This window comes from Paracoccus sp. Arc7-R13 (genome assembly GCF_004010775.1).
Taxonomy (GTDB): domain Bacteria; phylum Pseudomonadota; class Alphaproteobacteria; order Rhodobacterales; family Rhodobacteraceae; genus Paracoccus; species Paracoccus marcusii.
The window spans coordinates 804915-860461 of sequence record NZ_CP034810.1 but is presented as its reverse complement, the minus strand read 5'-3'; the positions used below and the strand labels follow the sequence as shown (position 1 = coordinate 860461).

Below are 55547 nucleotides of genomic sequence, written 5' to 3'. Positions count from 1 at the left end.
ACCGCGTCGGAGGCGGTGCCCAGATAGGTGTCCTCGTACATCTCCAGCGCGACCTGGATGCCGCGATCGGCGGCGTGGCGGCCCAGGTCGCGGATGCGGGCGACGGCCAGGGCGCGGGTGGCGGGATCGTCGGGGTTCGTCACCCCCGGCTCGGTCCAGAACCACAGGGCGGCGCGCTGCGCGTCGCTCAGCGGGCCGAACAGGCCAAAGCTGACATGCCCCGCGCCAAGATCGGCGGCGCAGTCGATGACACGATGGCAATAGGCCAGATGGTCGTCACCCTGCACCGGGTCGATCACGCTGCGCCGTGAGGTCGAGATGGCCGGAACGGTCAGTCCCAGGTCACGGCAGATCGCCACGAACCGCGCCCGTCCAGCATCGTCCAGATCGGCCAGCCGCAGCCAGCTGTCGGTCGGATCGACTGCATCGAACCCCGCCGCCGCGACCTGCCCCAGATCGCGTGCCCAGGCGGCCGGCCCGGCATCCTGGACGGATGCGAACGGGATCATCGCACAGGCGATGGGCCAGTCCTGCGGCGTCCAACGCATGGTGTTCCCCGACATCGATCCCCCTTCCGAATCACGTCCCGGGTTCTTGCTAGCACGGCCCCAAAAGCGTATCAATAATTCTGTATACAACACACAGAAGGCAATATTGACTTGCCACCCCCTCCGTCATAGCCAGAGACAGACGCGCCAACGGAGACGCCGGTAACCGACATGTCAGACACAGACGCCCGCATCGAACGCCTGCCCCTGCTGGACGCGATCCTGTCGCGGCTGCGCGACATGATCATCGAGGGGCAGCTGCCACCCGGGACCCGCCTGAACGAGGGCCAGATCGGCCAGCAGCTGGGCGTGTCCCGCACGCCGCTGCGCGAGGCGATCAAGTACCTGGCATCCGAGGGGCTGGTCGAACTGGTCCCGGCACGGGGCGCGGTGGTCAAGCAGTTCGGCGCGCGCGAGGTCCGCGACATGCTGGAGGTGATCCGCATCCTGGAGCAGCAGGCGGGGATCATCGCCTGCGCACAGGCGACGGATGCGGGCATCGCGGGCGTGCGGGCGCTGCATGACAGGATGCTCGACTGCTATGCCCGGCGCGACCGCATGGCCTATTACAAGCTGAACCAGGCGATCCATACGGCCATCGTGGCACTTGCCGACAACGGTGCCCTGTCCGAGGTGCATGCCCGCCTGCAGACCCGGTTGAAGCGCGTCCGCTTCATCGGGCACGAAGGTGCGGAAAAATGGGCCAGCGCGGTCGCCGAGCACGAACGGATGATCGCGGCGCTGGAGGCGCGGGATTCGGACGGACTGTCGGACATCCTGGGCCGCCACCTGACCCTGGCGTGGGAGCGGGTGCGCGACGACCTGCCTGCGCAGACATGAAAACACCCCGCGCAGGGCGAACCTGCGCGGGGGGACCGTCTAAAGATATTACCAGGAAAAGTCGTCGCTGCTCATCTGGTTCAGGCGGAAATCCTCGATGACCAGCTGGTTGGGGCCGAAACTCAGCACGACGTCGGACCCGCTCTGCACGGCGGCGCCGCGGATCTGGGCATAGTTGTCGACATTGGCCAGGGCGCGCAGGTCGATGTCGTCGTCGCCGTTCTCGAAGTCGGTGATCCGGTCGCGCCCGCCGTTGAAGACGAACACGTCCGCCCCCTCGCCGCCGGTCATCGTGTCGTTGCCCAGCCCGCCGTTCAGCGTGTCGTTGCCCTCTCCGGCGATCAGGCGGTCGGCGCCGAAGCCCGCGATCATCCGGTCGTCGCCCTCGCCCCCGGTCAGGATGTCGTTGCCCGCCCCCGACGCCATGCGGTCGTTCCCATCACCGCCGTCCAGCGTATCGCGCCCGGCGCCGGCGTACAGGACGTCGTCGCCATCGCCGCCCCAGATGCGGTTGTTGCCGTGGCCGGCGGCGACGATGTCATTGCCCTCGCCCGCGGCGATCACGTCGTTGCCCGCGCCCGCCCAGATGCGATCGTTGCCCGAGCCGCCGGACACGCGGTTCGCGCCCTCGCCGGCCCAGATGCGGTCGTTGCCCTCGCCTCCGTCGATCGTGTCGTTGCCACGAAAGCCATAGAGCGCGTCGTCGCCCGACCGGCCATAGATCAGGTCGGCCACGTTGGTGCCGGTCAGGCGGTTGTCGTCGTCATTTCCGAACAGTCGTGCCATGGGGTGCATCCTTCTGAAAATCCCGGCGCCGCGGCGATCTTGCGACGGGGCGCGACGCCGGTCCCCGTTGCACGGACGGCCTTTCGGGCCGTTCGACAGCAGAACGGCACGACGGGTCGTTCTATTCCATAACGACGGAAAAAATCAGCGGCGGTGCAGCTTGGCCGACCGCGCGACCAGCATCTTGCGGCGCAGGGGGGTCAGGTGATCGACATACATCCGCCCGGCCAGGTGGTCGATCTGGTGCTGGACGCTGGTGGCCCACAGGCCGACGAAATCGCGGTCCTCCTCGACGCCGTCCTGGTTGAGGAACCGCACCGTGACCGCCCGGGGGCGGCTGATCGGGGCCGAGACGCCGGGCAGGTTGGGGCTGGCCTCCTCGTGCTCGCGCAGCTTCACGCTGGCATGCAGGATCCGGGGGTTGGCCATGCGGACCGCCTGTCCGCGCGGTCCCGAGGCATCGACGACGGCCAGCGCCATCATGATGCCGATCTGGGGCGCGGCCAGGCCCACGCCGGGCATCGCCTCCATGGTGTCGACCATGTCGTCCCAGATCATGCGGACGGATTCGGTGATCTCTGCCACCGGCGCGGCGGGGCGGTGCAGGCGGGGGTCGGCATAGGGCAGGAACGCGCGCGCGGCCATGGTCAGTCCTTCACGATCAACAGGCCGTCCAGGTGATCGACCTCGTGCTGGGCGATGCGGGCGGCGGGACCCTGCATGTCGCGCACCTGATAGCGGCCGTCCAGATCATACCAGCCGATTCCGATGGCGGCGGGGCGCATGACCTCGACGGGGCCGCCGGGAATGGACAGGCACCCTTCGGGCGCGGTCTCAGTCTGCGGCGACCTGACCAGGATCTCGGGGTCGATCAGGACCAGGGGGGCGGGCGCGCCGTCCTTCCAGCCGGCATCCATGACGAAGATCCGGCGCAGCACGCCGATCTGCGGGGCGGCCAGGCCGCGGCCCTGGGCGTGATACATGGTGGCCAGCATGTCGGCGGCCAGCACGCGCAGTTCGGGGCCGGTCATGTAGCCGGCGGGTTCCGCGCGCAGGCGCAGGCGCGGGTCCGGCCACAGGACGATGTCGCGCAGGGTGCCGCGGCCAAGATCCCCCGGCAGGTCGGGGCGCATCCAGCCGCTGGCACCCGTGCGATCAGGCACGGGCCAGGTCCCGCTTCAGCTTGACCATCTTGCGGGTGATCATCTGCCGCTTGATGGCGGAGAGGTGATCGATGAACAGCACGCCGTCCAGGTGATCCAGCTCGTGCTGGGCGCAGGTGGCCCACAACTCGTCGAACTCGCGTTCGTGGGTCTTGCCGTCCAGCCCCAGCCAGCGCATGCGGATCTGCGCGGGCCGCGTGACCTCTCCGTACTGGTCGGGGATGGACAGGCAGCCCTCCTCATAGGTGTTGGGCGTGTCCGACGCCCAGGTCACCTCGGGGTTGACCAGCACCAGGGGCGCGCGCGGCGCCTCGGGGTCGCGGTTGGCATCCATGGTGAAGACGCGCAGGCCCACGCCGATCTGCGGCGCGGCCAGGCCGATGCCGGGCGCCTCGTACATGGTGGCCAGCATGTCCGCGGCCAATGTCTCGATCTCGGGCGTGATGCGGGCCACGGGTTGGGCCACCTTCTTCAGGCGCGGATCGGGATGGATCAGGATGGGTCTCAGGCTCATGGCAAGGGATTTAGGGCAAGCCTTCACCATAAGCAACAACCCCGCTAGGCTAGGGTGACGCAGCCCGCAGGAGCCCCCATGACCCAGCCCGATTTCGACCGCATCATCGACCGCCGCGGCACGCATTGCAGCAAGTGGGACGACATGCAGGCCGCATACGGCGTGGGCGCCGATGACGGCCTGGCCATGTGGGTGGCCGACATGGATTTCGCGCCCCCCGCGGCGGTCCAGGCGGCGGTGGACCGCGCCGCGGCGCATGGCGTCTATGGCTATCCCGGCGCGAACCCGCCCTATCTGGCGGCGATCGGCTGGTGGATGGCGCATCGCCACGGCTGGCAGATCCGGCCCGAATGGGTGTTGACCTGCGCGGGGCTGGTCAACGCGGTCGCGATGGCGCTGAACGCCTATACGCGGCCCGGCGACGGGGTGGTCGTGATGGCGCCGGTCTATCACGCCTTCGGCCGGGTGATCCGCGCCGCCGGCCGCGACCTGGTCGAGTTGCCCCTGGCGATGACCGACGGCCAGTACGCCCTGGACTGGGACGCGTGGGAAGGGATGCTGACCGGGCGCGAACGGATGATGATCCTGTGTTCGCCGCACAATCCCGGCGGCCGCGTCTGGTCCGAAGCCGAACTGCGCCAGGTCGCCGATTTCTGCGACCGCCACGACCTGATCCTGATCTCGGACGACATCCATGCCGACCTGGTCCTGCCGGGCGGCCCCCGTCACCGGATGATGGCGACCGTGGCACCCGACATCCTGCCGCGCCTGGTGACGCTGACCGCCGCCACCAAGACCTTCAACATCGCGGGCGCCCATATCGGCAACGCGATCATCCCCGACCCCGGCCTGCGGGCGCGGTTCCAGGGCGCGCTGGCCGCCGCGGGGATCTCTCCGGCGATGCTGGGCCAGGACATGGTCGCGGCGGCCTATTCGCCCGAGGGCGCGGCCTGGGTCGATGCGCTGGTCGATTACCTGGACGGCAACCGGCGGATCTTCGATCAGGCGGTGAACGCGATTCCCGGTCTGCGGTCGATGCCCCTGCAGGCAACCTATCTGTCCTGGGTCGATTTCCGCGACACCGGCATGACCGACGCGGAAATCACCCGTCGCATCCAGGACGACGCCCGGATCGCGGCCAATCACGGCGCGACCTTCGGGCTGGGCGGCGACGGGTTCATGCGCTTCAACATCGCGACGCCGCGGGCGCGGGTGATCGAGGCGGCGGACCGGCTGCGCGCGGCCTTCGCCGACCTGCAGTGACGCGGGCGCGGCGCCCGGCCCCGCGGATGCCGGCCGCCGCGCCCGCGTTGCAACCCGTCCCGCACCGACCTATATAGCGCCAAACCCGAACCCCAAAGGCATGCCGCATGGTCTATCTGGATTTCGAAAAACCGCTCGCCGACATCGAGGGCAAGGCCGAGGAACTTCGCGCCATGGCCCGCAAGGGCGACGGCACCCTCGACGTCGAGAAGGAGGCCGCGGCGCTGGACCGCAAGTCGTCGGACCTGCTGCGCGACCTCTACAAGACCTTGGACCCCTGGCGGAAGACGCAAGTCGCCCGCCATCCCGACCGCCCGCATTGCAGCGACTATATCCAGGCGCTGTTCACCGAATACACGCCCCTGGCGGGCGACCGCGCCTTTGGCGACGACCACGCGGTGATGGGCGGCCTGGCGCGCTTCAACGACGCGCCCTGCGTGGTGATCGGCCATGAGAAGGGCAACGACACCAAGTCGCGCATCCACCACAATTTCGGCATGGCCCGCCCCGAGGGGTACCGCAAGGCGATCCGCCTGATGGACATGGCGCACCGTTTCGGCCTGCCCGTGATCACGCTGGTGGACACGCCCGGCGCCTATCCCGGCAAGGGCGCCGAAGAACGGGGACAAAGCGAGGCAATCGCCCGCTGCACCATGAAATGCCTTGAGATCGGCGTGCCGCTGGTCAGCGTCATCATCGGCGAAGGCGGGTCAGGCGGAGCCGTGGCCTTTGCCACCGCGAACCGCATCGCCATGCTGGAACATTCGATCTACTCGGTCATCTCTCCGGAAGGCTGCGCGTCGATCCTGTGGAAGGACGCCGAAAAGATGCGCGACGCGGCCGAGGCGCTGCGCCTGACCGCGCAGGACCTGAAGAAGCTGGCCGTGATCGACCGCATCATCGCCGAACCCCTGGGCGGGGCGCAGCGCGCACCCGATCAGGCCATCGCTGCCGTGGGCGCCGAGATCACCGCGATGCTGGCCGAGATGTCGGACATGAAACCCGACCAGCTGATCAAGGACCGCCGCGCCAAGTTCCTGGCGATGGGCTCCAAGGGGCTCGCGGCCTGACGCACACGATACTGTGACCGGCCTGCAACAGCCGTCCCGTCTTGGGGCGGCTGTCGCGTTTTGCCGTCTTGCGCGAAATGCAAGGCTGGGCCAGCCTGCACTCCTGCCCGCAACGCATGCGCGAAAGGAGGGGTCCATGACATCATATGCCAATGCCCCCGCCCTGACCCGCACCGGTTCGATGCGTCCCTTGTCGTCGCGACAAGGCGCCTGACCGCCGCAAGGCAGACCCCGCTGACATCATGACCTGACACGACCGCGATCCGCGGGCCTGTCCGCATGGCGTCATCCCTTCCCTGAACCCCATCGACCGCACAAGGCACCGCCCTGTCCGGTCCTCATCTCCGGAGACTGACGATGATTGCCGATCTTCATCCGCAAAGCGCCCGCCTGCGTCCCGCGATGCACCGCCTGATCGCCCGACACGGCGCGACGGCGGTCTTATGGGCCGCGATCCGCGCGGCGCTGCTGCCACGGCGCAGGCGGCCGCGGCCGCCCGATCCGTACCTGATGTCCCCGCACATGCGGCGCGACATCGGGCTGCCGCCGCAGGGGCCGCATATCCCGCGCTACTACGACCTGAGGTGAGAGCGGTTCCGGGTGGCGTCATCGGCGTCGCCCAGTTCCGGCAGGACCAGCCCGGCCTCGGCCATCAAGCGATCGGAATGGGTCTCGATCTCGGCCCGCAGGCGGGGCAGGAAACCCTCGGCCGGGATGGTGGGATCGATGGGCGGCAGGAACTCGACCACCGCGCGGCCGGGGCGGATGCCCCACCCGCTGCGCGGCCAGAACATGCCGGTGTTCACCGCGACGGGCACGACCGGCAGGCCGGTCCCCTCGCGGATCGTGGCCACGCCCTGCTTGTAGGGCTTGCGCTGGCCCGGCAGGGTGCGCGTGCCCTCGGGATAGATGATCAGCTGGCCCAGCCCCTCGGCCGACAGGCGCTGGTTGATGGTGCTGCTGATCGCGGCCATCGCGTCGCGCCCGCGCGACCGGTCGATGGGGATGCAGCCGGTCTTCCACGCGTACCAGCCCATGACCGGGACGCGCATCACCTCGCGCTTCATGATGAAGGCGCGGCGGGGGACGGCATGGGCGATGACCATGATGTCCCAGAACGACTGGTGCTTGGCCGCGACGATGCAGTCATGGGTCGGCGGCGTGCCGCGGATCTCGCAGGTCAGGCGCAGGTGGATGCGCGCGGCCCAGACCATGTAGGCGATCCAGCGCGTGGCGATGCGGTTCGCGCCTGCCCGCCCGTGGCGCAGCGCAGGCAGGCCGAATAGGCCGATGATCAACGTTGCGCAGGCGACATGGACATAGAACAGCACGTTCTGGACGTACTGCCAGGGGGTCAGCGCGCCGGGACGCGCCCCGTCGGTCATCGCACGGCCTCCAGCATCTTCAGCGCCGCCCACCGCGTGGCGACAAAGCCCACCCCCGCCGCGATCAGCGGGATGGTCAGCGGCATCAGCCAGTCGGCGCCCTGAAAGCCCAGCCCGGTCAGGAACCCGCCCGCGGCGCTGGCATCGGGCAGGATGGCGATCGCGCCCATGCCCAGCACGGTGCCGACGGCGGACCCCATCGCGGCGCGCCGGGTGAACCGACGCACGAAGGCCGTGGCGATGGTCAGGTCGCGCGCGCCGATCAGGCGCAGGACGCGGATCACCTGGACGTTCGCGGCCAGCGCGGCCTTGGCCGCCAGCGTGATCATCGCGGCCGAGGCGGCCCCGATCAGCATCAGCGACACGATGCCCAGCATCCGCAGCCGGTTCGCGGCCGAGACCAGCGGCCGGCGCCATTCGGTGTGATCGTCCAGCACCGCGCCCGGCACCTCGGCCTCAAGGCGCAGGCGCAGGCCCTCGGCATCGAACTCGCCCTCGACGGGCAGGTCGATCAGGGCGGGCACGGGCAGCGCGTCCACGGGCATGTCCGGCCCGAACCACGGCTCCAGCAGCTGGGCCAGCTCGTCTTCGGGCAACAGCCGCGGGGTGCCCGCGCCCGGCGTGGTCTGCAGGATCGACAGCGCCGATTGCACCAGCGCGTCCTGTTCCGCCACCGGCGCGCTGACGCGGACCGTCACGCTGCCGGCCAGTTCGGAGGACCAGCGGTCGGCCAGCCGCCCCGTCGCCAGCGCCAGCGCCAGCGCGAACACCGCCAGGAACGCCATGGCGCCTGCGGAAAACAGCGTCAGCTGCGCCGTGAACCCGGTCGGCGGCACGATGCGGTCGCCGGCGCCGTCCTTGTCACCCGTCAGGCCCTGCCACAGGCTTCCGATATTCAGCCGTCCCATCAGAGATCCGCCCCCGCCAGATGCAGGCTGCCGCCGGTGATCCGCAGGACGCGCGCCGTCACCTGCGCCTTGGTGGCGCGGATCAGGTTCAGGTCATGGGTCGCCACCAGGACAGTCTTGCCCGACTTGTTCAGCTCGATCAGCAATTGCATCAGCCGCATGGACATGTCCCAGTCCAGGTTGCCCGTGGGTTCATCCGCCAGCACCAGGTCCGGCGACAGGATCACCGCGCGGGCCAGCGCGGCCCGCTGGCGTTCGCCGCCCGACAGCGACGGCGGCAGGGCGCGGGCGTGCTGGGACAGCTGGACCCAGCCCAGAAGATCGCGCAGCGCGTCCATGTCCACCTCCTCTCCGGCGATGGAGAGGGGCAGCGCGATGTTTTCTGCCAGGGGCAGATGGTCCAGGAACTGCGGGTCCTGGTGGACCACGCCCACGCGGCGGCGCAGATCGGCGATGCCGTCGCGCGACAGCCCGCGCATGTCCTGGCCAAAGGCCGTCATCTGGCCCGAACTGGGCAGAAGATCCGCAAAGCACAGCCGCAGCAGCGTGGTCTTGCCCGATCCGGACGGTCCGGTCAGGAAATGGAACATGCCCGGCTGCAGGGTCAGCGTCATGCCCGACAACAGCTCGTCCTGGCCCTGATAGCCGAAGCCGACATCCCGCATCTCGATCAAGCGCCACCTCTTTTCCGCTGCGACCCGTCTGGTGCGGGCCCTTGGCGCCCGGCGCGACTTGGAAGCCGGACCCGCGCTTGATAGAACAGCCGCACGATGAATGCGAGGGTGGCATGGCTGAATTCAAGTTGATCTGTCCGGGTTGCCGCGCCGAATATGCGCTGCCCCCCGACGCCATTCCCCAGGGCGGCCGCGAGGTCGAATGCCCCGCCTGCGGCCATGTCTGGCAGGCCCATCCCCCGGCCGCCGGGGGACGACTGGATCTGGGCCGGTTCTTCAGCAGGCGCCCCGACCAAGACGAGACGCCTCGCCCCCTGCCGCCGGCCCGCACGCGCCTGTCGCCGGACGTGCTGGACATGCTGAAAAGCGAGGTCGATCACGAACGCCGCCTGCGCGACGCCGAACGGCAGGACGACACGCGCCCCGGCGCCGAGGAGATCGACTGGCCCGCGACCACCGTGACGCTGCCCCCAATGCCCGCGGCCCTGCCCCCGCCTTCCCCGGCCATCGCGGCGCCGAACATCGCGGCGCCGACCCCCGCGATTTCGGATGCGCCCCGCGCCCAAGCACCCAGTGGCCCTGACGCCCGTGACGCCCGTGACGCCCGTGACGCCCGTGAACCGGAACGGCGCCAGCCGGACCTGCGCCAGCCCGAATTGCGCCAGCAGGCTGAAACCACGGTGCATCGCCGTGCCACGGCCACGCCCATCCGGGTGATGCGCCAGGGCCGCGGCTTCGGCGCGGGCATGACGATGGCGCTGCTGGCCGCCGCGGCGGTGCTGGCGGTCTATCTGCTGGCCCCGGTGGCCGAGACGCGCGGCTGGCCGTTGTCGGGGACGCTGGCTGCGGCGCGTGACGGGCTGGATGCACTGCGGCAATGGCTGGCGGCCCGCGTCGGCGGCTGAGCCGTCAGAACCGGTCCAGCAACCGGCCCAGGTAATCGCGTTCGTCCTGCGGGCGGTCCGGCTGCCCGCTGCGGCGGCGGATCTCGTCCAGCAGGTCGCGGGCACGGCGTGCGGGGTCCAACCCCTCGGCCAGCGGATCGCCGTTGGTGATGACATTGCCGCCACCCATGCTCTCGCGGCCCAGGGGGTCCAACTGCGGCCGACCCTGATAAGGCTGCCCCTGGCTGCCCTGCGCCGACTGGCCGGGTTGCTGGCCGGGCTGCTGCCCCTCGCCGCCCTGCTGGCCCTCCTGCCCCTCCTGCCCCTCCTGGGCCATCATGTCGCCCAGGGCGCGCATCCCCTCGCGCATGGATTGGATCGCATCGGCCTGGCGCTGCATCGCGCCGGCCATGTCGCCGTCTCGCAGGGCCTGTTCGGCTTCCTCCATCGCGCGCCCGGCCTCGTCCAGCTGGCGCCGCGCGGCGTCGCCTTCGGGTGACCCCTGCCCGGGCATCAACCCCTGCTGCTGGCCCAACTCCTCGCGCAGCGCGCGCTGGCGGTCGGCCATGCTGCCGCCGTCCTGGCCCTCGTCACCGGGCTGCTGGCCTTGGCCGAACTGGCGCTGCATGTCGCGGAACGCCTCGTCCGACAGCTCCTGCTGCTCGCGCAGCGTGTCGGCAAGGCGGTTCATCGGCTGGCTACCCTGCCGGCCCTCTCCCTCGCCCTGCCCCTGGCTCTGCTGAACCTGCAGGTTCTCCATCATCCGGTTGAATTGGTCCAGCAGGGCCTCCGCCTCGGCCATGCGGCCCTCGTTCATCAGGCGCTGGATCTCGTCCATCATCTCCTGGATCTGGTCTGCGGTGATGGTCTGGCCCTGCTGGCCGCCCCGGTCGGGGCTGTCGGCCTGATCCTGCGGCTGGCTTTCCTGCGCCAGCATGTCGGTATAGGCGTCGGTCGCCTCGCGCAGCTCGTCCATCAGCCGCTGGACCTCGTCGGGGCTGGCCCCATTGCGGATCGCCTCTGACAGGCGCTCCTGCGCGGCGCGCATCCGTTCCAGCGCATCCGACAGACCGCCATCCTCCAACAGGATCGCGGCCTCCCATAGGACCTCGGCCAGACGGTCGCGGGCTTCCGGGGTCAGGTCGTCCCCGTCCAGCAGCCGCACCGCCGCGCGCAGCTCGGCATACAGATCGTCCTCGACGAACCCCTCGGGCTGCCAGGTGACGGCGCGCAGGATCTCGGCGCTGCGCCCGGCATTCTCGCGCGACCACAGCAGGTCGCGGCGCAGCTCGATCAGGGTGGCCGCGAACGGATCGAAGAACCGCCGCCCCGGCAGGGGCAGCGCCATCGGGTCGGACTGGCCCGCCTGGTCGATCCCGTCCACCGCGCGCAGTGTGACGGTCACGGGCAGGTTGGCCCAGGGGTGGCGCGACAGGTCCTCGGCCAGCTGTCCCTGCACCGCACGGCGGTCGCCCCGTGGCAGGGGCAGGTCCAGCGCCACCGGGTCGCGCGGCTCGGGCGCGACGGTCAGGCCAAAGCGGCGATCGACCGCGTCCAGGTCCAGCGCGATGACCGCCTGAGCCGAGATGACGCCGTGATCGTCCCCGGCCTGGTAATCCTGGATCATCCGCCCGTCGGCGCGGCGCGTGGGCGCGGCGCCTGCGCGGATCACCGGGACGGCATCGGGCTGTACGGTCACGGCGAAACGACGTCCCTGGACGTCGATGCTGCCAGTGCGGTCGGCCCGGAATGCCGGCGCCGTCGGATCGTCCAACGTGACGGGTCCGATGTCCTGGGTCACCTCTGCCCCCTGGGCATAGAGGCGAAAGCTGACCGTGCTGCCTTGGGGCAGGTCCAACACCTGCCCCTCGTCCAGGGCGTTCAGGTACAGGGTCGGGCGGCGGGTATAGGCGGGCGGTTCGGCCCAGCCCTCCCAGACTGGCCCCTGCGGCGGCGCGGCGCCCGGCTGCGGCGTGGCCATCGTGGCGGCCAGGGCGCGCAGACCCAGGCCCATCTGGCCCGCCCCCCCGAAGATCAGCGCCATCACCAGCGCCACCAGCCCCGCCAATCGCAGGGCGAACGGGTCGCGCCGGGCAAGGTCCGCATCGGGGCGCACCGCGCGCGCGGCCAGCGCGGCATCGCGCATCTGCGCCAGATGCGCCTGCCACAGCGGCCCCTCGCCGCCGATCGCTGCACGGTCGGACAGCGCGGTCAGCGGGCGCCCGGGCAGGGTGCGGTCCAGCCGGGCCAGCGCCTCGGCCCGGCGCACGCGGCGAAAGCGCCATCCGCCCCGCACCGCCGCGATCACGACCGCCAGCAGCCACAGGCCCGCCAGCCAAGGCAGCAGCACTTGAGGCAAGGCCGCCACCGCGCCCAGCCACAGCAACGCGATGCCGAAAAACAGCAGCGTCGTCAGCGGCCAGAAGGCCCGCGCCGCGCGTTCCCATGCCATGCCCGCGCGGGTCAGGCGCAGGGCACGGGCCACCGGCCCCATCTCCGTTGTGAAAATACCCTCGGGGGTCCGGGGGCTGACGGCCCCCGGGCTGTCGGTGTCGTGCTGTCGCCCGATCAAAGCCATGCCGGGATGCTATCCCGTGCCAGCATTTCCTCAAACGTGGGGCGTGCCCGGATGACGGCGAAGTGATCGCCCTGCACCAGCACCTCGGGGACCAGCGGGCGGGAATTGTATTCCGACGCCATCACTGCACCATAGGCCCCGGCCGACCGGAACGCGACCAGCCCCCCTGCCGCCAGTTCGGGCAGATCGGCCCCTTTCTGGAAGGTATCCCCCGATTCGCAGACCGGACCCACCACGTCATAGGGCCGCACCGGCGCGCCGACGGCGGGCTCGACCAGTGGGACGATGTCATGATGCGCGCCGTACATGGCCGGGCGCAGCAGGTCGTTCATCGCCGCATCCACGATCAGGAAGTCGCGATCCTCGCCGTTCTTCACATAGATCACCCGCGACAGCAGGACGCCGGCATTGCCGACGATGTTGCGGCCCGGCTCGATCTCGATCTGACAGCCCAGATCGCCCACCGTCTCGCGGATCACCTGCCCGTATTCGATGGGCAAAGGCGGCGCGCTGTTGTCGCGGCGATAGGGGATGCCCAGGCCACCGCCCAGGTCCAGGCGGGTGATGTCGTGCCCCTCGGCGCGCAGCGCACGGGTCAGTTCGGCCACCTTCAGATAGGCGGCGCGGAAGGGCGCCAGATCGGTCAGCTGGCTGCCGATATGCACGTCCACACCCACGACGCGCAGACCCGGCAGGGACGCGGCCTCGGCATAGACGGCCATGGCGCGGGAAATCGGGATGCCGAACTTGTTGTCGGACTTGCCCGTGGCGATCTTCTCATGCGTCTTGGCGTCCACGTCGGGGTTCACGCGGATCGCCACCGGCACCGTGGCGCCTATGCTGACGCACAGTGCGGACAGGGCACGCATCTCGGGCTCGCTCTCGATGTTGAACTGCCGGATGCCGCCTTCGATGGCCATGCGCATCTCGGGGATGGTCTTGCCCACGCCCGAGAACACGATTCGCTCGCCGGGTACGCCGGCGGCCTTGGCACGGGCGTATTCCCCGCCCGACACCACGTCCATGCCCGCGCCCAGATCGCCCATCAGCTTCAGCACCGCCAGGTTGCTGTTCGACTTGACCGCAAAGCAGACCAGGTGGTCGGTCCAGTCCAGCGCCTGCCGGAACAGGCCGAAATGCCGCGTCAGCGTGGCCGCGGAATAGACGTAGACGGGTGTGCCGACCTGCTGCGCGATGCAGGACAGGGGCACGTCCTCGGCGTAGAGCTCGCCGTTCCTGTAGAGGAAGTGGTCCATCTACAGCTCGGCCGACACGCCGAACCGGGCATCGCCGCTGACGGTGACGCCCATCTGCTGCTGCAGGGGCTTCTCGACCGGGCGCTGCGGGGCGCCGTCGACGCCGCAGCTGGCCAGGACGGCCACGACCACGACCAGGACGACGACGATGATGACCGTGTTTCTCATGCCAGTTTCTCCTTCCAGCGGGCGATCTGCGCGCGCACCTGCGCGGGCGCCGTGCCGCCATAGCTTTGGCGCGAGGCGACGGAATTGTGCACGCCCAGCACATTGAACACATCGTCGGTGATCTGACCATGCACCGATTGCATCTGCGCCAGCGACAGATCGGGCAGATCGACGCCCCCCTGTTCGGCCAGGGCCACCAGCGATCCGGTGACGTGATGGGCGTCGCGGAACGGCAGGCCCAGTTCGCGCACCAGCCAGTCGGCCAGATCCGTCGCGGTCGAGAACCCGGCCCCCGCCGCGGCCTCCAGCCGGTCGCGGTTCGCAGTCAGGTCCGACAGCATGCCGGTCATCGCGGCCAGCGCCAGCATCAGCGTGTCGGCGGCGTCGAAGACCTGCTCCTTGTCTTCCTGCATGTCCTTGGAATAGGCCAAGGGCAGGCCCTTCATCACCGTGAACAGCGCGACCGTGGCCCCCAGGATGCGGCCGATCTTGGCGCGGATCAGCTCGGCCGCGTCGGGGTTGCGTTTCTGCGGCATGATCGACGACCCGGTCGACCACTTGTCCGACATGGACACGAAGCGGAACTGTGCCGACGACCAGATCACCAGCTCCTCGGCCAGGCGCGACATGTGGACAGCGCAGATGCTGCTGGCCGCCAGGAACTCCAGCGCGAAATCCCGGTCGCTGACCGCGTCCAGGCTGTTGGCCATGGGACGGTCGAAATCCAGGGCCGCAGCAGTCATGTCCCGGTCGATCGGATAGCCCGTGCCCGCCAGCGCCGCGGCCCCCAGGGGCGATTCGTTCATGCGCTTGCGGGCGTCCTGGAACCGCGACAGGTCGCGGCCGAACATCTCAACATAGGCCATCATGTGGTGGCCCCAGGTCACCGGCTGCGCGGTCTGCAGATGGGTGAAGCCCGGCATGACCCAATCGGCGCCGCCTTCGGCCTGCGACAAAGCCGCGCGGATCAGCGCGGTCAGCCCGTCGATGGCCGCGTCGCACTGGTCGCGCACCCACAGCCGGAAATCGGTCGCCACCTGGTCATTCCTGGACCGGCCCGTGTGCAGGCGGCCTGCGGGTTCGCCGATGACCTCTTTCAGGCGGGCCTCCACGTTCATGTGGATGTCCTCCAGGTCGGTGCGGAAGGCGAACTGGCCGGCCTCGATTTCTGACAAGACGGTGAGCAGGCCTTTCCCGATGGCCTCGGCATCGCTATCGCTGATGATGCCCGTGGCGGCCAGCATCGCCGCATGGGCCCGGCTGCCCCGGATATCCTGGGCGTAGAGCCGCCGGTCGAACCCGATCGAGGCGTTGATCGCCTCCATGATCGCGTCGGGACCGGCGGCAAAGCGCCCGCCCCACATGCTGTTGGCGGTGGTCTGGGGCCGGTCGGTCATCAAGTACGTCCTTCGGAGGTCACATGCTGCGTTCCGCCCTGCTTTATACGGCCCTTGTTTTCGGTGCAAACACCGCCTTCGCCGCAGGCCCCGACTGGCAGGCGGCGCGCGACGGGGGGCTGGACAAGCTGGTCGTGGCCGAAGACCCCGCCCGCGTGGCGGCCGCCGAGTTCACCGACCGCGACGGCGGCACCCACACCCTGGCCGACTGGCAGGGCAAGGTCGTGCTGCTGAACTTCTGGGCCACCTGGTGCGCGCCCTGCCGCGAGGAGATGCCCGCCTTGGACCGCCTGCAGGCCGAACTGGGCGGCGACGACTTCGAGGTGGTGACGATCGCCACCGGACGCAACGCGGTCGAGCGCATCGACGATTTCTATGCCGAGGTCGGCGTCGAGAACCTGCCGGTCCTTTTGGACCCGCGCCAGCAGGTCGCGCGCGAGATGGGCGTCGTGGGCCTGCCCGTGACGGTGCTGATCGACCGCGAGGGCCGCGAGGTCGCCCGCTATCTGGGCGACGCCGAATGGGATTCGAACGCCGCCAAGACGCTGCTCACCCAGCTGACAGCGCCCTGACGGGACCATGCCTGTGGCAGGTCACGACATGGTCGTTCACCATGCCCGTGGCCTGCATGAAGGCATAGGTGATCACCGGACCGCAGAACCCGAAACCGCGTGCCTTCAACGCCTTGGACATCGCGTGCGATTCGGGCGTGTCGGTGGGGACGTGTCCCAGGTCCGGCCAGTCGTTCTGGATCGGCGCGCCGCCGACAAAGGACCACAGCCAGGGGGCGAACCCTTCGGACGCCTCGATGTCCAGAAAGGCGCGGGCGCCGCGCACGGTGGCCTCGATCTTGCCGCGGTGGCGGATGATGCCGGGGTTCGTCAGCGCACGGTCGATCCGCGCCGCGTCCCACGCCGCCACGCGTTCGGGGTCGAACCCGTCGAACTCGGCGCGAAAGGCATCGCGTTTCTTCAGGATGGTGATCCAGGACAGGCCCGCCTGGAACCCGTCCAGCACCAGCTTTTCCCACAGCGCGCGCGGGTCGCGTTCGGGCACGCCCCATTCGGTGTCGTGATAGGCGACATAGACCGGCAGATCGCCGCACCATCCGCAACGGTCCATCATCTGTTAACCCAAACCTGAGAAAGAGATCACGATTCACGGCAGGTTAAGCCAATATGGGCAGACTGCAAGCAGACCCGACTCGGTAAGAGGCCGCCCGTGAGCGACAGAATTATGGACAACAGCTCGCCCCTAGAGGACGCGATCCGCCATCAGGACCGCATCACCCTGGCGGCTGTCACGTCGGCGGTGGAAAAGGGCAGCGCGACGCTGGCCTTCCAGCCCATCGTCCAGGCGCAGCGCACCAAGACCCCCGCCTTTTACGAGGGACTGATCCGCATCATCGACGACAGCGGCCGCCTGGTGCCCCTGCGCGATTTCATGCCCCAGGCCGAAGTCACGGAACTGGGCCGCAAGATCGACTGCCTGTCGCTGTCCCTGGGCCTGCAGACCCTGGCCGAGGATCCGGGCCTGCGCCTGTCGATCAACATGTCGGCACGCTCGATCCTGTATCCCGAATGGATCAACACCCTGCGCCGCGGGGTGTCCGACGACACCACCCTGGGCGAACGCCTGATCCTGGAGATCACCGAAAGCAGCGCCATGGGCATGCCCGAGGAGGTCCAGACCTTCATGGCCGAGGTGCAGGGATACGGCATCAGCCTGGCGCTGGACGATTTCGGGGCGGGCTATACCTCGTTCCGCTATCTGCGCGACTTCTGCTTCGACATGATCAAGATCGACGGCCAGTTCATCCGCGAGATCGCGACCAAGCCCGACAATCAGGTCCTGACGCGCGCGCTGCAATCCATCGCGCATCATTTCAACATGTTCACCGTGGCGGAATCGGTCGAGACGGCGGACGAGGCCGCCTTCCTGATCGATATCGGCATCGATTGCCTGCAGGGCTACTATTTCGGGGCCCCGACCATTGCCCCGCCCTGGAAGAAACCCCCGTCCTTGGCCAGCCGCTGACGGCGACTTCCGCCCATCCGGGCGGGGGCCATCATCCGAAAGTCCCAAGGCTTCGACTTGACGTAGCGTCCCGAAACAGCATCCTGACCCCAGGCCGGTTCGTCCGGCACTGATGCGAAGGAGTCTGCCGTGACCAAAGCCGTAATCGTTTCCGCCGCCCGCACCCCGGTCGGAAGTTTCCTGGGGGCCTTTGCGAATGTCCCCGCCCATGACCTGGGCGCAGCCGTCCTGGCCGAGGTTGTCGCCCGCGCCGGCATCGACGCGGCCGAGGTCGACGAGACGATCCTGGGCCAGGTGCTGACTGCCGCGCAGGGCCAGAACCCCGCCCGCCAGGCGCATATCAAGGCCGGCCTGCCGCAGGAATCCTCGGCCTGGGGCATCAACCAGGTCTGCGGATCGGGCCTGCGCGCCGTCGCGCTGGCCGCGCAGCAGGTGATCTTGGGCGACGCCCGCGTGGTGCTGGCCGGGGGTCAGGAAAGCATGTCCCTGTCGGCGCATGCCGCCTATCTGCGCGCCGGTCATAAGATGGGCGACATGCAGTTCATCGACACGATGATCCGCGACGGGCTATGGGACGCGTTCAACAACTATCACATGGGTCAGACGGCCGAGAACGTCGCCGCCAAGTGGCAGATCAGCCGCGACCAGCAGGACGAATTCGCGCTGGCCTCTCAGAACAAGGCCGAAGCCGCCCAGAAGGAAGGCCGCTTTGACGACGAGATCGTCGGCTATACCGTCAAGACCCGCAAGGGCGAGACGGTCGTCGACAAGGACGAATACATCCGCCACGGCGCCACGATCGAGGCGATGCAGAAGCTGCGCCCCGCCTTTACCAAGGACGGATCGGTCACCGCGGCCAATGCATCCGGTCTGAACGACGGCGCGGCCGCGGTCATGGTGATGACCGAGGACGAGGCCGCGCGCCGCGGCCTGACGCCCTTGGCGCGCATCGCAAGCTATGCCACCGCGGGCCTGGACCCGGCGATCATGGGCACCGGCCCGATCCCAGCCAGCCGCCGCGCGCTGGAGAAGGCCGGCTGGTCGGTCGGCGATCTGGACCTGGTCGAGGCGAACGAGGCCTTTGCCGCCCAGGCCTGTGCGGTGAACAAGGACATGGGATGGGATCCGTCCATCGTGAACGTCAACGGCGGCGCCATCGCCATCGGTCACCCGATCGGCGCCTCGGGCGCGCGCGTCCTGAACACGCTGCTGTTCGAGATGCGCCGCCGCGACGCGAAAAAGGGCCTGGCCACGCTGTGCATCGGCGGGGGCATGGGCGTCGCCATGTGCCTGGAACGCTGAGCCAATTCGGCGCGCAATTATCTTGCGCGCCGAAACTTCATTGATTAGCAATATTTCAAGAACCTAAAGAAGGAGGGGGAAACATGTCGAAAGTCGCACTGGTCACCGGAGGATCGCGGGGCATCGGCGCCGCCATCTCGAAGGCGCTGAAGGATGCGGGCTATACGGTCGCGGCCAATTACGCCGGCAACGACGACGCCGCGCGCGCCTTCACCGAGGAGACCGGCATCAAGACCTACAAATGGTCGGTCGCCGATTACGACGCCTGCGCCGAAGGCATCAAGCAGGTCGAGGCCGAACTGGGCCCCATCGCCGTGCTGGTCAACAACGCCGGCATCACCCGCGACGCGATGTTCCACAAGATGACCCCCCAGCAGTGGAAAGAGGTCATCGACACCAACCTGACCGGCGTCTTCAACATGACCCACGGCGTCTGGAACGGCATGCGCAACGCCAAGTTCGGCCGCGTGATCAACATCAGTTCGATCAACGGGCAGAAGGGTCAGGCGGGCCAGGCGAACTATTCCGCAGCCAAGGCGGGTGACCTGGGCTTCACGAAGGCGCTGGCCCAAGAGGGCGCGCGCGCGGGCATCACCGTCAACGCCATCTGCCCGGGTTACATCGGCACCGAGATGGTGCGCGCCATCGACGAAAAGGTGCTGAACGAACGCATCATCCCGCAGATCCCCGTCGGCCGCCTTGGCGAACCCGAGGAGATCGCCCGCGCCGTGGTGTTCCTGGCCGCGGACGATGCGGGCTTCATCACCGGGTCCACGATCAGCGCGAATGGCGGCCAATTCTTCGTCTGACATCGGACCGCACTGCTGAAACGGCAAGGCCCGCGCGATCTGCGCGGGCCTTTTTCCGTCTGGTGTCGGGTCGGCGACGGGTCAGTGACCCAGTCTGTTGATCTGCTCCTTGAGACGCAGTTTTTCGCGCTTCATCGCGGTGATTTCGTGGTCGCGGGCACTGGGGCTCCTCTGGGCCCTCTCCACGGCAACCGAAAGGTTCTGATGCTTCTTGCGAAGCTCCTCGACATGGGAAGCAACCGTCATCGCGTACTCCTCTATAGTTGTCTCGAACCCGTCCAGTGCACCACAGCTCGTTGATTCTGTCACGCGGCTTTCGCAATTCCCATCGCGATCGGCGCACCATCGCGCAGAACCTGGGCAGCCAGGGGGGTCAGATCCTCGGCATCGCGGTCGTGGCGGGGGGCGGCATGGGTGATCAGGGGTGCCAGCAGGCGCAGCGGACCGCGCGCGCCCTTTCGCGCCGCGACCAGGACGCGCCCCGCCGGGCTGCCCTCCCGCGCGGCGATGGGCAGGATCGTCACCGCCCCGGCACGCGCGCCAAGCGCGGCCATCACCCCGTCCAGGCGGTCGGCCCGCTGGATCACCGTCAGCCAGCCGCCGGGCCGCAACCGCCTGAGGCCCGCGTCGATCCACTGCGCCAGCGGCGTCTCCTCGCGTCTGGCCAGGGCGCGGCCCGCGTCGGGCGCGGCCGTGCCGCCCAGGAAATAGGGCGGGTTCATCATCACATGGTCAAAGGAGGCGTCGCGCAGATCCCGCGGCGGGTCGGTCAGATCGCCGGTCAGGACCGTCAGCGCGATGCCGTTCGCGGCGGCATTGCGGCGGGCCAGGTCCGCATAGGACTGCTGCCGCTCCAGCCCGGTGATCGCCAGGTCCGGCACCCGCCAGCCCAGGCACAGGCTGGCCACCCCGGCCCCGCAGCCCAGTTCCAGCACCGCCTGCCCCGGCCGCGCGGGACAGGCCGCGGCCAGCATCACCGCATCCGCCCCCGCGCGATAGCCGCGCGCAGGCTGACTGATGCGCAGCCGCCCGTCCAGGAATCCGTCGATGCGGGTGTCAGTCATCCAGCCCGTTGTCGCGCAGGATGGCGCGGGCCATGAATTCGTCGCGGTCCGCGACCATCAGCCGCGCGGGCAGCACGCCGATCGATCCCTCCAGCACGCTCATGTGCTGATCCATCGGAAAGGTGGCGATCCCTTCGGATTCCAGCAGGCTGGTGGCGGCGGACATGCGGACCGGATCGTTGCTGCGGAAAAGCTCTTTCATGGGCGCGACGTTAAGCGGCGGTTGCGCATTTGTCGATGCCGTGGCAATGCACGGTCGCAGACACGGGGTATGGCATGACTGTGCAGGACAACGTCCGCAAACCGCTGGATCGGCTGAGCGAGGCCCTGACCGCCGAAATGGAGGCGGTCAACGCGCTGATCCGCGACCGCATGGCCAGCCGCCATGCCCCCCGCATCCCCGAGGTGACGGCGCATCTGATCGAGGCCGGCGGCAAGCGCCTGCGCCCGATGCTGACGCTGGCCGCGGCCAAGCTGCTGGGCTATCCCGGCCCGTGGCACGTGCATCTGGCCGCGACGGTCGAATTCATCCACACCGCCACGCTGCTGCATGACGACGTGGTCGACGAAAGCGCGCAGCGGCGCGGACGCCCGACGGCGAACCTGCTGTGGGACAACAAGTCCAGCGTGCTGGTCGGAGATTACCTGTTCGCGCGCAGCTTTCAGCTGATGGTCGAACCCGGCAACCTGCGCACGCTGGAGATCCTGGCCAATGCCAGCGCCACCATCGCCGAGGGCGAGGTGCTGCAGCTGACCGCGGCGCAGGACCTGGCAACCGATGAATCCGTCTATCTGCAGGTGGTTCGCGGCAAGACGGCGGCGCTGTTTTCCGCCGCGACCGAGGTGGGCGGCGTCATCGCCGGGGCGCCTGACGATCAGGTGCAGGCGCTGTTCGATTACGGCGACGCCCTGGGCATCAGCTTCCAGATCGTCGACGACCTGCTGGATTACGGCGGCGCGACCGAGACGATCGGCAAGAACGTGGGCGACGATTTCCGCGAACGCAAGCTGACCCTGCCGGTCATCAAGGCCATCGCCAAGGCCGACGCCGAGGAACGCGCCTTTTGGACCCGCACCATCGAGGCGGGCGACCAGCGCGACGGCGACCTGGAGCACGCGCTGTCGCTGCTGGCCCGTCACGGTGCGATGGAGGCCGCGCGCGCCGATGCGCTGGCCCATGCCGCACGGGCCCGCGCGGCGCTGCAGGTGCTGCCCGCGCATCCGATTCGCGACATGCTGGCCGACCTCGCGGATTTCGTCGTCAGCCGCGTGGCCTGACAGACCCCCTTTTCGTCCTCTCCCACCCTGCGTTTTCGGCGGCCCTTTCGGGGCTGCCGCGGCCGCACGCGGCGCGCCTGAATTTCGGGCATCGCCCCGCATTACAGCCCATTTTCCCGGCATGACCGGTCTGGACGCCCTGAATCAGTGCCTGCGGCCTGTGCAAGCGGCTGCATTCTGCCAATCCAAGGGGCGAAGTTCGCCGCAGCTGCGGCCCGTGGGGTGATGTTAAGGATGAGAGAAGTATGAGAAAGCTTTCCGCATATGGTCTTTTGGCGGCGGCCCTGTCCGCCGTCCCAGCCTTCGCGCAGGACGCCGCGGCCCCGGTCGTCGAGGCGGCGGCCCCCATCGTCGACAAGGGCGATGCCGCCTGGCTGATGATGTCGGCCGTCCTGGTCATCTTCATGACCCTGCCGGGCCTGGCGCTGTTCTATGGCGGCCTGGTGCGCGCCAAGAACATGCTGTCGGTGCTGATGCAGGTGCTGACCATCTTTTCCATCATCGCGATCCTGTGGGTCGCTTTCGGCTATTCGCTGGCCTTCACCGGTGCCGGCAGCGCCGAGGACGCGACCTTCTTCACCCCCTATATCGGCGGACTGTCCAAGGCGTTCCTGGCGGGCGTGGGCACCGATGCCCTGGCCGAGACCTTCTCGACCGGCGTGTACGTCCCGGAACTGGCCTTCGTGATCTTCCAGATGGCCTTCGCCTGCATCGCCTCGGCGCTGATCGTGGGTGCCACGGCCGAACGGCTGAAGTTCTCGGCGGTGATCCTGTTCGTGGTGATCTGGTTCTGCTTCTCCTACATCCCGATGGCCCACATGGTCTGGTGGTGGGGCGGCCCGTCGGCCTATGACGCGCCCTCGGGCCTGCTGTTCGGGCACGGCGCGCTGGACTTTGCCGGCGGCACGGTGATCCACATCAACGCAGGCGTCGCGGCGCTGGTCGCGGCCATGGTCGCAGGACCCCGCCTGGGCTATCGCAAGGAGCTGCTGGCGCCCCATAACCTGACCTTCACGCTGGTCGGCGGCTGCATCCTGTGGGTCGGCTGGTTCGGCTTCAACGCGGGCTCCAACCTCGAGGCCAACGGCCTGACCGCGCTGGCGATGATCAACACCGCCGTCGCCACCGCCGCCGCCGTGCTGGCCTGGTCGTTCGGCGAATGGATGATGCGCGGCCATCCCAGCCTGCTGGGCGGCATCTCGGGCGCCATCGCGGGCCTGGTCGGCGTGACGCCGGCCGCGGGCTTCGTCGGACCCATGGGCGCCATCGCGATCGGCCTGATCGCCGGCCTGGTCTGCATGTGGTTCGTTATCTCCGTCAAGCCCCGCATGGGCATCGACGACAGCCTGGACGTGTTCGGCATCCACGGCGTCGGCGGCATCGTCGGCGCGATCCTGACGGGCGTCTTCGCGGCCCCGTCCCTGGGCGGCGGCGGCGTGTTCGACTATTCCACCGGCGCGGTGGGCGAATACGCGATGGGCGCGCAGGTCTGGAACCAGACCTTGGGCGTGATCATCGCCATCGTCTGGTCGGCGGTCGTGTCCTTCATCGCGATCCATATCGTCAGGGCGCTGATCGGCCTGCGCGTCAGCGACAGCGACGAACGCCAGGGCCTGGACGTGACCACCCACGGCGAGAACGCCTACAACTGATCGGGCACCCGCCCCACGGCAAAGGCCCGGCCCCTGCGGCCGGGCCTTTCGCATGACCGGCAGGCGTGGAAAATCACGCTTCGGTCAGCCCAATTCCCCCCGACGCAAACTTGCTGTAAGCTGGATGCCAATTCCGCCGGACCAACCGGCCACGCAGTCACGCAGGCACCCGACGCATGAAACGACCTACCGGTACCCCGCCCCGTTCGGGCAAAAGCCCTGTTGCCGACAAGCGCAGCCAACCCGCGCCGGCCAAGGCCACGCCCCGCAAGGTCAAGCGGCACGGAAAGCCGCGGCGCGGCGGCATCCTGGGATGGATCGCCGGTCTGGTGACGCTGGCCTGGCGCATCGTCTGGGGGTCGATCTGGCGCCTGGCCGTGACGGTCGCGCTGATCATCGGCGCCGCCAGCGCCTATTTCTATGTCAGTCTTCCCGAGGCGCAGGACCTGTTCGACGGTCGCGCCCGCGGCAGCGTCACCATGCTGGACCGCGACGGCCGCGTCTTCGCTTGGCGCGGAGAGACATACGGCGCCGTCACCAGCGACCAGATCCCCGAGGTGCTGCAGCAGGCCGTGCTGTCGTCCGAGGACCGCCGGTTCTTCCGCCATTTCGGCGTCAGCCCGCGCGGCATCGCCAGCGCCATCCGCATCAACATGGCCGAGGGCCGCGGCCCGCTGGAGGGGAACGGCGGTTCCACCATCACCCAGCAGGTCGCCAAGCTGCTGTGCCTGGGCGACACGTTCGATCCCACCCGCTTTGCCAACGAGGCCGAGTTCGAGGCCGAATGCCGGTCGGGCGGCATCTGGCGCAAGATCAAGGAGATCCCCTATGCCTTCGCCATGGAGGCGAAGTACAGCAAGGAGGAGATCCTCTCAATCTACATGAACCGCTCCTATCTGGGCGGCGGCGCCCGCGGGTTCGAGGCCGCGAGCCAGGTCTATTTCAACAAGCCCGCGGCCGATCTGAACGTGTCCGAGGCCGCAATGCTGGCGGGCCTGCTGCCCGCACCCAGCCGCTATGCCCCGACCGCCAGCCTGGAACGCGCCCAGGCCCGTGCCAGCGTCGTCATGGGGCTGATGCACCAGGAAGGCTATCTGGACGACCAGCAGCTGGCCCAGGCCCGCGCCAACCCCGCGACCCTATCGCAGGCGGCATCGGCCCGGGCGGGCGGTTACTTTGCGGATTGGCTGATGGAATCCGGCCCCGGCTTCCTGACCAGCGAGACGACCGAGGACGTGACCATCACGACCACGCTTGACCAGCGCATCCAGCGAGCGGCCGAACGCGCCCTGCAGAAGGTGTTCGACGAGAAGGTCAAGGACGGCTCGACCGCCGAGGCCGCGGTCGTGGTGATGTCCGCCGACGGCGCGGTGCGTGCGATCATCGGCGGGCGCGACACGCGGGTGAACGGCGTCTTCAACCGCGCGACCCAGGCCAAGCGCCAGACCGGGTCCAGCTTCAAGCCCTTCGTCTATGCCGCCGCGCTGGAGGCCGGGTATTCGCCAAGCGACCGGATCGAGGACGGCCCCCTGACCATCCGCATTCCCGGCGGGCGCAACTGGTCGCCCCAGAACTATACCCGCAACTATCGCGGCATGGTCACGCTGACCCAGTCCCTGGCGCAATCGCTAAACACCTCGACCATCCGCCTGCAGGAGGTCGTCGGACGCGACCAGGTGATCCGCGTGGCGCGCGATTTCGGCATCGTCAGCAACCTGACCACCAGCCCGTCCCTGGGCCTGGGCGCGTCCGAGGCGACGCTGATGGAGCTGACGGGCGCCTATGCCGGCATCCGGAACGGCGGCACGTCGGTCGCGCCCTATGGCGTGGTCGAGGTCGCAATGCAGGGCGACGACCGCCCGCTGATGGGCCAGAGCGGCGGCTTTGGCGAACGCGTCATCAGCCAGCGCGCGGCGGGCCAGCTGATCTACATGATGCAGCAGGTGATTTCGAACGGCACCGGCGGGCGCGCACAGCTGGGCGACCGTCCCGTGGCGGGCAAGACCGGCACGACCAGCAGCTATCGCGACGCGTGGTTCGTGGGCTTCACCGAACAGTACGTGACCGGCGTCTGGATGGGCAACGATGACAACACGCCCCTGACCGGGGTCACCGGCGGCGGTCTGCCGGCCGAGATCTGGCAGGCGGTGATGCTGGAGATCCATGACGGCCTGCCGGAGCTGCCCCTGTCGACCGTGTCGCCCGACGGCAGCGGGATCATCATGTCCAGCGGCGGCACGACCCCGCAGGTGGTGACCAGCGGATCGGCCGACGATCCGCTGGCCGCGGCGCTGGCCGGGGTGATGAACGGGATCGAGGCGCAGAACAGCGGCCGCGTGATCACCGCCCCCGGAGAGGTCCAGGGCGGGGCCCCCGTCACGCCGGGCAGCAGCGTGGGCGCCGATTCGGACGACGCCCTGTCCCGCGCCCTGAACGGCATCCTGGGCGGAAACTGACCCCCGGACATGAAAAAGCCGCCCGGTTTTGCGACCGGGCGGCTTTTTTGTGGGCCGGTGCGGTCAGCCCGCCTGGCGCAGATCGGCGGCCAGCGCCGCGACATCACCCTGCCGACGGGCCAGCATGGCGCCGATCTCGGCCCGTTCGCTGGCCAGCATGTTCACGCCCTCGATGATGATGTTGAAATAGAGATCCTGCCCCGAGCGGTCCGAGACATGCCATTCGACCTCCAGCGGCGCGCGCCCGTTCAGGTACGCCACCGACGTCACCGCATAAAAGCTTTTCAGCTGCCGCGACCCCGTCACCTCGATCCGCGATCCGATGAACTCTCGGAACCGGGCGCCGTACTTGCGGCCGATATAGCCCTGGAACGCTTGCCGGTATTCTGCAAAGGTCGCCGGATCGGTCTGGCGCGCAGCCGGACCAAGCGCCGAACGCGCGATGACATCCACATCCGCATAGCGGGCAAAGATCGCCTCGAACTGCTGATACATCTGGGGGGCGGGCTGGCCCGAATTGATGACCTGATAGACCTCGGCCAGCGACCGGTCGATCAGCGCGTGCGCCCCATCCGCGTCCAGCGCATGGGCGGGACGCCAGGGCAGCACCGCCGTCAGCGACGCGCATCCGATCAGGCCCAGCAGCCCCCGGCGGTCAGTCCGAATAGGGGTCGATGACATCCGCATCGTCATAGGGGTCGTAATCGTCACCGGTCTCTCCCAGGTCAAAGCGGCGGTTCATCAGCCAGATCAGCCGCGTCTGCGCATAGCTATCCGCACTGCCCTGCAGAATGCCATCCACCGTATCCCCAAAGCGCGCCCGATCACCGGCTTTTGACGCGACCCGCAGGGCGAATACCGTCGCGGCATCCCGACCGTCAAAGACGTGGTACAGCGGATCGATCAGCAGATCGACGACCTGCCCCACCGCATCGCGCTGCGTGGACGGGCCCAGCACGGGCAGTTCCAGATAGGCGCCCTCGGGGACGCCCCAGACTGCCAGCGTCTGGCCGAAATCGGTGTCACGTTCCGTCACGCCGAAACTGTCGGCGGCCGGATCGAAGACGCCGCCCAGCCCGACCGTCGAATTGACCGCGAACCGGGTCAGGTTCGCGCCCGCATCGCGGGGCTTGCCCTGCAGCAGCCCGTTCACGACCTTGACCGGCAAGGACAGGTTGCGCCCGGCATTGATGACCATCTGCAACAGCCCGATCGGCGCATCGGGATCGCGCGGAGCGTCGTCACCGCTGCCCTTCAGCCGGTTCGCGACGGGGCCGATCACCCGCGCATCCAGCCCCTTGTTGAAGGCATGCACGCGGCGGTTCTGCGCCTCGAACGGGTCGTTGACGGTGATGCCGTCCTTCTGGACGGGCGCCTGCGCGCATCCGGCGGCGACAAGCGCCGTCAGCAGCAGGGCCATGACGGGGGGGCTGTTGGGGCGCAAGGGAATCCTTAACCTTTCGATGCGAGGGTCGCGGCAGGCTGGCATAAGCCCTGCGTGGTGATATGGTCGCCGCGGTAACGAGGCAAGCCCCGCCATCGGCGCGGCATTTTCGGGGCAAGACGTATGGCCAAGGCTGCGAACCTGACGGACGGGGCCCGGGAACTGCGCCAGGCGCGCGCCACGGGGTGGCCGCTGTTCCTGTCGGTGGGGGTCTTCTCGGCGGTCGTGAACCTGCTGATGCTGACCGGGCCGCTGTTCATGCTGCAGGTCTATGACCGCGTGCTGGCCTCGCGCAGCGTCGAGACGCTGACCGCCCTGTTCGTGCTGGTGATCTTCCTCTTCGCGCTGATGGGTGCCATCGACATCATCCGCAACCGCGTGATGCAGCGGATCGCCGCGCGGTTCCAGGACCGGATGGAAGGTCGCGTCTTCGACGCCGCCCTGCGCGAGGGCGCATTGCGCGGCGACGAATCGGCCGCCACGGCGGGCGGGATGCGCGACCTGGATTCCGTCCAGCGGCTGATCGGGTCGCCGGTCATGCTGGCTTTCTTCGACCTGCCCTGGGCACCGCTGTTCCTGGCGGCGGTCTTCATGTTCCACCCGGTCCTGGGCATCGTCGCGACCGTCGGCGGCGGGATCCTGGTCGGCACGACGATCCTGAACCGCGTCCTGACCCGCGCGCCGCTGCAGGGTTCGGCCCAGGCCGGCGCGCAGGCGCAGCGCCTGGCGGACCTCTATCGCGACGAGGGCGAGGTGATCGGCGCCCTGGGCATGCGCGGCGCGACCTTCGCCCGCTGGCGCCTGGCCCGGTCTGAATCACAGGACAATGCGGTTCGCGCCGGAGACCTGTCGGCGGGGTTCAGCGTCTTTTCGCGGACCTTCCGGCTGTTTCTGCAAAGCGCGATGCTGGCGGCGGGGGCCTGGCTGGTGCTGCGCCAGGAACTGACGCCCGGCGCGATGATCGCCAGTTCCATCGTGATGGGCCGCGCGCTGGCCCCGGTGGACCAGTTGGTCGGCGGTTGGCCGTCGGTTCAGGCCGCGCAGGACGGTTGGGGCCGCCTGGCAGGCCTGTTGTCGCGCCAGCCGGCCGATCCGGTCCGCACCCCCCTTCCCCGCCCAGAGGCCCGGCTGGAGGTGCGCAACCTCTCGGTCGCCCCGCCGGGAGAGGGGCAGGCCACCCTGCGCGGCGTCAGCTTCGGCGTGGCGCCTGGCACGGCCCTGGGGGTCATCGGCCCGTCGGGCGCGGGCAAGTCGACGCTGGCGCGGGCGCTGATAGGCGCGTGGCGCGTGGGCGGCGGCAGCATCCGTCTGGGCGGCGCGACGCTGGACCAGTACCACCCCGACGTGCTGGGCGGCCTGATCGGCTATCTGCCCCAGCAGGTGACGCTGTTCGACGGCACGATTGCCGAAAACATCGCCCGCCTGTCCGACCGCCCCGACCCAGACCAGGTGGTGCGCGCCGCACAGGCGGCTGCCGCGCACCAGATGATCCTGGACCTGCCGCAGGGATACGACACGCGCATCAGCCAGACGGCGGGCCGTCTGTCGGGCGGCCAGATTCAGCGCATCGGCCTGGCCCGCGCGCTTTATCCCGACCCCGTGCTGCTGGTTCTGGACGAGCCGAACTCGAATCTGGACAACCTGGGATCCGAGGCGCTGAATGCCGCGATCCGGCGGCTGAAGTCGCAGGGCGGCGCGGTCATCATCATGGCCCACCGTCCCGCCGCGATCAACGAATGCGAAAACCTGCTGGTGCTGGAGGGCGGCGTCCGCCGCGCCTTCGGCCCGCGTGACAAGGTGCTGGAACAGATGGTGCAGAATTCGGCCCAGATCCGTCAGGCCCAGACCTCGGGCCAGGGCGGGGGCGTCGCATGAGCCGCGGTCGGACACGCGCGGCCTCGGGCGACCGGCGCTGGCCGGTGCGCGGCCCGATCATCGCGGGCGGGGTGGCGGTGCTGGTGCTGGTGGGCGGCTTCACGGTCTGGGCGATGTCCACGCGCATCTCGGGCGCGGTCGTGGCGGGTGGCCAGGTCGAGGTCGAACAGCAGCGCCAGATCGTCCAGCATCCCGATGGCGGCGTGGTCCAGGACATCGCCACATCCGAGGGCAGCACCGTCGCCGCGGGCGATCTGCTGCTGACGCTGGACGGCACGCTGCTGCGCACCGAGCACACCATCGTCGAGGGCCAGTATTTCGAGATCCTGGCCCGCCGCGGCCGGCTGGAGGCCGAACGCGCCGATGCCGACACGATCACCTTTCCCGACGAACTGGTGCAGGCCGCGACCGCGTCGCCGGCGCTGCAGGATCTGATCGCGGGACAGACCAGCCTCTTCCGCACGCGGCTGGACACGCTGCGCCAGTCGCTGGACCAGCTGGCCAAGCAATCGGACCAGATCGATTCCGAGGTCGATGGCATCGACGCCCAGTTCGCCGCCCTGGGCACGCAGCGTGACCTGATCGGGCGCGAGCTGACCGACCAGCAGAGCCTGCTGGACCGGGGGCTGGCCCAGGCCAGCCGCGTGCTGGCCCTCGAGCGCGAGGCCGCGCGCATCGACGGTGAACTGGGGTCGCTGCAGGCCAGCCGCGCCTCGGCCGCGATCCGCCAGACCGAACTGCAGATCCAGAGCCTGCGCCTGGCCGCCGAACGCCGCGAGATGGCCGAGACCGAGTTGGGCGATCTGGGCTATCGCGAGCTGGAGCTTGCCGAACGCCGCCGCAGCCTGACCGAACAGCTGGACCGGTTGGAGATCCGCGCCCCCGTGTCGGGCGTCGTCTACAACATGCAGGTCACCACGCCGCGGTCGGTGATCCGGCCCGCCGACCCGCTGCTCTATATCATCCCGCAGGACCGCCCGCTGGTGATCGGCGCGCGCGTGGCGACGATCAACATCGACGAGATCCAGTTGGGCCAGCCGGTCGTCCTGCGCTTTTCCGCATTCTCGTCGCGCACCACGCCGGAAATCGACGGGCGGCTGGACCGCATCTCCGCCGATGCCCTGCTGGATGAGGCGACGCGGACCCCCTATTACCGGGCCGAGGTTTCGATCCCGCCCGACCAACTGGACAAGCTGGGCGGGCTGGCGCTGGTGCCCGGCATGCCGGTCGAGGTCTATATCCAGACCGGCGACCGCAGCCCGATGGCCTACCTGATGAAGCCGCTGGCCGACTACTTCAATCGCGCGTTCCGCGAAAGCTGATCAGCGCTTGCGCCGCCGCTTGGTGGCGCGCTTGATCTCGGCCAGCCGCGACTTGACGGCCATGCGACCCGGTCCACCGCCGCGGCGTCCCTTGGACGGACCGCGCGGCAGGGTCGCGCCCTCCAGCTCCAGCAGGTCCAGCAGCAGCCCCCCGGTCAGGGGCAGCGCCTCGGCCAGGCGCACGGTCACCCGCTGTCCGATGCCGATCTCCAGGCCCGTGTCGCTGCCGATCAGCATCTGGCGGTCTGGGTCGAAGTGGAAATATTCCTGCCCGATGGCGCGGATGGGCAGCAGCCCGTCGGCCCCCGTCTCGTCCAGCTTGACGAAGGCGCCGAACTTCTGGATGCCGCTGATGCGGCCGGTCATCTCGGTGCCCACACGTTCCGCCAGGAACGCCGCCAGATAGCGGTCGGTCGTGTCACGTTCGGCGGCCATGGATCGCCGCTCGGTCTCGCTGATATGGGTCGCGGTCTCGGGCAGGCGTTCGACCTGATCCTCGGTCAGCCCGTCCTTGCCCCAGCCATGCGCGCTGATCAGCGCCCGATGCACCACCAGGTCGGCGTACCGCCGGATGGGCGAGGTGAAATGCGCATAGCTTTTCAGCGACAGGCCGAAATGGCCGAAATTCTCGGGGTGGTAATAGGCCTGGGTCATCGACCGCAGCGTGCTGATGTTGATCAGCTCGTCGAAATCGCTGCCCTCGGCCTGGGACAGCAGGCGGTTCAGGTGGCTGGTGTGCAGCACCTGCCCCTTGGCCAGCGTGAACCCCGAGGCCTGGGCCACCTCGCGCAGCGCGTCCATCTTGGCTAGGCTCGGCTCCTCGTGGACGCGGAACAGCAGGGGGCGCTTGTGACGGGTCAGCTCCTCGGAGGCGGCCACGTTGGCCAGGACCATGAACTCCTCGATCAGCTTGTGCGCGTCCAGGCGTTCGCGGAACGCCACGGCCGTGACGCGTCCCTCGGGCGACAGCTCGATCCGGCGTTCCGGCAGGTCCAGTTCCAGCGGCTGGCGGCGCTCGCGCGCACCCTTCAGCAGGCCATAGGCATGCCACAGCGGGCGGATCACGTCGTCCATCAGCGGCGCGGTCTGCGCGTCGGGCACCCCGTCCGCGCCCGCCTGCGCCTGCTCATAGGCAAGGCTGGCGCGGCTGTTCATCATGGCGCGGTGGAACCGGTGGCCGGTCTTGTTGCCCTGCGCGTCCAGCCGCATCTCGACCGCGATGACGGGTCGGTCGACGCCCTCGTGCAGCGAACACAGGTCCGCCGACAGCGCCTCTGGCAGCATCGGCACCACGCGGTCGGGGAAATAGGTCGAGTTGCCGCGCCCCCAGGCCTCGCGGTCCAGCGCGCTGCCGGGGCGGACGTAATGGGCCACGTCGGCGATGGCGACCCAGATCGTCGCACCGCCGTCCTCCTCGACGAAGGCCGCGACCGCATCGTCGTGGTCGCGCGCGTCCGACGGGTCGATGGTGACCAGCGGCAGATGGCGCAGGTCGTCCCGCCCCTTCAGCGGCGCGGGCTTGGCGGCCTCGGCCTCGTCCAGCGCCTTTTGCGGAAATTCGTCGGGGATGCCGTGCTGGTGGATCGCGATCAGGCTGACCGCGCGGGGCGCCGACGGATCGCCCAGACGTTCGATGATGCGCGCCTGCGGCAGGCCCATGCGGCCGCGTGGGCCGATCTGTTCGCCCTGCACCAGTTCGCCGTTCTCGGCGTCCAAGGTGGCGTCGGCACGGACGCGCCATTCCTTGTCCTGGCCCTTGTCGATGGGCAGGATGCGGCCGCCCTCGCTGTCCTTGCGGAAGATGCCGGTGATGCGGTTCGCGCTGGCCGTGATGCGGCGGATCAGGCGGGCGCGGTACTGATAGTCCTCGCCCAGAACCGGCATCAGCCGGCCCAGGAACCGGTCGCCGCGGCCCAGGGCCGGATCGGCCTTCAGCGGCGCGTACAGGATCCGCGGCATCGGCCCGGTCCCCGACCATTCCAGCGGTCGCGCGAACAGATCGCCCGACCCGTCCGGCGCCAGCAGTTCCAGGACCGTCACCGGCGGCAGCGTCTCGGCGTCCAGGTAATGGCGGCGGCGGCGCTCCAGATGGCCCTCGGCCTCCAGCTCCTTCAACAGCCGCTTCAGCTCGATCCGCGCGGCGCCCTTGATGCCGAAGGCCTTGGCGATGTCGCGCTTGGAATTGGCGTCCGGATTGTCGGACACCCATTCGAGGATCTGCGCCTTGCTGGGGATCTGGGTCTGGGTCATCGGCTCACTTCAGGTCCAGGGCCATGTCGCGATGCGGGATGCCCGCGTCGTCATAGACGGGGCCCTCGGCGACAAAGCCCAGCTTTTCATAGAAACCCATCGCATCGGTCTGCGATCCCAGCCGCACCTGGCGCACGCCGCGGGCGGCCAGCGCGTCGATGGCGGCCCGCATCAAGGCGGCCCCCGTGCCGGTTCCGCGCTGGTCGGCCAGCACGCAGACGCGGCCGATCTTGCCGATGTCGTCCTTGACCAGCAGGCGCGCGGTCGCGACCGGACGGTCCTCCGCATCGGTCGCCAGCAGGTGGACGGCGTCGCCGTCCAGGTCGTCCATCTCCTCGGCCTCGGGGACGTTCTGCTCCTCGATGAAGACGGTGCGGCGCAGCGCGTGGCAGGCGGCCAGGTCGGTCGTCTCGACGATGGTCATGCAAAGAACCTTTCCAGGATACGCTGATAGATCACCTGCAGCTGGCGGACCTGCTGGGCGGGGACACGTTCGTCCACCTGGTGCATGTGGGCACCGACCAGCCCGAATTCCACCACCGGGCAGTGATCCTTGACGAAGCGCGCGTCCGAGGTGCCGCCCGATGTGGACAGGACCGGCTGCCGGTTCGTCTCCTGCTGGACGACGCCGCGCACCATGTCGACGAAGGGGCCGGGCGCGGTCAGGAACGCCTCGCCCGAGATCTGGGCCTCGACGCGCAGCGTCACGCCGGTCTGCTCCTGCACCGCCGCCGCGCGGTCGCGCAGGCGGTCCAGCAGGCCCGCCCCGGTATGCAGGTCGTTGAAGCGGATGTTGACCACCGCCACCGCCTTTTCCGGGATCACGTTCGACGCGGGGTTGCCGCAGTCGATCGTGGTGATCTGCAGCCCCGAGGGGTCGAAATGATCCGTCCCCTGGTCCAGCGGCTCGGCGGTCAGGTCGGCCAGATAGCGGGTCAGCGCGTGCAGCGGGTTCAGCGCCTTGTGCGGATAGGCGGCATGCCCCTGACGACCCTTGGCGGTGATGGTGTAGGTGGCCGATCCACGCCGGCCGATCTTCATCATCTCTCCCATCACCTCGGGGTTCGACGGCTCTCCGACGATGCAGGCTTCCATGCGTTCGTCGTTCGCGGCCATCCAGTCCAGCAGGGCGATGGTACCGTCTCGGGACGGGCCTTCCTCGTCGCCGGTGATGGTCAGGATCACGGCCCCGTCCGGGGGCGTCTGGCGCACGAAATCCACCGCGGCGCAGACAAAGGCCGCGACCCCGGATTTCATGTCGGTGGCGCCCCGGCCCCAGATCACGTCGTCCGCGTCCCAGTGGCCGGAGAACGGCGGATGCGTCCAGGATGCCGGATCACCCGGCGGCACCACGTCGGTATGCCCGTTGAAGCCCATGGCCCGCGCCCCCTTGGCGCCCCATCGCGCGAACAGGTTCGGCGTGCCGTTGCGGTCGACGCGGTGGCAGTCGAAGCCCGCCTCCTCCAGCATCTCCTGCAGCAGGACCAGGGCGCCGCCCTCCTCGGGCGTGACCGAGGGGCAGCGGATCAGGCGGGCGGTCAGGTCGGCGGCGTCAGGCATCACAGGCTCCAGAGATCAAAGGCGCGGCGGATCAGGTTCAGCCCGGTCAGGATCAGCAGCAGCAGCGTCCAGCGGCGGAACTGTTCGACATCCAGCCGGTCCTGCAGCGCAAACCCCGCCATCATCCCCGCAAAGGCCGGGAAGCACAGGACCGCGGACAGGGGCAAGGTCGATGCGTTCAGCAGGCTGGAAAACAGGTGCGCCACCGTCAGGACGACCGCGCCGATCAGGAACACGACGCCCTGCACCCGCACCTGTTCGCGCTTTTCGGTGCCCACCGACAGCAGATAGACGATCAGCGGCGGCCCCCAGATGCCCGAGATGCCGCCGTACAGTCCGCCGATGACGCCCGACCACCCCTCGGCCCGCCTGCGGTGGCGCAGGTTCAGGACCAGCGGGCGGCCCGACAGCTGCCACAGCGCGAACAGCGTGATGGGCAGGCCCAGCAGCGCGTACATCACCCATTGCGGGATCACCGCCGCGAACCCGGCAGAGACGCAGATGAAGATGCCGACCATTGCGATGTGCAGGCGGAACTTGATGGCCGAGGCCACGGCGGCGGGCCGCCCGTCGCGCACGGCCTGCTGGATGTTGGTGAACAGCGTCGGCAGGATCATCGCCGCAAGGGCCACCGGCGCCGGCATGATCGACCCGAAGGCCGAGATCATGATCATCGGCATGGCAAAGCCCAGGGCCCCCTTCACGAAGCCCGCGAAGGCGGTAACCCCGAAGGCCGCCACGAATTGCCAGGGCTCCAGTCCGAACATGGGGGCACGCTAACCGCGACGCCGGGAAAGGAAAAGGCCGCTTTGACGGATCAGCGACATGCGAATCCGGTGCGACACAATAGGTCGCGTGGAGGTCATTGGGCGCAAAATTGTTGCGCTGCAGGTGCGAAGGCGCTACCCATGCTGCAATGCCGCGAAAGGACGAATCGATGAAAGACATGACCCATCAGTCCCAGACCGTCCTGTCCGAACTGGACGATCTGCTGGCCCGTGCCACGGAGGCCCTGCGCGCCCGCGTGACGGTGGACGGCCGCGTCGACACAGACGCGCTGGAGCGGCACCAGCATGCGGCGCATGCCCTGTCCTGGCTGGCCACCTATGTCATGTCGCTGCGTCAGCTGGCCGACTGGTCGGCGCGCGTGGACGGCCCTGTCGAGGCGCTGATCACCCGCATCGGCATGGGAGAATACCTGACCCAGATCCTGGGCGGCATCCCGATGAGCCAGACCGAATTCGCGCGCCTGTCCGATCTGGGCGTGACGTGGCAGCCGTCGGAACAGGCGCTGTCGCTGATGGCGGGCAACACGCCCGAGGCGCGGGCCGAACTGGCCGCCCTCATGGCGCGCGACGCCGGCGCGGCGATTTTCGGCGCCAGCGGCCTGGACGAGGATCTGGAGATGATCCGCGACCAGTTCCGCCGGTGGAGCGACGACAAGGTCGCCCCCCATGCCCATGGCTGGCACCTGCAGGATCAGCTGATCCCGATGGAGATCATCAGCGAACTGGCCGAACTGGGTGTCTTCGGCCTGACCATCCCCGAGGAATTCGGCGGCCTGGGCCTGTCCAAGGCCGCGATGGTCGTCGTGTCCGAGGAGCTGTCGCGCGGCTATATCGGCGTGGGCTCTCTTGGCACGCGCAGCGAGATCGCGGCCGAGCTGATCCTGTGCGGCGGCACCGAGGCGCAGAAGGCGCAATGGCTGCCGCGCCTGGCCAGCGGCGAGACGCTGCCCACCGCGGTCTTCACCGAACCCAACACCGGCAGCGACCTGGGCAGCCTGCGCACCCGCGCGGTCCGGGACGGCGGCGATTGGGTGGTGACCGGGAACAAGACCTGGATCACCCATGCCGCCCGCACGCATATCATGACCCTGCTGGCGCGCACGGATCCCGCGACCGACGACTATCGAGGGTTGTCGATGTTCATCGCCGAAAAGACGCCGGGCACCGATGCCGACCCCTTTCCCACCCCCGGCATGACCGGCGGAGAGATCGAGGTTCTGGGTTACCGCGGCATGAAGGAATACGAGCTGGCATTCGACGGCTTCCGCGTCGACGGCGCGAACCTTCTGGGCGGAGAGACGGGCCGCGGCTTCAAGCAGCTGATGGAGACGTTTGAATCCGCCCGCATCCAGACCGCGGCGCGCGCGATCGGGGTGGCGCAGAACGCGCTGGACCTGGGGCTGCGATACGCGCTGGACCGCAGGCAGTTCGGCAAGCCGCTGGCGGCCTTTCCGCGTGTGGCCGACAAGCTGGCCATGATGGCTGTCGAAATCATGATCGCGCGGCAGCTGACTTATTTCAGCGCGTGGGAAAAAGATCACGGTCACCGCTGCGATGTCGAGGCCGGGATGGCCAAGCTGCTGGGTGCCCGCGTGGCCTGGTCGGCGGCCGACAATGCCCTGCAAATCCACGGTGGCAACGGTTTCGCGCTGGAATATCCGATCAGCCGGGTGCTGTGCGATGCCCGCATCCTGAACATCTTCGAGGGCGCGGCAGAAATCCAGGCCCAGGTGATCGCGCGCAGGTTGTTGGGCTGATGCGCGCGCGGGCTGGATCGGCGCCGAAAATGACGCTAGACCACCTCAGCCCCGCTTGTCTGCGCCCATAGGAGCCTGCCCATGTCCCTGACGATCCGCCCCGCCCTTGCCTTGGCCGCCATCGCCACGTTGACCCTGTCCGCCTGCTCGGAACCGGCGGGCGACCCGATGGGCGGCATCCCGGCCAACGACTATGTGCTGGTGGGCATCGGAAACGGCACCGTGCCGCTGCGCAACATCACCCTGACGACCCGCCCCGAGGGCGTGTCCGGTCGCGGGCCGTGCAACGGCTATGCCGCCAAGAACACCGTCCCCCTGCCCGCCGTCGCCTTCGAGCCGCTGCAGACGACCGGCGTCACCGACTGCAAGGATCTGGCCGTCGAACAGCGCTTCTTCGAGGCGCTGCAGCAGGCCAATTCGATGGAGTTCTATGGCGGCGTTCTGCGCATCAAGGGCCCGACCTGGCTGATCTTCGAAAGCGGCCGCCCCGCCGAACAGGCCACCGACGCGCTGTCGGCCGCCCGCGGCAACCAGTAGGTCTCAGCCGTCCTGCGGCCCCGCGGCGGGCCGCAGCAGGCGCCGCACCAGCCGCGCCCGCGCGGCGGGCAACGGGCGTCCGACCAGGTCGGGCGCCAGCCGCCGTTCAAGGAAATGCCCGGTGATGGCCAGCCCCTGGGCCAGGTCGCGGCCGCGATTGTCGCCCGCCCCGCCCATGACCGCCGGCAGTGGCAGCAGGCGGTCGGCCCAGTCCCCCGCCCCCTGCCGGCTGACCGCACGGCCTGATCTTGGGCTGACATAGGCCAGCCCCTCGGTCGCGCCGGTCACCGCGCAGCTGGCAAGGTCCAGGCCGAACCCCATCTCGTCCAGCAGAAGCATCTCCCACGCCAGATAGGCGGGCGGCCAGTCGGCACCCGCCTCGATCTGGTCCAGCAGCGCCTCGGTCCGCTGGACCAGCATCGGGTGCGGATCGCGTTCGGGCAGCGCAAAGACCAGCAGCGCGCAGACAGCGTTCAGGCCGGCAAGCGCGGTCGGATCGGCCATCAGCCCCGCCCGCATGCGCAGCGGCTCGGCGGCAAAGCTGCCCAGCTGGTCCGATTGGCGCGCGCGCCAGCGCAGGGTCAGCCGCGCGCCGGGCTGCAGCATGGCGGCGCGTTTCTGCGATGCCCCGCCGGGGACGACTCCGACATGGCGCCCGTGCTCAAGGGTCAGCACGTCGATGATGACGGCCGTCTCGCCATGGGGACGGCGGCCGATCACGGTGCCTTCTGCCTGCCATTCCATCACAGCCTCCGGGTCCGCCGACACAGCTTGCGCGATCCGGCCTGCGGGGGCCAGAGGGCGTCACGCGGGCCACGGTCGCGCGCCCCGCCGGCATGGGGTGCCTATTGCATGCGCCGGGCGGCCAGGTCGCGACGGTCGCGGCGTCTCTGGCCCGCCTGGCGGACCAGCGTCACCGAATAGATGACCAGCGCCGCCCAGATCATCGGAAACGCGATCAGGCGGGCCCCGTCGAAGGGTTCGCCGAACAGCACCACCGCGCACAGAAAGATCATCGTCGGCGCGATGTATTGCAGGATGCCGATGGTCGACAGGCGGATCAGCTTGGCCCCGTTGGCATAGAACAGCAGCGGGATCGCCGTGACCGGCCCGCATCCCAGCAGCAACAGCGCCTGGCCCCAGCCGGCGCCAGTGAAATGCGACTGGCCCTGCAGCGTCTGCCAGATCAGGAAGCCCGCCGCCAGAGGGGTCAGCAGCAGCACCTCCAGCGTGAAGCCCTGGTTGGGGCCAAGCGGCAGGCTTTTCTTGCAATAGGCATAGAGGCCCCAGGACAGCGTCAGGCCGATCGCCACCACCGGCAGGCTGCCCGCCTGCACCGTCAGCACGATCACCGCGGTGGCCGCCAGCGCGATGGCCGCGACCTGCCCCCGCGTCAGCCGTTCCCCCAGCAGCGTCGCGCCCAGAAACACGCTGAACAGCGGGTTGATGTAATAGCCAAGCGCCGCGTCAAGCGCGTGATCGTTCGAGATCGCCCAGACATAGATCAGCCAGTTGACCGAGATCAGCACCGCCGTCAGCGCCGCCATCGCCAGCAGGCGCGGTTGGCGCAGGGCCTGGCCGACCTCGGCCGCGCGGCCCTGCCACAACAGGACGGCCGCCGCGATGGGCAGCGACCAGACGATGCGGTGGGCGATGATCTCGGCCGCGGGCAGATGCGCCAGCGCCTTCATGTAGATCGGCAGGAACCCCCACAGCCCATAGGCCGCGACGGCATAGGCAAGGCCCTTGGGCGAATCGGTTTGCGGGGTGCTACTCATGGCGTGATGCATATTCTGCAAACCGCGACCCCGCCAGAGGTCAGAACAGCCCGTCGCGATCCAGCAGCGTGGTGCCGTCGCGCGATTCGATCTCGATCACCCACAGGTCGCGGTCGCGGGACCGTTGGCGGGCGATGGCAGCGTCGATGTCACGCTCGGTGCCCCTGTCGGTCGCGACCCAGGGACGGGTGTCGCTGTCCATGTCCCATTCGCGCATCCACAGCGCGGCGGTGCCGTCCAGATGGGCGCATTTCACCGCGATCGCGCCCGCCGTATCGTCACCGCGCGCCAGCACATAGGCGGGGATGGTGGCCTGGGCCAACCGCGCCAGATAGGCCGCGACCCACAGGGACGCGGCCAGGCGCGGCTCAGCCATCGCCGTCGCGGAAGTTCAGGCCGATCTCGTCATAGCGTTCGGCCTCGTTCTCCCAGTTCTCGCGGACGCGGACCTGCAGGAACAGATGGACGCGGCGACCCATGAACTCCTCCAGCTCGACGCGCGCGGCCTGGCCCACGGCCTTGATCGTCTCTCCGCCGCGGCCCAGGACGATGCCCTTGTGGCCCTGGCGGGCGACATAGACGACCTGTTCGACACGAGCGCTGCCGTCGTCCTTCTCCTCCCAGGCCTCGGTCTCTACCGTCAGCTGATAGGGGATCTCCTCGTGCAGGCGCAGGGTCAGCTTCTCGCGGGTGATCTCGGCGGCGATCATGCGCATGGGCAGGTCGGCGATCTGATCCTCGGGGTACAGCCACGGGCTTTCGGGCAGGCTGCGGGCCAGCCAGCCGCGCAGCTGCTGGCAACCATGGCCGCGCATGGCCGAGATCATGAACGTCTCGGTGAAGGGATAGGCCTCGTTCAGCTGCTGGGACAGGGCCAGCAGGGTCTCGGCCTTGACGCGGTCGATCTTGTTGATGATCAGCGCGACGGGCGTCCCCTTGCCCAGGTCGACCAACTGATCCAGGATCGCCTGCGTGCCGTCGGTCAGGCCGCGATGCGCCTCGACCAGGACCAGCACGATGTCGGCGTCCGACGCCCCGCCCCAGGCCGCGGCGACCATGCTGCGGTCCAGCCGGCGGCGCGGGCGGAAGATGCCCGGCGTGTCGACAAAGACGATCTGCGCGGGGCCGTGCATGGCGATGCCGCGAATGCGTGCGCGGGTCGTCTGGACCTTGTGGGTCACGATGCTGACCTTGGCGCCGACCATCTGGTTCAGCAGCGTGGACTTGCCCGCATTGGGCTCTCCGATCAGGGCGACGAAGCCCGCGCGGGTGGGCCCGTCGGGTTGCGCCGCGGGCGGCTGATCGGGGGCGATGTCGTCGTCGGTCATGTCAGTCCTTCCAGCCGATCCAGCAGCGATTGCGCGGCGGCCTGTTCGATGCTGCGCTTGGTGCCCGTGCCGCGGGCCTGCGCGTCGCGGCCGTCTTCCAGCCGCACGGTGATCAGGAAGACCGGCGCATGGTCGGGGCCGCTGCGTTCGGTCTGTTCATAGACGGGGGGCGGCATGCCCTGGGCCTGGGCCCATTCCTGCAGGGCGGTCTTGGCGTCGCGGCTGTCGGCATCGACCCGCGCCAGACGCGGCGCCCAATGGCGCAGCACGACCTGACGGGCCGCATCGAAGCCCGCATCCAGATAGACGGCGGCCAGCACCGCCTCCATCGCATCGGCCAGAAGGGCGTCCTTGCGACGCCCGCCCGACAGCATCTCGGACCGACCCAGCTTCAGCACGTCGCCCAGAGACAGCTCGCGGGCCACCGCGGCGCAGGTCTCTCCGCGCACCAGCGCATTGTAGCGCGGGGCAAGCTGGCCCTCGCTGGCGGCGGTGTCTGCGGTGAACAGTGCCTCGGCCATGACCAGACCCAGGACGCGGTCGCCCAGGAACTCCAGCCGCTGGTTGTCGGGCCGCGTGACGCTGGCGATCGAGCCATGCGTCAGCGCGCGGATCAGCAGTTCGGGCCGCGCGAATTCATGCCCCAGACGGGCCATGAAGGCCCGGATGTCGGCCGAGGGCGTCAATTCACCGCCTTGAAGAAGCGGTCGGACCGCCACGTCCAGAAATACAGCAGCGACCGCCCCGCCGACGAGAACATGATGCGGTCGGCGCGGCCGATCAGGTATTCGGCCGGCACGAAGCCCAGGCCGCCGATCTCGGCCGGGAAACGGCTGTCTTCGGAATTGTCGCGGTTGTCGCCCATGAAGAAGTACTGTCCTTCGGGGACGGTGAAGGTCGGCGTGTCGTCGGCCACCCAGCCATCGACGATGTTCAAGATGTCATGGGTGTTGCCGCCCGGCAGCGTCTCGGTCATGCGTTCGCTGATGCAGTCGCCGCCCTCGGGCACGGGGTCGTTCACGCAGCGCGGGATCAGGCCCTGCGGCCCCTGCTGTTCCTTGACCTCGATGAACTCTCCGGCGGGGGTGACCTGGACCGGCTCTCCGTTCAGCCACAGGCGGCCGCCGCGCATCTGCACGGTGTCGCCCGGCAGGCCGATCACGCGCTTGATGAAATCGACGTTGCGGGTCGGGTGACGGAACACGGCAACGTCGCCGCGCGCCGGTTCGCGTTCCAGGATGCGGCCGCTGATCGGGCACATCGAGAACGGGCAGCTGTGCGCGGAATAGCCATAGGCCATCTTGTTCACGAACAGGAAATCACCGATCAGCAGCGTGTCCTTCATGCTGCCCGACGGGATCCAGAAGGGCTGGAAGAACAGCGTGCGGAAGATGCCCGCGATCACCAGCGCCCAGAAGATCGTCTTGATCGTCTCCCAGATGCCGTCCTTTTTCTCGGGCGCTGCCGTTGCCATTCCGCGTGGTCCTCTTATCCCTCGGGCCGGGGGCCCTGCGTCGGGTGTTCATGGGCCGGGCACAGGGTCAAAGTCAAGCAGGCGCAGGGCCGGGACGCGCCTCGATCACCACGAAGGCCTGCGCCCAGGGGTGGTCGTCGGTCAGCGTGACATGCACGACCGCGTGATGATCGGCGGGCGTCATCGCCGCCAGCCGGTCCGCGGCCCATCCCGTCAGCGCCATGACCGGCTGGCCCGACCGCAGGTTCGTCACCGCCATGTCGCGCCAGCTGATGCCCATGGCAAGACCCGTGCCAAGCGCCTTGGAGCAGGCCTCCTTGGCGGCCCACCGCTTGGCCAGGGTGCCGGCCTCGTCGGCGCGGCGGGCAGCCTTGGCCAGTTCGGTGGGCGTGAAGACCCGGTTGCGGAACCGGTCGCCAAAGCGGTCCAGCGTCCCCTGGATGCGGTCGATGTTGGCCAGGTCCGTGCCGATGCCCAGGATCATGCCGTGCGTCCCGACGGGTCTTTGGACAGGAAAGGGATCACGCCCGCGCCGCGTCCATGCGCGCGCGCATCTCGCGGATCGCGCCCTCCAGCCCCAGGAACACCGATTCCGAGATCAGGAAATGCCCGATGTTCAGTTCGGCCACCTGGGGAATGGCCGCGATGGGACCGACCGTGTCGAAGGTCAGCCCGTGGCCCGCATGGACCTCCAGCCCCAGGTCATGGGCCAGCGCGGCACCCTCGCGCAGGGCGGCCAGTTCGGCATCGCGCTCGGCGTGGCGGCCCTCGGTGTCCAGGTCGCAATAGGCGCCGGTGTGCAGTTCGACCACCGCCGCGCCGATCCGGGCGGCGGCGCGGATCTGGGCGGGTTCGTGACCGATGAACAATGACACCCGACAACCGGCCTCGCGCAGCGGCGCGATGTATCCGGCCAGCGCATTGTCGTTGCCCGCGACATCCAGACCGCCTTCGGTCGTACGCTCCTCGCGCTTCTCGGGGACGATGCAGACGGCATGCGGACGATGGCGCAGGGCGATGGCCTGCATCTCCATCGTGGCGGCCATCTCGAAGTTCAGGGGCTGGGTCAGGTTGGCCATCAGCGCGTCGATGTCGGCGTCGCTGATATGGCGGCGATCCTCGCGCAGATGGGCGGTGATGCCGTCCGCGCCCGCGGCCTGGGCGATCAGCGCGGCCCGCAGCGGGTCGGGCCAGGGCGTGCCCCGCGCGTTGCGGATGGTGGCGACGTGGTCGATGTTGACGCCAAGGCGCAGCATGGGTTCCTCCGGGATCGGGTCGGGCGCAGTCTAGCCGCGTGCCGGGGCGGATGCCAGTTCGGTCGCCACCGCCCACCAGCCGTTGCGCGCAAGGGCCGCAGCCGCGCGCTCCGCGGCGCCGGGGTCGGCAAAGATGCCGAAGCAGGTGGCCCCCGATCCCGACATCCGCGCCAGCCCCGCGCCCTGCCCTTCCAGCGCCCGCAGCACGTCGGCGATGACCGGCGCCGCGGCAATCGCGGGGGGCTGCAGGTCGTTCCGCGTGGTGCCCAGCCAGCCCAGCAGCGCATCGACATCGGCAAAGGCGGGAATGGGCGGCAGAGGCGGATTGTCGCGCGACCGCAGGCCCGCGAAGATCGCCGGGGTGGGCACCGCGATGCCGGGATTGACCAGCACCAGGTGCAGCGGCGGCAGGGCGGGCAGCGGGGTCAGCACCTCTCCGACGCCCTGCATGCGCGCGGGCGTCGAGGCCAGGCAGACCGGCACGTCGGCACCAAGCCGTTCGGTCCCATCGGGCAGCGGATGGCCCATCCGCGCCAGCCCGCGCAGCACCGCCGCCGCATCGGCGGACCCTCCCCCGATGCCCGAGGCGACGGGCAGCGCCTTGGTCAGCCGGATCGCGGCCTGTCCCCCGACCAGACGCGCGGCGCGCAGGCACAGATTGTCGTCGGTTGACAGACCCGCCGCGAAGGGGCCGTCGATGCTCAGGGACAGCGGGCCGGGGGTCAGGGCGATGCTGTCGCCGACCGCCGCAAAGCAGACCAGCGAATCCAGCAGGTGATAGCCGTCAGGCCGCCGACCCGTCACGTGCAGCGCCAGGTTCAGCTTGGCGGGGGCCGCCTCGATGATCATTCGGCCGCGTCGGCCTCGGTCTGCGGGGCCTGGGTGGGGTGGCTGGCGACGGGGCCGTCCTCCTCGTCCATCACCGCGTTCAGGCCGCGATCCAGCTTGGCGCGGATGCGGTCGGCATCGACCTCTCCGCTTTCGCCGGGCTCCAGCGACAGGGCGCGCTGCCACTGGATCTGCGCCTCGCGGTGGCGGCCGACCATCCAGTAGATGTCGCCCAGGTGGTCGTTGACCAGCGGATCGGCGGCCATCGTGGCGATGGACTGCTCCATCGGAGCCACGGCCTCCTGATAGCGGCCAAGCCGGAAATAGGCCCATGCCAGGCTGTCCAGGATATAGCCGTCGCCGGGCGACAGCTCGACCGCGCGCTTGATCATGTCCAGCGCCCGGTCCAGGTTCTGGTTCCGGTCGATCCAGGAATAACCCAGATAGTTCAGCAGGCTGGCCTGATCGGGGCGGATCTCCAACGCGGCCAGCAGGTCGGCCTCGGCGCGGTCGAACTGGCCCGCACGCTCCAGCGAGATGCCGCGCGCGTAAAGCGGGAACCACCGCGCCTCGGGCGGGGCGTCGGCCAGAAGGTCCAGCGCCCGGTCATAGCTTGGGATCGCCTCGGCGTATTTCTCCTGCTGGCGGGTCACGTCGCCAAGCGCGATCCAGGACTGCGCCAGGCCCGGATAGGCCGCGGTCAGCGCCAGGGCCGCACGCTCCGCCTCGGCGGGGCGTTGGGCGCGCGACAGGGCGTCGATGCGCGACAGCTCGGCCTGGGGGCGCATCTCGCCCATGCGCCGGACGGCATCGAACTCGGCCTCGGCCAGGTCGAACTGCTGGCGGTCCTGCAGCAGCTGCGCGGTGGTCAGCCGGGGCTCGGGGTTCTGGGGCGCGATCCAGGACGCCAGGCGCGCATGGATCAGCGCCAGCGGTTCCGGGTCCGGGCTGCTGGACAGGGCCGAGGCAAAGGACAGCAGCAGATGCGCGATTCCGTCCGCCGGGCCGCCCACCACGTCGAAGGGCACCGGCTGCCCCTGTTCCAGGCGCTGGCGCAGGGCCAGCAACTGCGGCTCGGCCTCCAGCCCGTCGATCTGGGACAGCAGCGCCAGCGCCTCGTCGCCGCGATCCAGCTGCGACAGGATCTGGACGCGGGCGGTCAGGCCCATCAGGTGGCCGCTGGCCTCGGACTGCACGATCAGGCGGTTGGCGGCCTCATAGTCGCCCGCCAGCGCCCGGGCCAGCGCCAGGTGATAGTTCACGATGGGGGCCAGGTCCGCATTCGCGGCCATCGCCTCGAACGCCGCGATGGCGTCGGTGGCGCGTCCCGCACCCAGCAGCGCCCAGGCACGGATGGTGCCGTCCATCAGGTCCTGGTCCAGCGGGACGTCCGGCGCATGGGTCGCGTCGATCAGGTCGACCACGCCCTGCCAGTCCTCGGCCCGGACCAGCTGTGCGCGGCGCAGAAGGCCGGCCAGTTCCGTGGGGCGATCCTCGTCGAACAACCGTTCGGCCATGGCCACCGCCTGATCGACATCGCCCGCCGATGCCAGCGCGACCAGCGCGCTGTCCTGCAGATAGACGTCCTGCGGATCCTGCGCCGACGCCATGACGAAATAGCGCGCCGCCGCGCGAAAGTCGTTCTCGACGGTCGCCATGCGGGCGGCAAGATAGGGGCCGGCCAGGCCGCTGATCTGCGCGGGCTGCTGCGGCGGCTTCGGTTCGGGCGGGCCGTCCTGCGCCAGAGCCGGCAGGGCAGCTCCCGTCGTCAGCGCAGCCAGCACGGCAAGACGCAGCAGGGCAGCAAGGGGGCGGGTCTGGGTCAAGGGCGGCACTTCCGGAAATCACATTTGCGTTGTCCGCAAGCCTAGCGGCCGGGGCCAAGGCAGGCAACGCCCCCGCCCCAAGGTTTCATCACATGTTCGAGTAATCACGCATGTTTTGGATTTTGACAGGGTCCCCTGAGGCATATCGCCGGTTGCCGGTGAAGACTGCAGGATGCGCTGTCTGTAGCGCACGGCGGCAAGGGATACCCGCCCGGATCAGTTTGCAATTGTTAGTCGACGTACCGTCACGCTTGCCGAAAACTGAGGCATCGGCAGCAATCCGTGAAAATCGAACCATGTAACGGCATGATTTCGCCGCTTTTGTCCCGGATGTCACCTCTGCCTAGGCGTTTTGCCAAAGTGCATGGTACGATCAGTTAACCAAGATCGAAACGGTCATCTGCTCGCATCCTGGTTTCTGAATGAAACGCTGTGGCCACCTGTCCTTGCAGGGGGTCGGCTATCGAATGGAGGGGTCGGATGATCGCAGCCAATCTTGCCTTTGCCCTAGCCGTGGCCATCGGCGTCATGATGCTGTTCCTGTTCAACGGGTTCGCATATTGGGAATGCCTGACGGCCTATGCGCTCTGCGGAGGATTCTCGGTGCTGGCATTTGCTTGGGCATCGGCATCGCGGACGCCCGTCCGCACAGACCAAAGGTCATGACGGACGGGCACGTTGCCTGACTGGTAACCTATGACACAAGGGAACGACCGGCGACGGGACGACCCTTATCTCTGACAATCGATACGCACGTCTTAGACTTGTGCATATGGTGCAATACGTCAATCTAATATAAGGTTGAATATAAATTAATAGTTCACGCTTAAGTTGTTAATAAAAGTTTTGATATTGCCATAGTGGTCGCGCGCGATCGTTTTCTGAAAACTGTTTAGAGTTTTGATAAGATAGCAAGCGCATCAACATTTTACGCCTTATACGACGGTACACTCCCCACTCTACGCCTCAGTTATCGCCTAGATTAGATTTGCGAACCGAAGCCGCACAGGGGCAGCACGCAGAGCAGTGTGTCGCCTATTGGATCTTCCGATCTCTTTTAACAGGGCCATTGATACAACTCGCCGACAGAATATCGCGTTGTTCTGGCAGATCCGACGCCGTTCCTTAGCTTGCGTTTGTCCCACATGGGACACAGCACAAACCGCGCAGCGCAAGATCGCGTTAAAGTTGCATTAGGGTGTCCGGGTCATACTGAACCTTCGGCTTCCTGATCGGACCGCGTGCTGCCCTGCCCGTCTCGGCCGCCGCCGTCCCTGCGACCATCTGAGGTGAGCATGACCACGACCCCGACCGCCCCTGCCCTTGATCTGTACGAGATCGGCGAACAGCATGACAATGACAGCTGGCTGATCTCGGACTGGGCGGCCGGGCAATCAAGCATCATGCAGTGGTCGGACGACAATGTCCGCGTCGGCGCGGATGGTGCCATCGAACTGGTCCTGGGCCGGTCCCCATCCGGATCGCCCCGTCCCTATCAGGGCGGCGAGATTCAGGGCGCCCAGATCGCCACCACCGGAACATGGGGATGGACCGTGCAGGCCCCCGACATGCAACCGGGCGCGGTATTCGGACTGTTCACCTACAAGGCGGACTGGCAGCATCAGCCTTGGGTTGAATTCGATTTCGAATTCGTGGGGGGCGACACCACGCAGGTCCAGTTGGCCATCCACATGGAGGACGCTGCCGGAAACCATATCACGCTGAATGACGCCGGCCAGCGGCGCGCGGTGATCGACCTAGGCTTTGACGCGGCGGAAGGTTTTCACACCTACGAAGTCACCGTGACCGACCGTTCCGCCGTCTTCTATGTCGATGGGCGTATCGTGGCGCAATTCAGCGCCGCGGACATGCCCGGCGGCATCTGGAACATTGGCCCCATGTCCAGCTATGTCGATCTGTGGGCGGTGGCGCCGGGGCAGGAAGAATGGGCCGGCCGATGGACCGATCCCGGAGAGCCCTTGGTCGCCCGCATTGCCGGGGCAGAGATCAGGCCCGGCGAATACGGCAGTAGCGTTCCCCCCGGCCCCGTGGTCGGCGGGCCGGGTCCGACCCCCGATCCGGTCCCCGGCTTTCCGCTGTTCCCCGCCGATGCCCCTCCGGGCAGCATCATTGGCAGCGCAGGTGCCGATCGCCTGCGCGGGACCGCGGCAAGTGACACGATGTTCGGGCTTTCGGGCAATGATGTCATCGACGGCATGGCGGGCGCCGACAGGATGTACGGCATGGCCGGCGACGACGTCTATCACGTCGACAACGCGGGTGACCGGGTGATCGAAACGGCGAATGGCGGTCGGGACGTCGTGCATGCCGGCGTGTCCCACGCGCTGTCCGCCCATGTCGAGCATCTGGTGATGACCGGTACGGGGCGGGTGACCGGTGTCGGCAACGATCTGGCCAACCGCATGACCGGAAATCGGGCCGATACCATCCTGCGCGGCGCGGGTGGCGCGGACACGATCGCCGGGGGCGGCGGGGCCGACAGCCTTTTCGGCGGGAACGGAAACGACGTCCTGCATGGCGGGGTCGGCGACGACATGCTTTGGGGCGGGGCGGGCAACGACACGATCGATGGTGGCGCGGGAACGGACTGGGTCTCGTTCATGGGTCAGGCGCGGGCCGCGCGGATCGATCTGGCCATGACCGGCGCGCAGGCCACGGGGCACGGGACCGACGTGATCCGCAATGTCGAGAACATTCACGGCGGAATGGGCCGCGACATCCTGATGGGCGACGCCCGGGCGAACGTGATCCGCGGCGGGTTCGGTGCGGACATCCTTCACGGCAGGCAGGGCGATGATCGCCTGGACGGTGGGGCCGGAAACGACAGCCTGAACGGCGGTGCGGGACGCGATCAGCTGTGGGGCGGCGCGGGGGCCGATGTCTTCGTCTTCGGTCACGGTGCCGGGCGCGATGCGGTCATGGATTTTCAGGACGACATCGACACGATCCGCATGATCGACTTCGGGATCGCCAGCTTGGCGCAGGCGCGGGACCATGCCGCACAGATCGGCGCGAACGTCGTATTCGATCTTGGGGACGGTGACGTGCTGACGGTGCGCAACATGACGATCGACGGGCTGGGCAACGACCTGATCTTCGTCTGACCGGGATTGGCCCGTAACGCCCGGCCCACGCGGGGCCAGGCGTCACGGGCGACGGCATGCACCCATCAGGCCGGGTCGGCAATGACCTCCTGGCGCTGCTGGCCCAGCCCCTTGATGCCCAGATCGACGACGTCGCCCGCCCGCAGGAAGCGTTGCGGCCGCATCCCCATCCCCACGCCCGGAGGCGTTCCGGTGGAAATCACGTCGCCCGGATGCAGCGTCATGAACTGGCTGAGGTAGTGGATCAGGAACGGCACCCGATAGACCATCGTCGCCGTCGACCCGTCCTGCATCGTCTGACCGTTCACGCTCAGCCACATCGCCAGATCCTGGGGATCGGCGATCTCGTCCGGGGTGACCAGCCAGGGGCCGATCTGGCCGAAATTGTCGCAGGACTTGCCCTTGGTCCACTGGCCCGCGCGTTCGGTCTGGAACGCCCGTTCGGACACGTCGTTTGTCACGGCAAAGCCCGCGACATGGGACATGGCGTTGGCTTCGTCGACATATTTGGCAGGCTTGCCGATGATGACGGCCAGTTCGACCTCCCAGTCGGTCTTTTCGCTGCCGCGCGGGATGATGATCGGATCGTTCGGACCGCAGATCGCGCTGGTGGCCTTCATGAAGATCACCGGTTCGGGCGGGACCTGCATGCCGGATTCGGCGGCATGGTCGGCATAGTTCAGGCCGATGCAGATGAACTTGCCGGTGCCCGCGACGGGCGGGCCCAGACGCGGATCGCCCTGGACCAGCGGCAGCGTCGCCGGATCAAGGCGCGCCAGGCCGGCCAGTGCATCGGGATGCAGCGCCTGTCCGGACAGGTCCGACACATGCGCCGACAGGTCACGGATCTGGCCGTCCGCGTCGATCAGGCCGGGTTTCTCGGCGCCCGCGGCACCAAAGCGAACAAGTTTCATGTCGTCTTCCTTGGGTCAGAGTGTCCAGCCGCCGTCGATGCAGACGGCTTGGCCCGTGGTATAGGTCGCGCCCGCCAGATACACGGCCAGATCGGCAATTTCCGCCGCATCGGCGATGCGCCCCATGGGCTGGCGCGCGACGAAGGCCGCGCGGGCCGCCACGGCATCGCCCGTCGCGGCAAGGCGGTCGTCCAGGGACGGCGACTGCACCGTGCCGGGGCAGATCGCGTTGCATCGGATGCCGTGGCCCACATGATCGGCGGCGACCGACTTGGTCAGACCCAGGACGGCGGCCTTGGTGGTGGAATAGGCAAAGCGGTTGGGCACCCCCTTGATGGACGAGGCGACCGAGGACATGTTGATGATCGCCCCCCGCCCCCGATCGACCATCCCCGGCAGGACCGCCCGGATCGTGCGCATCATCGATCGCACGTTCAGGTCGAATGCGAATTCCAGGTCGGCCTCGGATGCCTCCAGGATGCCGCCTGCATGCACGACCCCGGCGCAGTTGAACAGCACGTCCACCGGTTCCAGATCGGCAAAGAACGCCGCCACGGCGGCGCCGTCCAGCACGTCCAGGCGCGCGGTGCGGCACCCGTCCAGCGTCGAGAGCCCGTCCATGTTGATGTCGGTGGCGATCACCTCGGCGCCCGCCGCGGCAAAGGCCAGTGCGCTGGCGCGGCCGATCCCCTGGGCCGCCGCGGTGATCACGACGCGCTGTCCCGTCATGGGGGTTGGTATCATTCGCTGTCCTTTCACTTACATCACCGCGCCGATCTGCCAGGGCACGAACTCGACCGCGCCGAACCCCTGCGCCTCGCTTTTCGTCGGGGCACCGGAGGCGACGGCCAGCATCAGGTCGAAGATTTCGTGCCCCTTCTCCTGCAGGGTGGCCCCGGAGAGGATCGCACCGCAATCGACATCCATGTCCGGCTCCATCCGGCGCCACAGGTCGGGGTTCGACGCGATCTTGATGCAGGGCACAGGGCGATAGCCCGACACGCTGCCCCGCCCGGTGGTGAAGGCGATCAGGTTGGCCCCCGACGCGACCTGCCCCGTCACCGAACAGGGGTCATAGCCGGGGCTGTCCATGAAGACGAAACCCGGCCGGTCGATGGGTTCGCCATAGCGATAGACCGCCGACAGCGGCGCGCTGCCCCCCTTGGCCACGGCGCCCAGGCTCTTTTCCAAGATCGTGGTCAGGCCGCCGCGCTTGTTGCCGGGCGAGGGATTGTTGTCCATCTCTCCGAAATTGCGGGCGGTGTAATCCTCCCACCAGTCGATCAGGTCGATCAGCTTGCGGCCGGTCTCGGGATCGGCGCGTCGGGTCAGCAGATGTTCGGCGCCATAGATCTCGGAGGTTTCCGACAGGATCGAGATGCCCCCCTGCGCCACCAGCAGATCAGAGGCGATGCCCAGGGCCGGGTTGGCCGTGATCCCGGAATAGCCGTCCGACCCCCCGCATTGCATGCCCATCACCAGCGCGGATGCCGGGGCGGTCCGGCGCGTGGCACGGTCGGCCTCGGCGGCCAGTTCGCGCAGGATCGCCACGCCCTTGTCGACGGTGGCCCGCGTGCCTCCCGTCTGCTGGATGGTCATATAGCGGAACCGGGCGCTGTCCTTCAGCGCGCGCCGGTCGATCAGGTCGGGGATCTGCATGACCTCGCAGCCCAGGCCCACCATCAGGATGGCGCCGAAATTAGGGTTGTGGCCATAGCCTGCGATGGTGCGGAACAGCGTCTCGTACCCTTCGCCCTTGCCGGACATGCCGCAGCCGGTGCCGTGCACGATGGGCACGATTCCGTCCACGTTGGGGTAATCGGCCAGCCAGCCCTGACGCTCTGCCTCCTCGGCGATGAAGCGGGCGACCGATCCCGCGCAATTGACCGAGGTCAGGATGCCCACATAATTGCGCGTGCCCACCCGCCCCGATGGCCGGTGAAACCCCTGGAAGGACTCCGGCGCATCGGGGGCGGGCAGCGCACCCGCCGCGCTGCCAAAGCCGTGATCCTGCTTGTGCGCCCCCATGCCAAGGTTCTGGACATGGACATGCGCCCCCGCCGCGATGGGCCGGGTGGCGATGCCGATGACCTGACCATATTTCAGGACCGGTTCGCCGGGCGCGATGGGGCGGATAGCGACCTTGTGGCCCGCGGGGATCGCCTCTGTCGCGGCGCATTCGGCATCAAGCGGCGCGCCGGGGGTCAGGGCGATCAGGGCGACCATGATGTTGTCGCGGTCATGCAGGCGGATGGCGGTCGGCGGGGCTTGCGTCACGGGGTCACCAGGATCTTGACGATGTCGTCGCGGTCATCGACCAGCGCGGCAAAACGGTCGGGCAGATCGGCCAGCGGAACGACCTCGGACAGCAGCGCATCGGTGGGGATCAGCCCGTCGCGAATGGCCGCGATGACCCGGTCGAAATCGGGGGCCTGCGCGTTGCGGCTGCCGATGATGCGGGCCTCGCGCTTGTGGAACTCGGCATCCGAAAAGCGGATGTCGCCCTTGACCACGCTGACCAGCACCGTGCTGCCGCCATGGGCCACAATGGGAAAGCCCGCCTCGATGGCCGGTGCGCTGCCGGTCGCGTCGAAGACGACATCGAAGCCCTGCGCCAACTCGCCGGTCAGGATGTCGTCGCCCGGACGGTGCAGCAGGTCGAACCCGCACAGTCGCCGCGCCAGCGCCAGCCGCCGGTCGCTGAGATCCATCAGATGCACCTGGGCCCCGGCCAGTCGCGCGAACAGCGCGGTGCCAAGCCCGATCGGCCCCGCCCCCGTCACCAGCGCCAGATCGCCCGGCCCCACGCCCGAACGCGCGACGGCATGGGCGCCGATGGCCAGGAACTCGACCATCGCGGCCTGATGCACGCTCAGCCCGTCGGCGGGGTACAGGTTGCCCGCCGGAACCGCGATCCGCGCGCACATGCCGCCGTCGCGATGCACGCCCAGCACCGCGATCGCGGCGCAGCAGTTGGGCTTGCCGCGCAGGCAGGCACGGCAGGCCCCGCAGGACAGATAGGGGTTCACCACGACCAGGCGCCCGGCATCCGGTCCGCCGGCCACATGCCCGGACAGCTCGTGCCCGATCACGCGGGGATAATCCAGATAGGGATGCTTGCCCTCGAAGATGTGGTAATCCGTGCCGCAGATGCCGATGGCGGCGATGTCGACAAGCACCCAGCCCTCGGGGGCATGGGTCGGCAGGGGCCGCGTCTCGATGCGGAACCGGCCGGGTTCGACGCAGACGCCGCATGCCATCGTGGTGGCGGATGCGTCCTTCATTGCACCGGCTCCGGCCTGCGGGCGGACCAGTCGGACGGCAGCTCTCCCTTGACGATCAGGCTGAGGACGTCGTCCTTGCTGACATCGCCGATGGCATGGGCGCCCACGACGCGGCCCTTGTTCATCACCACGACCCGGTCGCACAGGTCGAACACGTCATGGATGTCGTGGCTGACCAGGAATATCCCGATCCCGTCGGCCTGCAGCTTGCGGATCAGGTCGGCCACCATCGCCGTCTCGGACGGGCCCAGGGCTGCGGTGGGTTCGTCCATGATCAGCACGCGGGTGTCGAAATAGATCGCACGCGCGATCGCGATCACCTGGCGCTGGCCACCCGACAGGCTGGACACGGGGTCGCGCAGGTTGCGAAAGTTGGGGTTCAGCCGGGCCAGCACCTCGCGCGCGGCGCGCAGCATGGCCGCGTCGTCCAGGTTGCCGAACCGGGTCTTGAGCTCCCGCCCCAGGAACAGGTTGCTGGGCGCGTCCAGATGATTGGCCAGGGCCAGCGTCTGATAGATCGTCTCGATCCCCTTGGCGCGGGCATCGTTGGGTTCGGCAAAGCGGACCGCCGTGCCGTTCACGCGGATCTCTCCGCTGCTGGGGGTCATGGCGCCCGACAGGATGCGCATCAGGCAGGACTTGCCCGCGCCGTTATGCCCCAGAAGGCCCACCACCTCGCCCGGATAGAGGCTGACCGAGACATGATCGACGGCCCGGACGCCGCCGAAATGCTTTTCGATGTCGATCATCTGGACCAGCGGCTGGTCTGACATGGGCATGCCCCTTGCAACGTGTCGGTGATCGGGGACCGCGCGGGCGGTCCCCGGCAGCATCAGTAGAGGACGTTCCTGGCCTCGTCGGACTCGATGTTGGCCTTGTCGACCATCACCACGCCGGTGTTGATGAACGGCTCGACCGTCTCTCCGGCCAGGATGTCCATCACGGTCTGCACGCCCATCTCGCCCATGGCGAACGATCCCTGCACCGCCGTCGCCGTCAGCACGCCGTCGCGCACGAACTGCTGCAGGTCCTCGTTGCCGTCAAAGCCCAGGGCGGTCAGCTGTCCCGCCTTGCCGGCCTGTTCGATCGCGCGCCCCATGCCGACGGCCGTGGGTTCGTTCGCCCCGAAGATGCCGATAAGGTCCGGGTTCGACGCCAGCATGTCGGTGGTCTGGTTCAGCGCGTTGGCCATCTGGCTTTGCGAATAGAGCGGACCCACGATCTCCAGGTCGGAATTCTCCTGCAGGTAGCTGGTGAAGCAGCCGACGCGCCCGATCTCGGACCCGACGCCCGCGACATAGGACATGATCCCCACCTTGCCGGTCGTGCCGGCCTCGTCGATCATGCGCTTGGCCACCTGCTCTCCGGCCGCGCAGTTGTCGGTCGACAGGAAGGCCTGGAACGCGCCTTCTGCGCCCTCGCCCAGGGCGCTGTCGATGATCACGACCGGGATGCCGGATTCGTAGGCGCGCTGCACCACGGGGATCAGCGCCTCGGGGTCGGACGGGGCCAGGACCAGCCCGGCCACGCCGCGGTTGATGGCGTTCTCGACCTGGCTGACCTGATCGGCCACCGCGCTTTCCGCGGCCGGACCGTCAAAGCTCAGCGTATGCTCGGACTGGCCCTCGATCGCGGCCTGGGCGCCCAGGTTCACGTTCTGCCAGAAGTTCGAGTTGGTCGTCTTGACGATGACCGCGATCTCTCCGGCCTGGGCGCCGGCGGCGGTCAGGGCAAGGGCGGATACGGCCAGGCATGTCTTGAGCAGTGTCATCTTGGTTCCTCCTCCGATGATGATGATGCGGGCCTAGCGGCGGTTGCGGACCTGATCGATCCAGACCGCGCCGATGACCACGAAGCCGATGACGATCTGCTGGATGAAGGCGGACACGCCCGACATGTTCAGACCGTTTCGCAGAATGCCGATGATGAACGCACCGATCATCGTGCCCGCGACGGTGCCCACGCCCCCCGACAGGGATGCGCCGCCGATCACCGCCGCCGCGATGGCATCCAGTTCGTACATCACCCCCTCGCTTGGCTGGGCGGTGACCAGGCGCGACATCAGCACGTTGCCCCCCAGCCCCGCCAGCGCGCCCGACATCGTGTAGGCGTACATCTTGGTCCAGTCGACATTCACGCCGGACAGGCGCGCGGCCTCCTCGTTCGACC

57 protein-coding genes (2 of these 57 cut by a window edge) are annotated in these 55547 nt (G+C 68.6%); 18 read left to right on the top strand and 39 right to left on the bottom strand.

From position 1 onward, the window contains the following. Nucleotides 1-563, bottom strand: partial view of a sugar phosphate isomerase/epimerase gene (locus EOJ32_RS04275; RefSeq protein WP_127897804.1) — the 5' portion only. The gene continues 364 nt to the left of window position 1, outside the view; 563 of the gene's 927 nt are visible here — the first part of the coding sequence; its start codon is at nucleotides 561-563; its stop codon lies off the left edge, out of view. A gap of 156 nt (nucleotides 564-719) precedes the next feature. Between EOJ32_RS04275 and EOJ32_RS04270 the strand changes: the two genes are divergently transcribed. After that, nucleotides 720-1388 (top strand): GntR family transcriptional regulator, encoded by a 669-nt coding sequence (locus tag EOJ32_RS04270; RefSeq protein WP_045982495.1) that lies wholly within the window; start codon nucleotides 720-722, stop codon nucleotides 1386-1388. A gap of 48 nt (nucleotides 1389-1436) precedes the next feature. Here EOJ32_RS04270 and EOJ32_RS04265 read toward each other — a convergent pair whose 3' ends face one another. From EOJ32_RS04265 to def (EOJ32_RS04250), 4 genes are all read right to left on the bottom strand, one after another. Continuing rightward, a complete protein-coding gene (locus tag EOJ32_RS04265; RefSeq protein ID WP_045982490.1) occupies nucleotides 1437-2174 on the bottom strand; it encodes a calcium-binding protein in 738 nt (245 codons plus the stop codon). A 144-nt stretch (nucleotides 2175-2318) separates the two neighbouring features. Beyond that, the gene (gene def, locus EOJ32_RS04260) at nucleotides 2319-2819 is read right to left on the bottom strand and encodes a peptide deformylase (protein WP_045982489.1); all 501 of its coding nucleotides are present in this window, start codon (nucleotides 2817-2819) and stop codon (nucleotides 2319-2321) included. Between the two features lie 2 nt (nucleotides 2820-2821). Beyond that, nucleotides 2822-3337, bottom strand: coding sequence for a peptide deformylase (def, locus tag EOJ32_RS04255; RefSeq protein ID WP_239441312.1), 516 nt, complete (start codon nucleotides 3335-3337; stop codon nucleotides 2822-2824). After that, complete coding sequence (def, locus tag EOJ32_RS04250; protein ID WP_045999944.1) at nucleotides 3330-3851, bottom strand: peptide deformylase; 522 nt, start codon at nucleotides 3849-3851, stop codon at nucleotides 3330-3332. The genes def (EOJ32_RS04255) and def (EOJ32_RS04250) overlap by 8 nt, the downstream gene beginning before the upstream one ends. A 78-nt stretch (nucleotides 3852-3929) precedes the next feature. Here def (EOJ32_RS04250) and EOJ32_RS04245 point away from each other — a divergent pair, with 78 nt between their 5' ends. From EOJ32_RS04245 to EOJ32_RS04235, 3 genes are all read left to right on the top strand, one after another. Next, complete coding sequence (locus EOJ32_RS04245) at nucleotides 3930-5114, top strand: MalY/PatB family protein (protein ID WP_127897802.1); 1185 nt, start codon at nucleotides 3930-3932, stop codon at nucleotides 5112-5114. Between the two features lie 107 nt (nucleotides 5115-5221). After that, on the top strand, nucleotides 5222-6184 hold the full coding sequence (locus EOJ32_RS04240) for an acetyl-CoA carboxylase carboxyltransferase subunit alpha (protein WP_127897801.1): 963 nt from the start codon (nucleotides 5222-5224) through the stop codon (nucleotides 6182-6184). Between the two features lie 357 nt (nucleotides 6185-6541). Continuing rightward, on the top strand, nucleotides 6542-6772 hold the full coding sequence (locus EOJ32_RS04235) for a hypothetical protein (protein WP_127897800.1): 231 nt from the start codon (nucleotides 6542-6544) through the stop codon (nucleotides 6770-6772). On the opposite strand, the gene EOJ32_RS04230 is transcribed toward EOJ32_RS04235, so the two are convergent. From EOJ32_RS04230 to EOJ32_RS04220, 3 genes are read right to left on the bottom strand one after another with little or no spacing between them, the layout of a single operon-like run. Further along, entirely contained in the window at nucleotides 6757-7569 is an 813-nt protein-coding gene (locus EOJ32_RS04230; protein WP_127897799.1) for a 1-acyl-sn-glycerol-3-phosphate acyltransferase, read from the bottom strand. The two genes, EOJ32_RS04235 and EOJ32_RS04230, sit on opposite strands and share 16 nt — an antisense overlap. Next, the gene (locus EOJ32_RS04225) at nucleotides 7566-8477 is read right to left on the bottom strand and encodes an ABC transporter permease (protein ID WP_045982483.1); all 912 of its coding nucleotides are present in this window, start codon (nucleotides 8475-8477) and stop codon (nucleotides 7566-7568) included. The genes EOJ32_RS04230 and EOJ32_RS04225 overlap by 4 nt, the downstream gene beginning before the upstream one ends. Then, entirely contained in the window at nucleotides 8477-9151 is a 675-nt protein-coding gene (locus tag EOJ32_RS04220) for a cell division ATP-binding protein FtsE (RefSeq protein ID WP_045982482.1), read from the bottom strand. The genes EOJ32_RS04225 and EOJ32_RS04220 overlap by 1 nt, the downstream gene beginning before the upstream one ends. Nucleotides 9152-9264: 113 nt before the next feature. On the opposite strand from EOJ32_RS04220, the gene EOJ32_RS04215 reads away from it, so the two are divergent. Then, nucleotides 9265-10056 (top strand): zinc-ribbon domain-containing protein, encoded by a 792-nt coding sequence (locus tag EOJ32_RS04215; protein ID WP_127897798.1) that lies wholly within the window; start codon nucleotides 9265-9267, stop codon nucleotides 10054-10056. A gap of 4 nt (nucleotides 10057-10060) precedes the next feature. Here the strand turns inward: EOJ32_RS04215 and EOJ32_RS04210 are convergent, their stop codons facing one another. The 4 genes from EOJ32_RS04210 to argH are packed head-to-tail and all read right to left on the bottom strand — an operon-like array spanning nucleotide 10061 to nucleotide 15434. Further along, nucleotides 10061-12613 (bottom strand): DUF4175 domain-containing protein, encoded by a 2553-nt coding sequence (locus EOJ32_RS04210; RefSeq protein WP_240542492.1) that lies wholly within the window; start codon nucleotides 12611-12613, stop codon nucleotides 10061-10063. Next, on the bottom strand, nucleotides 12604-13869 hold the full coding sequence (gene lysA / locus EOJ32_RS04205; protein ID WP_127897797.1) for a diaminopimelate decarboxylase: 1266 nt from the start codon (nucleotides 13867-13869) through the stop codon (nucleotides 12604-12606). Before lysA ends, EOJ32_RS04210 begins: the two co-directional genes overlap by 10 nt. Further along, complete coding sequence (locus EOJ32_RS20040) at nucleotides 13870-14037, bottom strand: hypothetical protein (protein WP_164871393.1); 168 nt, start codon at nucleotides 14035-14037, stop codon at nucleotides 13870-13872. It lies immediately after the preceding gene. After that, nucleotides 14034-15434 (bottom strand): argininosuccinate lyase, encoded by a 1401-nt coding sequence (gene argH, locus EOJ32_RS04200; RefSeq protein ID WP_127897796.1) that lies wholly within the window; start codon nucleotides 15432-15434, stop codon nucleotides 14034-14036. Before argH ends, EOJ32_RS20040 begins: the two co-directional genes overlap by 4 nt. Nucleotides 15435-15457: 23 nt before the next feature. On the opposite strand from argH, the gene EOJ32_RS04195 reads away from it, so the two are divergent. Continuing rightward, nucleotides 15458-16006, top strand: a complete 549-nt coding sequence (locus EOJ32_RS04195; RefSeq protein WP_127897795.1) for a TlpA disulfide reductase family protein — start codon at nucleotides 15458-15460, stop codon at nucleotides 16004-16006. On the opposite strand, the gene EOJ32_RS04190 is transcribed toward EOJ32_RS04195, so the two are convergent. Then, entirely contained in the window at nucleotides 15984-16559 is a 576-nt protein-coding gene (locus EOJ32_RS04190; protein ID WP_127897794.1) for a DNA-3-methyladenine glycosylase I, read from the bottom strand. The two genes, EOJ32_RS04195 and EOJ32_RS04190, sit on opposite strands and share 23 nt — an antisense overlap. A gap of 111 nt (nucleotides 16560-16670) precedes the next feature. Here EOJ32_RS04190 and EOJ32_RS04185 point away from each other — a divergent pair, with 111 nt between their 5' ends. The 3 genes from EOJ32_RS04185 to phbB all read left to right on the top strand — a co-directional run bounded on the left by EOJ32_RS04185 (nucleotide 16671) and on the right by phbB (nucleotide 19582). Next, complete coding sequence (locus EOJ32_RS04185; RefSeq protein ID WP_127899280.1) at nucleotides 16671-17471, top strand: EAL domain-containing protein; 801 nt, start codon at nucleotides 16671-16673, stop codon at nucleotides 17469-17471. A 129-nt stretch (nucleotides 17472-17600) separates the two neighbouring features. Then, a complete protein-coding gene (locus EOJ32_RS04180) occupies nucleotides 17601-18773 on the top strand; it encodes an acetyl-CoA C-acetyltransferase (RefSeq protein WP_045983644.1) in 1173 nt (390 codons plus the stop codon). Between the two features lie 83 nt (nucleotides 18774-18856). Then, the gene (gene phbB / locus EOJ32_RS04175) at nucleotides 18857-19582 is read left to right on the top strand and encodes an acetoacetyl-CoA reductase (RefSeq protein ID WP_045983645.1); all 726 of its coding nucleotides are present in this window, start codon (nucleotides 18857-18859) and stop codon (nucleotides 19580-19582) included. Nucleotides 19583-19663: 81 nt separating this feature from the next. Here the strand turns inward: phbB and EOJ32_RS04170 are convergent, their stop codons facing one another. The 3 genes from EOJ32_RS04170 to EOJ32_RS04160 are packed head-to-tail and all read right to left on the bottom strand — an operon-like array spanning nucleotide 19664 to nucleotide 20848. Continuing rightward, nucleotides 19664-19828: a YdcH family protein gene (locus tag EOJ32_RS04170; protein WP_064503545.1), complete on the bottom strand. Its 165-nt coding sequence runs from the start codon at nucleotides 19826-19828 to the stop codon at nucleotides 19664-19666. Between the two features lie 59 nt (nucleotides 19829-19887). Further along, the gene (locus tag EOJ32_RS04165) at nucleotides 19888-20646 is read right to left on the bottom strand and encodes a tRNA1(Val) (adenine(37)-N6)-methyltransferase (protein ID WP_127897793.1); all 759 of its coding nucleotides are present in this window, start codon (nucleotides 20644-20646) and stop codon (nucleotides 19888-19890) included. Next, on the bottom strand, nucleotides 20639-20848 hold the full coding sequence (locus EOJ32_RS04160) for a DUF2007 domain-containing protein (protein ID WP_045983647.1): 210 nt from the start codon (nucleotides 20846-20848) through the stop codon (nucleotides 20639-20641). Before EOJ32_RS04160 ends, EOJ32_RS04165 begins: the two co-directional genes overlap by 8 nt. 74 nt (nucleotides 20849-20922) lie before the next feature. Here EOJ32_RS04160 and EOJ32_RS04155 point away from each other — a divergent pair, with 74 nt between their 5' ends. From EOJ32_RS04155 to EOJ32_RS04145, 3 genes are all read left to right on the top strand, one after another. Continuing rightward, a complete protein-coding gene (locus EOJ32_RS04155; protein WP_045983648.1) occupies nucleotides 20923-21924 on the top strand; it encodes a polyprenyl synthetase family protein in 1002 nt (333 codons plus the stop codon). 245 nt (nucleotides 21925-22169) lie between these two features. Next, a complete protein-coding gene (locus EOJ32_RS04150) occupies nucleotides 22170-23576 on the top strand; it encodes an ammonium transporter (protein WP_127897792.1) in 1407 nt (468 codons plus the stop codon). A 176-nt stretch (nucleotides 23577-23752) separates the two neighbouring features. After that, on the top strand, nucleotides 23753-26032 hold the full coding sequence (locus EOJ32_RS04145; protein ID WP_045983650.1) for a transglycosylase domain-containing protein: 2280 nt from the start codon (nucleotides 23753-23755) through the stop codon (nucleotides 26030-26032). A 63-nt stretch (nucleotides 26033-26095) separates the two neighbouring features. Here the strand turns inward: EOJ32_RS04145 and EOJ32_RS04140 are convergent, their stop codons facing one another. Both EOJ32_RS04140 and EOJ32_RS04135 read right to left on the bottom strand, forming a co-directional pair. After that, nucleotides 26096-26713, bottom strand: a complete 618-nt coding sequence (locus EOJ32_RS04140; protein WP_052715217.1) for a phospholipid-binding protein MlaC — start codon at nucleotides 26711-26713, stop codon at nucleotides 26096-26098. Continuing rightward, entirely contained in the window at nucleotides 26688-27476 is a 789-nt protein-coding gene (locus EOJ32_RS04135; protein WP_240542490.1) for a VacJ family lipoprotein, read from the bottom strand. Before EOJ32_RS04135 ends, EOJ32_RS04140 begins: the two co-directional genes overlap by 26 nt. 123 nt (nucleotides 27477-27599) lie before the next feature. On the opposite strand from EOJ32_RS04135, the gene EOJ32_RS04130 reads away from it, so the two are divergent. Beyond that, nucleotides 27600-29351, top strand: coding sequence for a type I secretion system permease/ATPase (locus EOJ32_RS04130; RefSeq protein ID WP_127897791.1), 1752 nt, complete (start codon nucleotides 27600-27602; stop codon nucleotides 29349-29351). Beyond that, complete coding sequence (locus EOJ32_RS04125; RefSeq protein WP_127897790.1) at nucleotides 29348-30673, top strand: HlyD family type I secretion periplasmic adaptor subunit; 1326 nt, start codon at nucleotides 29348-29350, stop codon at nucleotides 30671-30673. Before EOJ32_RS04130 ends, EOJ32_RS04125 begins: the two co-directional genes overlap by 4 nt. Here EOJ32_RS04125 and rnr read toward each other — a convergent pair whose 3' ends face one another. From rnr to EOJ32_RS04105, 4 genes are read right to left on the bottom strand one after another with little or no spacing between them, the layout of a single operon-like run. After that, nucleotides 30674-32923, bottom strand: a complete 2250-nt coding sequence (gene rnr / locus EOJ32_RS04120) for a ribonuclease R (protein WP_127897789.1) — start codon at nucleotides 32921-32923, stop codon at nucleotides 30674-30676. Between the two features lie 4 nt (nucleotides 32924-32927). Continuing rightward, nucleotides 32928-33347, bottom strand: a complete 420-nt coding sequence (locus EOJ32_RS04115; RefSeq protein ID WP_127897788.1) for a GNAT family N-acetyltransferase — start codon at nucleotides 33345-33347, stop codon at nucleotides 32928-32930. Continuing rightward, a complete protein-coding gene (gene dapE, locus EOJ32_RS04110) occupies nucleotides 33344-34483 on the bottom strand; it encodes a succinyl-diaminopimelate desuccinylase (protein ID WP_045981018.1) in 1140 nt (379 codons plus the stop codon). Before dapE ends, EOJ32_RS04115 begins: the two co-directional genes overlap by 4 nt. After that, complete coding sequence (locus EOJ32_RS04105; protein WP_127897787.1) at nucleotides 34483-35250, bottom strand: sulfite exporter TauE/SafE family protein; 768 nt, start codon at nucleotides 35248-35250, stop codon at nucleotides 34483-34485. Before EOJ32_RS04105 ends, dapE begins: the two co-directional genes overlap by 1 nt. A gap of 179 nt (nucleotides 35251-35429) precedes the next feature. On the opposite strand from EOJ32_RS04105, the gene EOJ32_RS04100 reads away from it, so the two are divergent. Together EOJ32_RS04100 and EOJ32_RS04095 are read left to right on the top strand one after the other, a co-directional pair. Continuing rightward, on the top strand, nucleotides 35430-37028 hold the full coding sequence (locus EOJ32_RS04100; protein WP_371706113.1) for an acyl-CoA dehydrogenase family protein: 1599 nt from the start codon (nucleotides 35430-35432) through the stop codon (nucleotides 37026-37028). Nucleotides 37029-37109: 81 nt separating this feature from the next. Beyond that, entirely contained in the window at nucleotides 37110-37565 is a 456-nt protein-coding gene (locus tag EOJ32_RS04095) for an META domain-containing protein (protein WP_052714564.1), read from the top strand. Nucleotides 37566-37568: 3 nt separating this feature from the next. Here EOJ32_RS04095 and recO read toward each other — a convergent pair whose 3' ends face one another. From recO to EOJ32_RS04045, 10 genes are all read right to left on the bottom strand, one after another. After that, nucleotides 37569-38312 (bottom strand): DNA repair protein RecO, encoded by a 744-nt coding sequence (gene recO, locus EOJ32_RS04090; protein WP_127897785.1) that lies wholly within the window; start codon nucleotides 38310-38312, stop codon nucleotides 37569-37571. Nucleotides 38313-38410: 98 nt separating this feature from the next. Then, nucleotides 38411-39343 (bottom strand): EamA family transporter RarD, encoded by a 933-nt coding sequence (gene rarD, locus EOJ32_RS04085; protein WP_127897784.1) that lies wholly within the window; start codon nucleotides 39341-39343, stop codon nucleotides 38411-38413. Nucleotides 39344-39383: 40 nt separating this feature from the next. Next, nucleotides 39384-39719, bottom strand: a complete 336-nt coding sequence (locus EOJ32_RS04080; protein ID WP_127897783.1) for a DUF1491 family protein — start codon at nucleotides 39717-39719, stop codon at nucleotides 39384-39386. Further along, nucleotides 39712-40671: a GTPase Era gene (gene era, locus EOJ32_RS04075; protein ID WP_045981023.1), complete on the bottom strand. Its 960-nt coding sequence runs from the start codon at nucleotides 40669-40671 to the stop codon at nucleotides 39712-39714. Before era ends, EOJ32_RS04080 begins: the two co-directional genes overlap by 8 nt. Next, nucleotides 40668-41357, bottom strand: coding sequence for a ribonuclease III (gene rnc / locus EOJ32_RS04070; RefSeq protein WP_127897782.1), 690 nt, complete (start codon nucleotides 41355-41357; stop codon nucleotides 40668-40670). Before rnc ends, era begins: the two co-directional genes overlap by 4 nt. Beyond that, on the bottom strand, nucleotides 41354-42145 hold the full coding sequence (gene lepB, locus EOJ32_RS04065) for a signal peptidase I (RefSeq protein ID WP_045981024.1): 792 nt from the start codon (nucleotides 42143-42145) through the stop codon (nucleotides 41354-41356). Before lepB ends, rnc begins: the two co-directional genes overlap by 4 nt. Nucleotides 42146-42218: 73 nt before the next feature. After that, nucleotides 42219-42629 (bottom strand): holo-ACP synthase, encoded by a 411-nt coding sequence (gene acpS / locus EOJ32_RS04060; protein WP_045981025.1) that lies wholly within the window; start codon nucleotides 42627-42629, stop codon nucleotides 42219-42221. Between the two features lie 37 nt (nucleotides 42630-42666). After that, a complete protein-coding gene (locus EOJ32_RS04055) occupies nucleotides 42667-43401 on the bottom strand; it encodes a pyridoxine 5'-phosphate synthase (RefSeq protein ID WP_045981026.1) in 735 nt (244 codons plus the stop codon). Between the two features lie 30 nt (nucleotides 43402-43431). Continuing rightward, entirely contained in the window at nucleotides 43432-44250 is an 819-nt protein-coding gene (locus EOJ32_RS04050; RefSeq protein WP_127897781.1) for a 4-(cytidine 5'-diphospho)-2-C-methyl-D-erythritol kinase, read from the bottom strand. Further along, nucleotides 44247-46055: a tetratricopeptide repeat protein gene (locus EOJ32_RS04045; RefSeq protein WP_240542488.1), complete on the bottom strand. Its 1809-nt coding sequence runs from the start codon at nucleotides 46053-46055 to the stop codon at nucleotides 44247-44249. The genes EOJ32_RS04050 and EOJ32_RS04045 overlap by 4 nt, the downstream gene beginning before the upstream one ends. A 480-nt stretch (nucleotides 46056-46535) precedes the next feature. Between EOJ32_RS04045 and EOJ32_RS04040 the strand changes: the two genes are divergently transcribed. Then, on the top strand, nucleotides 46536-46721 hold the full coding sequence (locus EOJ32_RS04040) for a hypothetical protein (protein ID WP_046000793.1): 186 nt from the start codon (nucleotides 46536-46538) through the stop codon (nucleotides 46719-46721). Nucleotides 46722-47350: 629 nt separating this feature from the next. Beyond that, nucleotides 47351-49180, top strand: coding sequence for a family 16 glycosylhydrolase (locus EOJ32_RS04035; RefSeq protein WP_127897780.1), 1830 nt, complete (start codon nucleotides 47351-47353; stop codon nucleotides 49178-49180). 65 nt (nucleotides 49181-49245) lie between these two features. Here EOJ32_RS04035 and EOJ32_RS04030 read toward each other — a convergent pair whose 3' ends face one another. The 7 genes in view from EOJ32_RS04030 to EOJ32_RS04000 are tightly spaced (at most 59 nt apart) and all read right to left on the bottom strand, a layout consistent with a single transcriptional unit that may run on beyond the window. Then, the gene (locus EOJ32_RS04030) at nucleotides 49246-50094 is read right to left on the bottom strand and encodes a fumarylacetoacetate hydrolase family protein (protein ID WP_127897779.1); all 849 of its coding nucleotides are present in this window, start codon (nucleotides 50092-50094) and stop codon (nucleotides 49246-49248) included. A gap of 15 nt (nucleotides 50095-50109) precedes the next feature. After that, a complete protein-coding gene (locus EOJ32_RS04025) occupies nucleotides 50110-50823 on the bottom strand; it encodes an SDR family oxidoreductase (protein ID WP_205963199.1) in 714 nt (237 codons plus the stop codon). A gap of 30 nt (nucleotides 50824-50853) precedes the next feature. Next, complete coding sequence (locus tag EOJ32_RS04020) at nucleotides 50854-52320, bottom strand: UxaA family hydrolase (RefSeq protein WP_127899277.1); 1467 nt, start codon at nucleotides 52318-52320, stop codon at nucleotides 50854-50856. A 47-nt stretch (nucleotides 52321-52367) separates the two neighbouring features. After that, nucleotides 52368-53378 (bottom strand): zinc-binding alcohol dehydrogenase family protein, encoded by a 1011-nt coding sequence (locus tag EOJ32_RS04015; protein ID WP_205963178.1) that lies wholly within the window; start codon nucleotides 53376-53378, stop codon nucleotides 52368-52370. Then, nucleotides 53375-54151, bottom strand: a complete 777-nt coding sequence (locus EOJ32_RS04010) for an ATP-binding cassette domain-containing protein (RefSeq protein WP_205963177.1) — start codon at nucleotides 54149-54151, stop codon at nucleotides 53375-53377. Before EOJ32_RS04010 ends, EOJ32_RS04015 begins: the two co-directional genes overlap by 4 nt. A gap of 59 nt (nucleotides 54152-54210) precedes the next feature. Further along, nucleotides 54211-55149, bottom strand: coding sequence for an ABC transporter substrate-binding protein (locus EOJ32_RS04005; protein WP_127897777.1), 939 nt, complete (start codon nucleotides 55147-55149; stop codon nucleotides 54211-54213). Nucleotides 55150-55182: 33 nt separating this feature from the next. Next, nucleotides 55183-55547: the end of an ABC transporter permease gene (locus tag EOJ32_RS04000; protein WP_127897776.1), read on the bottom strand. 661 nt of this gene lie beyond the right edge of the window; the window shows 365 of its 1026 coding nt (coding positions 662-1026); its start codon lies beyond the right edge, outside the window; the stop codon is at nucleotides 55183-55185.

Coding starts and splice junctions, on each gene's coding strand:
- EOJ32_RS04270 (WP_045982495.1), top strand. CDS start 720: ATGTCAGACACAGACGCCCGCATCGAACGCCTGCCCCTGCTGGACGCG.
- EOJ32_RS04265 (WP_045982490.1), bottom strand. CDS start 2,174: ATGGCACGACTGTTCGGAAATGACGACGACAACCGCCTGACCGGCACC.
- def (WP_045982489.1), bottom strand. CDS start 2,819: ATGGCCGCGCGCGCGTTCCTGCCCTATGCCGACCCCCGCCTGCACCGC.
- def (WP_045999944.1), bottom strand. CDS start 3,851: ATGAGCCTGAGACCCATCCTGATCCATCCCGATCCGCGCCTGAAGAAG.
- EOJ32_RS04245 (WP_127897802.1), top strand. CDS start 3,930: ATGACCCAGCCCGATTTCGACCGCATCATCGACCGCCGCGGCACGCAT.
- EOJ32_RS04240 (WP_127897801.1), top strand. CDS start 5,222: ATGGTCTATCTGGATTTCGAAAAACCGCTCGCCGACATCGAGGGCAAG.
- EOJ32_RS04235 (WP_127897800.1), top strand. CDS start 6,542: ATGATTGCCGATCTTCATCCGCAAAGCGCCCGCCTGCGTCCCGCGATG.
- EOJ32_RS04230 (WP_127897799.1), bottom strand. CDS start 7,569: ATGACCGACGGGGCGCGTCCCGGCGCGCTGACCCCCTGGCAGTACGTC.
- EOJ32_RS04225 (WP_045982483.1), bottom strand. CDS start 8,477: ATGGGACGGCTGAATATCGGAAGCCTGTGGCAGGGCCTGACGGGTGAC.
- EOJ32_RS04215 (WP_127897798.1), top strand. CDS start 9,265: ATGGCTGAATTCAAGTTGATCTGTCCGGGTTGCCGCGCCGAATATGCG.
- EOJ32_RS04210 (WP_240542492.1), bottom strand. CDS start 12,613: ATGGCTTTGATCGGGCGACAGCACGACACCGACAGCCCGGGGGCCGTC.
- lysA (WP_127897797.1), bottom strand. CDS start 13,869: ATGGACCACTTCCTCTACAGGAACGGCGAGCTCTACGCCGAGGACGTG.
- EOJ32_RS20040 (WP_164871393.1), bottom strand. CDS start 14,037: ATGAGAAACACGGTCATCATCGTCGTCGTCCTGGTCGTGGTCGTGGCC.
- argH (WP_127897796.1), bottom strand. CDS start 15,434: ATGACCGACCGGCCCCAGACCACCGCCAACAGCATGTGGGGCGGGCGC.
- EOJ32_RS04195 (WP_127897795.1), top strand. CDS start 15,458: ATGCTGCGTTCCGCCCTGCTTTATACGGCCCTTGTTTTCGGTGCAAAC.
- EOJ32_RS04190 (WP_127897794.1), bottom strand. CDS start 16,559: ATGATGGACCGTTGCGGATGGTGCGGCGATCTGCCGGTCTATGTCGCC.
- EOJ32_RS04185 (WP_127899280.1), top strand. CDS start 16,671: ATGGACAACAGCTCGCCCCTAGAGGACGCGATCCGCCATCAGGACCGC.
- phbB (WP_045983645.1), top strand. CDS start 18,857: ATGTCGAAAGTCGCACTGGTCACCGGAGGATCGCGGGGCATCGGCGCC.
- EOJ32_RS04170 (WP_064503545.1), bottom strand. CDS start 19,828: ATGACGGTTGCTTCCCATGTCGAGGAGCTTCGCAAGAAGCATCAGAAC.
- EOJ32_RS04165 (WP_127897793.1), bottom strand. CDS start 20,646: ATGACTGACACCCGCATCGACGGATTCCTGGACGGGCGGCTGCGCATC.
- EOJ32_RS04160 (WP_045983647.1), bottom strand. CDS start 20,848: ATGAAAGAGCTTTTCCGCAGCAACGATCCGGTCCGCATGTCCGCCGCC.
- EOJ32_RS04155 (WP_045983648.1), top strand. CDS start 20,923: ATGACTGTGCAGGACAACGTCCGCAAACCGCTGGATCGGCTGAGCGAG.
- EOJ32_RS04150 (WP_127897792.1), top strand. CDS start 22,170: ATGAGAAAGCTTTCCGCATATGGTCTTTTGGCGGCGGCCCTGTCCGCC.
- EOJ32_RS04145 (WP_045983650.1), top strand. CDS start 23,753: ATGAAACGACCTACCGGTACCCCGCCCCGTTCGGGCAAAAGCCCTGTT.
- EOJ32_RS04140 (WP_052715217.1), bottom strand. CDS start 26,713: ATGTCATCGACCCCTATTCGGACTGACCGCCGGGGGCTGCTGGGCCTG.
- EOJ32_RS04130 (WP_127897791.1), top strand. CDS start 27,600: ATGGCCAAGGCTGCGAACCTGACGGACGGGGCCCGGGAACTGCGCCAG.
- EOJ32_RS04125 (WP_127897790.1), top strand. CDS start 29,348: ATGAGCCGCGGTCGGACACGCGCGGCCTCGGGCGACCGGCGCTGGCCG.
- rnr (WP_127897789.1), bottom strand. CDS start 32,923: ATGACCCAGACCCAGATCCCCAGCAAGGCGCAGATCCTCGAATGGGTG.
- EOJ32_RS04115 (WP_127897788.1), bottom strand. CDS start 33,347: ATGACCATCGTCGAGACGACCGACCTGGCCGCCTGCCACGCGCTGCGC.
- dapE (WP_045981018.1), bottom strand. CDS start 34,483: ATGCCTGACGCCGCCGACCTGACCGCCCGCCTGATCCGCTGCCCCTCG.
- EOJ32_RS04105 (WP_127897787.1), bottom strand. CDS start 35,250: ATGTTCGGACTGGAGCCCTGGCAATTCGTGGCGGCCTTCGGGGTTACC.
- EOJ32_RS04100 (WP_371706113.1), top strand. CDS start 35,430: ATGACCCATCAGTCCCAGACCGTCCTGTCCGAACTGGACGATCTGCTG.
- EOJ32_RS04095 (WP_052714564.1), top strand. CDS start 37,110: ATGTCCCTGACGATCCGCCCCGCCCTTGCCTTGGCCGCCATCGCCACG.
- rarD (WP_127897784.1), bottom strand. CDS start 39,343: ATGAGTAGCACCCCGCAAACCGATTCGCCCAAGGGCCTTGCCTATGCC.
- EOJ32_RS04080 (WP_127897783.1), bottom strand. CDS start 39,719: ATGGCTGAGCCGCGCCTGGCCGCGTCCCTGTGGGTCGCGGCCTATCTG.
- era (WP_045981023.1), bottom strand. CDS start 40,671: ATGACCGACGACGACATCGCCCCCGATCAGCCGCCCGCGGCGCAACCC.
- lepB (WP_045981024.1), bottom strand. CDS start 42,145: ATGGCAACGGCAGCGCCCGAGAAAAAGGACGGCATCTGGGAGACGATC.
- acpS (WP_045981025.1), bottom strand. CDS start 42,629: ATGATCCTGGGCATCGGCACGGACCTGGCCAACATCGACCGCATCCAG.
- EOJ32_RS04055 (WP_045981026.1), bottom strand. CDS start 43,401: ATGCTGCGCCTTGGCGTCAACATCGACCACGTCGCCACCATCCGCAAC.
- EOJ32_RS04050 (WP_127897781.1), bottom strand. CDS start 44,250: ATGATCATCGAGGCGGCCCCCGCCAAGCTGAACCTGGCGCTGCACGTG.
- EOJ32_RS04040 (WP_046000793.1), top strand. CDS start 46,536: ATGATCGCAGCCAATCTTGCCTTTGCCCTAGCCGTGGCCATCGGCGTC.
- EOJ32_RS04035 (WP_127897780.1), top strand. CDS start 47,351: ATGACCACGACCCCGACCGCCCCTGCCCTTGATCTGTACGAGATCGGC.
- EOJ32_RS04030 (WP_127897779.1), bottom strand. CDS start 50,094: ATGAAACTTGTTCGCTTTGGTGCCGCGGGCGCCGAGAAACCCGGCCTG.
- EOJ32_RS04025 (WP_205963199.1), bottom strand. CDS start 50,823: ATGACGGGACAGCGCGTCGTGATCACCGCGGCGGCCCAGGGGATCGGC.
- EOJ32_RS04020 (WP_127899277.1), bottom strand. CDS start 52,320: ATGGTCGCCCTGATCGCCCTGACCCCCGGCGCGCCGCTTGATGCCGAA.
- EOJ32_RS04015 (WP_205963178.1), bottom strand. CDS start 53,378: ATGAAGGACGCATCCGCCACCACGATGGCATGCGGCGTCTGCGTCGAA.
- EOJ32_RS04010 (WP_205963177.1), bottom strand. CDS start 54,151: ATGTCAGACCAGCCGCTGGTCCAGATGATCGACATCGAAAAGCATTTC.
- EOJ32_RS04005 (WP_127897777.1), bottom strand. CDS start 55,149: ATGACACTGCTCAAGACATGCCTGGCCGTATCCGCCCTTGCCCTGACC.